Origin of the sequence: Arthrobacter sp. 9MFCol3.1 (genome assembly GCF_000620385.1) — a bacterium.
Classification (GTDB): Bacteria; Actinomycetota; Actinomycetes; order Actinomycetales; family Micrococcaceae; genus Arthrobacter.
In genome coordinates, this window is sequence record NZ_JIBJ01000024.1 from 1 (window position 1) to 42,678 (window position 42,678).

The window sequence follows — 42,678 nt, forward strand, 5'->3', positions numbered from 1 at the left end:
ACGGCGGCCGCCAGCTGGACCGCGCACCGATCCCCTTCCACCTGCTCCCCGAAGTCTCCGCCGCCCTCAAGGCCGACCACAGCGACGCCGCGATCCTCCTGGACACCGGCATCATGAGCGGCGCGGACATCATCGCCGCCCTCGCCCTCGGCGCCGACTTCACCCTGATCGGCCGCGCCTACCTCTACGGGCTCATGGCCGGCGGACGCGCCGGCGTCGACCGCGCCCTCCACATCCTGGAGAAGGACATGGAACGCACCATGGCCCTGCTCGGCGTCAGCCGGATCACGGACCTCACCCCCGAGCACGTAAGGATCCTCCGCCCCTAGCGCACCAAGCGCACTAGGCGCCCGCAAGGTCCGCCTGGTCCGCAGTGCGGCAGAGCTGCCGGCCGCGGCGCATACCCGCGGCGGCATACGCAGCGGCGTGAAAGGTTACTTCTTGCGGCCGAACTTGGGCAGGTTGGCCAGGAGATCCGCGGCCCTGGTGGCCGCCCGGCCCACGGTCCGCCCGATCTGCTGGGGCATCTTGTCCTCCCCTGCCGTTCCCACCGGAATGACGACGGCGGGGCTCAGCGGGCTGCCGGCCGGACGGCCCGCCAGTGCAGCGGCGGGTTGCGCGGCGACCGGTTGCGGGACGGCCGGTTGCGCAACAGCGGCGGCGGCCAGGCCATCCGGGACGGCTGTGGGGCCGGTTTCGGGGTGGAGGGCTGCGGCCGCGTCCGCCGTCACGGCGGGGCCGACGTCGAAGGCCTGCAGCCAGCTGGCAACCCCGGCGAGCGGCTTGGGATTGAGCGTGTAGTACCGCTTCTGGCCCTGGGCGCGCATGCTCACCAGGTCCGCTTCGCGGAGGACTTTAAGATGCTTGGAAATAGTGGGCTGGCTTGCTTCAAGCTCCTGGACCAGTTCCCCCACCGCTTTGTCCCCCTTGCGGAGGGCTGTCAGAATGTCACGCCTGGTTGCCTCAGCAATGACGGCAAATACGTCGTCTGTCACCATGCCCTCCACACTAGCGACATATACGCCAGATGGCATCCACGAATTGGTGCCTTGGTGCCGGGCCTTGGGCCCGGTCGGGATTTAGTCGAACCAGGGGTCCAGCCCGTGCAGCGGAAACACTTCCTTGCGGGTGGCCATGATGGTTCGGTCCACCTCGTCGTTGGGGTCGAAACCCACTTCCCAGGACCGCCACCAGAGGTCCACGTCGTCGCCCATCGTCTCGGGGGGCTCCACGCCGAACTTGGCGCCGTACTTGTCTTTGACGTAGTTGCGCCAGTCCTCCGGAACCGGGGTGCGCAGCGGCACCGGGCGGCCGGCGGCGATGGCTATAAGGTGGCTCCACGCCCGCGGCACCACGCTGACGACGTTGTAGCCGCCGCCTCCGGTCGAAATCCACCGGTTCTCGCAGTAGCGGGCGGCGAGGTGGCCGATCGCTGTGGCGGCCTCGCGCTGGCCGTCCACACTGATGTTCAGGTGGGTCAGCGGGTCGAGCCGGTGCGAGTCGCAGCCGTGCTGGCTGACGATCACTTCCGGTTCGAACGCACCAATGAGCTGGGGCACGACGGCGTGGAAGGCCCTCAGCCACCCGGCGTCAACGGTGCCGGCCGGGAGGGCGACGTTCACGGCGCTGCCCTGTGCGTTCGGTCCGCCGATCTCGTTGGCAAACCCGGTGCCCGGGAAGAGTGTCAGCCCGGATTCGTGCAGCGAAATTGTCAGGACGCGCGGATCGTCCCAGAAGATGCTTTGCGTGCCGTCGCCGTGGTGGGCGTCGATGTCGACGTAGGCCACCCGCCGGACGCCGCCGTCGATCAGCCGCTGGACGGCCAGTGCGGCGTCGTTGTAGATGCAAAAACCGCTCGCGCGGTCCCGGGAGGCGTGGTGCATCCCGCCGCCGAAGTTCACGGCCCGCACCGCGCTTCCGTCCAGGACAGCTGCGGCCGCCAGCAGGGAGCCGCCGGCCAGCCGGGCACTGGCTTCGTGCATGCCGGCAAAGGCGGGGTCATCCTCGGTTCCGAGGCCCCTGGCATGGTCGGGGGTGTCCGGGTTTTCGCTCACGCGCCGCACGGCGGCCACAAACTCCGTGCTGTGGACTGCGCACAGCTCCGCGTCGGTGGCGACGTCGGGAGCCGCTACCGTGACGTGGTCCAGATCCAGCAGTCCAAGGCTTCCGGCCAGCTTCGCTGTGAGCTCCATGCGTTCCGGCGCCATGGGGTGGGAGTGGCCAAAGTTGTAGGCAGTCATGGCTGGGGCCCACACCACCGTCGTTGGCAGCGCGGTCTGAGCGAGTCCGGGCAGGAATGTCATCAATCACAGGCTACCCGAGCGGTCCCCGGCTTCCCGCGCGTGCACGTTGGATCCCCGGCCATTACGCGGTGTTTAGTGGTTTACTACTTGGGGAAGAAGTTTCAACCGAGGAAAAACATGACGCAAAGCCAGTCGAGGTCCACGAGCCCGGCCAACTGGCAGCCAGGCATGCCGGAGCGGGAAGGCCTGTGGATTTTCACACGCCTGCGCGACTTCATTGACGGCATCGCCAACAGCTCGCCTGCCCGCCTGGCTCTCTCGGCGTTCGGCGTCGTGATTCTGGTTTTCACCGCCTTACTCTCGCTGCCCCTGGCTTCCGCGACCGGACAAGTCACACCGCTGCATCAGGCGTTCTTCACCGCGGCGTCCGCTGTCTGCGTCACGGGCCTGACCGTGGTCTCCACGGCTGTGCACTGGTCCTTCTTCGGCCAGCTCGTGATCCTGGTCGGCATTTTCGTGGGCGGCCTGGGTACGTTGACCCTCGCGTCGCTGCTGGCGCTCATGGTCAGCAAGAGACTCGGTGTCCGCGGCAAGCTGATCGCCCAGGAGGCCATGAATGCCGGCCGGCTCGGCGAAGTCGGTACGCTGCTCCGGATCGTGATCGTGACCTCCGTGGTGATCGAGGCCGCCCTGGCGCTGACTCTTATCCCCCGCTTCCTGATCCTCGGGGAGAGCTTCCCGCAGGCCATCTGGCACGGGATCTTCTACGCCATTTCGTCGTTCAACAACGCGGGATTCACGCCGCATTCGGACGGAATCGTGCCGTACGAAACGGATCTCTGGATCCTCGTCCCGCTGATGCTCGGGGTATTCCTGGGCAGCCTGGGCTTCCCGGTGGTCATGGTGCTGCACCAGAACGGGCTGCGGTGGAAGAAGTGGAACCTCCACACCAAGCTGACCATCCAGGTCTCCTTCATTCTCCTGGCCGCCGGCACGGTCCTCTGGGGCTTCCTGGAGTGGGACAACCTGCGCACCATCGGGGACATGGACCTCGGCGACAAGATCACGCATGCGCTGTTTGCCTCAGTCATGTTGCGCTCCGGCGGCTTCAACCTGGTGGACCAGAACCACATGGAGTCCACCACCATGTTGCTCTCCGATGCCCTCATGTTCGCCGGCGGCGGTTCCGCATCCACGGCCGGCGGCATCAAGGTCACCACCATCGCCGTGATGTTCCTGGCGATCGCCGCCGAGGCCCGCGGCGACGCAGACGTGAAAATCTACGGCCGCACCATCCCCGAGGGCACGATGCGCGTGGCCATCTCGGTGATCGTTGCCGGTGCCACCCTTGTCTCGGTCTCGGCCCTCCTGCTCCTGCACATCAGCCATGCCTCCCTGGACCGGGTCCTGTTTGAAACCATCTCCGCCTTCGCCACCGTGGGCCTCAGCACCAACCTCAGTGCAGAGTTGCCGCCGTCGGGGGTTTACGTCCTCGCTTTGCTCATGTTTGCCGGGCGCGTCGGGACGGTCACCCTTGCGGCCGGCCTGGCCCTGCGCCAACGCAGCCAGCTGTACCACTACCCGGAAGAGAGACCGATCATTGGCTAGTTCCTCAGGCGCCGTCAACCGCCCCGCCCACAACGCCCCGGTGCTGGTGATCGGGCTGGGCCGTTTTGGTGCGTCCACCGCAGAGCAGCTGGTCAAGCAGGGCCGGGAGGTCCTTGCCATAGAACGCGACCGCAACCTCGTCCAGAAGTGGGCGAGCGTCCTGACGCATGTGGTGGAAGCCGACGCCACCAACATCGATGCCCTCCGCCAGCTCGGCGCCCAGGAATTCAGTTCCGCCGTCGTGGGCGTCGGCACCTCGATCGAATCCTCGGTGCTGATCACGGTAAACCTCGTGGACCTCGGGATCGAACACCTCTGGGTCAAGGCGATCACGCCCTCGCACGGCAAGATCCTCACCCGGATCGGCGCCAACCACGTCATCTACCCGGAGGCGGACGCCGGCGTCCGTGCCGCGCACCTGGTCTCCGGGCGCATGCTGGACTTCATTGAGTTTGACGACGACTTCGCGATCGTCAAGATGTACCCGCCGCGCGAGACCGTGGGCTTCACCCTCGATGAGTCCAAGGTCCGGTCCAAATACGGCGTCACCATTGTGGGCGTGAAGTCCCCGGGCGAGGACTTCACCTACGCGCGGCCGGAAACCAAGGTTTCCTCGCGGGACATGCTCATTGTTTCGGGGCACGTGGACCTGCTCGAACGGTTCGCTGCCCGCCCCTAGCCCGCAGCCGGAGCCGGCCGCGGGAACTGGAGCCCGCGGCAGCTCCGGAACCTGCAGCAGCCCCCTGGGCCGCCCGGGCCGGCTCAGGCGAGCTGGCGGGTGATTTCGGCTGCGCGCTCGGCCGCCGCGCGGGCGCCGTCGGCGATGATGGCCGGCAGCCCGCGCTCGTCAAACGTCGCGATGGCCCGTTCCGTGGTGCCGTTCGGGCTCGTGACCGCCTTGCGCAGCGCGGCGGGATCCGCGCCGGGCTCGGCCAGCATGAAGCCCGCCCCGGCGACGGTCTCGCGGGCCAGCAACAGGGACAGCTCCGGGTCCAGGCCCAGTTGCGCCCCGGCCTCGGCCATGGCCTCCGCCAGGTAGAAGGCGTAGGCCGGGCCCGATCCGCTGATCGCGGAGAGGGCGTCCACCTGGTCTTCCGGGACCTCCACGACCGTGCCGGCGGCCGCGAGGATGTCCTTGGCGCGCTGGAGCTGCCCGGCGGAGCAGTTGGTCCCGGGCGAGACGGAGACGACGCCGCGGCCCAGCTTCGCCGGCGTGTTCGGCATTGTGCGGATGACGGGCTGGCCGGCCGGCAGCGCCGCCTCGAGCTGTTCCAGGGACACGGCGGCGGCAACGCTGATGACGATCGTGTCCGGAGCCAGGGAGCCGCTGATTTCCCGGGCCAGGTCCGCGATCCCCACGGGTTTGACGCCGAGGATCACGACGCCGGAGCCGGTGGCGGCCTGTTTGTTGTTGTCGGGCTCTTCTTCGCCCGCGATGGCCGTGATCCCGTGGTGGCGCTGGGCCAGCTCGGCCGCGCGCTCGGCCCGACGGACGGTCGCGACGATGTCGCCCGGGTCGACGCCGCCGTCGATCAGCCCGCCCATGATTGCCTCGTTCATTGACCCACAGCCCAGGAATGCGATTCGGTTGCTCATGTCCCCATCATTGCAGTCTGACGTGATTCCCAGCCAGCTCCCACCTTCAGCGCAGTCAGCGCACAACTTTGGAACCTAACGTTGTAACTACCTCATTGAGGGTGCGAGTGATGCAGCAGGCATGCGGATGCCTGCGCGGCACCGGTGGTTGCAGCGGGTTTTCCCATTTTCCCGCAGCGGACCGCCGGTGCCTTTGCCGTTTAAGCCGCGCTTGCCGTTTGGACCCGTGGCGGAGCTGGCCGCAACCCCGGGGGACGCCGTCGGATTGCCAGCAAACGTACAGGGAAATCTCGCTGTGCGCCCAAGATCGGCCGTTACCTTGGAAAGTGCCTCAACAGGTGCGAGTGATGATAGCCGGTTCCCCCCGAGCCGGCGGTGCGCCGGGCGATTCGCAGCAGAGTTCCCCCAAGTCCTGCTCCGGATCGCCCGGCCCTACTCGTTTAACCGGCGTGAACGGGCCCGCACCGGGGCGCGGTCCGGCCCCCGGTTCCTAGCCGTCTCCGTCCCCGCCGAGCGCCGGGCTGCGGAGCTTGCCTTCCAGGAACCGGCGTTCCGCGGCGCTGCCGGCAAGCGCCAGGGCCCGCCTGTAGCCTTCGGCGGCCTCCGGATAGCGGCGCAGGCGCACCAGGAAGTCGGCGCGGACGGCGTGGAAGAGGTAGTAGTTGTCCAGTCCCAGGCCCTCGACCGCCGCCAGCGCGGCAGCGGGCCCGTGCAGTTCTGCCAGGGCCACGGCGCGGTTCAGCGCCACGACAGGCCCCGGCGCGACGGCCAGGAGCTGGTCATACAGCTGCAGAATCTGCGCCCAGTCGGTGTCCCCGGCGGTCGCGGCGTCGCTGTGGACGGCGTTGATCGCCGCCTGCAGCTGATACGGTCCGGGCCGGTTCCGGCGCAGGCACCGGCGCACCAGCTCACGGCCTTCGGCGGCCAGGGCGGAGTCCCAGCGCCCCCGGTCCTGGGCCGCGAGCAGCACCAGTCCCCCGTCTGGTGTGAATCGCGCGGCACGGCGGGACTCGATGAGCAGCATCAGCGCCAGCAGTCCCGCCGCTTCCGGCTCGTCCGGCATCAGAGACGCCAACAGCCTGCCGAGCCGGATGGCTTCCGTGCAGAGCTCCGTGCGTTCCGGGCCGTCGGCGGGGCCTGCGGTGTAGCCCTCGTTGAAGATCAGGTAGACCACCGCCAGCACGGCTTGGAGCCGTTCGGGCAGTTCGGCGCCCTGCGGGACCCGGTACGGGACCTTGGCGTCCCGGATTTTCGCTTTCGCCCGGACCAGCCGCTGTGCCATGGTCGCCTCCGGGACCAGGAAGGCCCTGGCGATTTCCGCCGTCGTCAACCCACCCAGAAGCCGCAGAGTCAGCGCCACCCGGGCGGACCCGGCCAGGGCGGGATGGCAGCACGTGAAAATCAGCCGCAAAGTGTCGTCGTCCACGTCTCCGACCCCTGACTGTTCCGCCAGGAACTGCTCTTCGGCGGCCGGCGCGGGTCCGGTCCCGGACCGCGCCGCCGCGAGCAAAGCCGCCTGCGCGTGTTTGTCCTCGCGTGAGGCTTCCCTCCGCAGCCGGTCGATCGCCCGGTGCCGTGCCGTCGTGATGATCCAGCCGGCCGGGCTGGGCGGGATGCCGGCCGAGGGCCAGTGCTGGACCGCCGCGGCAAAGGCATCCTGGACGGCGTCCTCGGCAATATCGATGTTCCCGAACGTCCGCGTCAGAACGGCTACGGCGCGGCCGTATTCGTGCCGGAAAACCCGCGCAATGTCCGCCTCGGTCGCTGCTTCATTTGCATGACGGTCACCCACAGCGGCACCCCGGCCCGGCCGCTAATGCTGGAACGGGCGGACTTCAACGGGAAGTGTGGTGGCGCCGGCCAGCTTCCGCGCCCAGCCAAGGGCCGCGTCCAGGTCCTCGGCCTCGATCACGGTGAATCCGCCGAGGTGCTCCTTGCCTTCGGTGAACGGCCCGTCGGTCACCAGGATCTCGCCACCGTCCGGCCGCAGGACCGTCGCGGACTCTGCCGGGTGGAGCCCCGCGGCGAACACCCAGGCCCCCGCCGCCTGCATTTCATGGTTCAGGGCCGCCAGGTCACGCATGATGGGTTCGAGGAACTCAGGGTCCGGGGCAGGGCCGTCCGGCTGGTAAATGCTGAGCAGGTACTGCGTCATTTCGGGTGCCTCCTTGTCGGATCAGCCGGCGGTGTGCCGGCCTCTCAGCAATTACACGATCGAGGACGCTCCGGATCGACACACTCTGGACACCGTGGCTCACCGGAGTGGTCTCAGGAAGCCTTTGCCGGCGACTGGAGCCGCGCCGGCGGCTGCTCTGCCACATGCGGTGCGGGCTCGACCGGCCCCTCAAACACCAGCTGGTCCAGGCGGCGGAGGATGAGTCCCTCACGCAGGGCCCACGGGCAGGTCACCATGCTGTCGAATTTGAACATCTCCAGGGCCACCTCCGCGACGAGGGCGCCGGCGAGGACCTGCGGCGCGCGGGCCTCGGAGACCCCGGGCAAATGGAGCCTGTCCTCTATCTCCATGGCTGAGATCCGCTGCGCCCAGAGCCCCAGATCGAGGGCCAGCAGCTCCCTCTTGACGTAGGGCCCGGCGCCGCTGGGAGCCGCCCCGGCAATCCTGGCGAGGGACCGGAATGTTTTGGACGTGCCCGCGACAAGGTTGGGCGGGCCCAGCTTCTCGAATTTGCGCACCGCGGGTTTGAGCGTGGAGCGGATGTAGCGGCGCAGCTCTTTGATGCTCTTGGCCGAGGGCGGGTTCTCGGGCAGCCAGTCGCGCGTCAGCCGGCTGGCGCCGAGCGGAACGGACATCGCCAGCTCGGGCAGCTCGTCCTGTCCGAGGGCCATCTCGAAGGAGCCGCCGCCGATATCCAGGTTCAGGATGGGCCCGGCGCCCCAGCCGTACCAGCGCCGGACGGCGAAGAACGTCATGGATGCCTCTTCGCTGCCCGTGAGCTCCCGGAGGGTGACGGTGGTTTCATGCTTGACGCGGGCCAGGACGTCAGCGCCGTTGGTGGCCTCGCGGATGGCCGAGGTGCAGAACGCGAGCAGGTCGTCGGCTTTGTGCTTGGCCGCGAATTCCCACGCCTCGAGGACAAACTCGACAAGTTCATGCTGCCCCTCGTCGTCGATGTTGCCGTCGTCATCGAGGTACTGCACGAGCGACAGCCGCCGCTTGTGCGAGGCGTAGGGGACCGGACGGGCGCCGGGATGGGCGTCGACCAGCAGGAGATGGACAGTGTTGGACCCGATGTCGAGGACGCCTAGACGCATGCTGCCATTATTCCCCCCACGGACCGGCCGGCCTAGCTGCGACGGCGGTATTCGCGAAGAATACCGCCGTCGCAGCTTGGGCCGATCACGGGCTTAGGCCGGGTCGCTGTCCTGCGCGGGGCGATCAGCGGCGCCGCCGGTGGGCTGGGCCGCGGGCTGGTCGGCAGTGCCGTCAGCGGGCTCGTCCGTTGGCTTGAAGTCGCGGCGGATGTTGGCCACGCCCTCCGGGTCGATTTCAAAGCCGTAGGCGGCTCCGGGGTTGATCACCATGCCAAGTTCCTCGCCGAGGTTGCCGATGATCGCGGCGCCCTGCGTGCCCAGCACGTTCGGGGCGGCGGCGAGATACTGCTCGGTGACGCGGCTCGGATGCGAGAAGACGGCCAGGACGGGCTTGCCGGAGGAGTTGGCGAGGACCAGCGGCTCCACCTGCGAGTCGGGGCCCTCCAGGGCGTCGGAGCTGACCACATAGACCTCGTTGTTGAGGAAGGCCAGGATCACGTCCACCGGGTTGGCGTCCGGCTGCTCCCCCCGGGCGAGCTGCTCCTCGAGTTCGTTCAGCGGCTGGTTGTCCAGGTGTGCGGGCTGTTCAGTCATATTCCTACTCGATCACGTCCACGGCCGGTCCGCAAACGCGAAATCGCCGGAAACCTGCGGTTTCGCCGGTAATTTCCGGCGAATCGGCAGGTTTCCGGCGATTTCGGCGCGCTGGCCTACTTCTTGGCCGGGGCCTTCCGGGCGGGTGCCTTGCGGGCCGTCGTCGTGCGCTTGACCGGGCCCTTGGCCCGCTTTTCGGCGAGGAGTTCGACGGCGCGTTCCCGGGTCAGCTCCTCGATCGAGGTGGTGCGCGGCACCGTGATGTTGGTGATGCCGTCGGTGATGTACGGGCCGAACCGGCCTTCCTTCACCACGATGTTCTTCTCCGAGACCGGGTCCGGCCCGAATTCGGCCAGCGGCGGCACGGCGGCACGGGCGCCGCGCTGCTTGGGCTGCGAGTAGATCTCCAGCGCCGCCTCGAGCGTGATCGTGAAGATCTCCTCTTCGGAGCCGATGGAGCGGGAGTCCGTGCCCTTCTTCAGGTACGGGCCGAACCGGCCGTTCTGCACCGTGATCGGGTTGCCGTCGGCGTCCTGGCCGAGCACGCGGGGCAGGCTCATGAGCTGCAGCGCCTCGTCCAGCGTGATGGTGTCCACGCTCATGGACGCGAACAGGGACCCGGTGCGCGGTTTGGCCTTGACGGGCTTCTTCGGCGGCTTGGGCTTGCCGTTCTTGTAGTACTCAACGGGCTGGTTGGCCAGCTGTTCCTCGGTCATCTCCGGGATGATCTCGGTCACGTAGGCGCCGTAGCGGCCGTTCTTGGCCACGATCGTGTGCCCGGTGTGCGGGTCCGCGCCGAGGACACGCTCCTCCGGGGCAGCGGTCTCCATGAGTTCGATGGCCTTGGCGGCCGTGAGCTCATCCGGGGCCAGGTCCTCCGGGACGTTGGCGCGGGCCGCCTCAACCACTTCGCCGGTCTCGGGATCCACCGTCGCGGTGGAGCTTTCCAGGTACGGGCCGAACTTGCCCACCCGGAGCGTGATCGCGTCCGTGATGGGGATGGAGTTGATCTCGCGGGCATCGATCTCGCCGAGGTTGTTCACGATGCTCAGCAGGCCGGGCTCGGAGTCCTCACCGAAGTAGAAGTGCTTGAGCCACGCCGGTCCGGCCGCCTGGCCGTTGGCGATCTTGTCCAGGTCCGCTTCCATGTCGGCCGTGAACTCGTAGTCCACGTAGTCGTGGAAGTGCTGCTCCAGAAGCCGGATCACGGAGAACGCGATCCAGCTCGGGACCAACGCAGAGCCCTGCTTCCGGACGTAGCCGCGGTCCTGGATCGTGGAGATGGTGGAGGCGTAGGTCGACGGGCGGCCGATGCCCTTCTTTTCCAGCTCCGCGGTCAGTGAGGCTTCGGTGTAGCGCGGCGGCGGCGAGGTCTCGTGGCCGACGGCGACAATGTCGGTGGCCGTGAGCGCGTCGTCCTTGGCCACGTTGGGCAGCCTGCGTGCTTCCTCGGACTCGTCGTCCCCGCGGCTTTCGTCCTTGCCTTCTTCGTAGGCGGCGAGGAAGCCGGGGAAGGTGATGACGGTGCCCGAGGCCGAGAACTCGGCGTCGCGGCGGTCGGCCGGGTCACCCACGGTGACGGCGCCGAGGCGGATCGTGGCGGTGGAGCCCTTGGCGTCAGCCATCTGCGAGGCGACCGTGCGCTTCCAGATGAGCTCGTAGAGGCGGAATTCGTCGCCGGAGAGCTGCTGGGCCACCTGGGCCGGGGTGCGGAAGGAGTCACCGGCGGGACGGATGGCCTCGTGGGCTTCCTGCGCGTTCGCTGCCTTGCCGCTGTAGACCCGCGGCGACTGCGGCACGTACTCGGGGCCGTACAGCTCGGAGGCCTGGCGCCGGGCGGCCGTGACGGCCTCGTTGCTCAGCGCGGACGAGTCCGTACGCATATAGGTGATGTAGCCGTTTTCGTAGAGCCGCTGCGCCACCTGCATCGTGCTCTTCGAGGAGAAGCGCAGCTTGCGGCCGGCCTCCTGCTGCAGCGTGGAGGTGGTGAACGGCGCGGCCGGGCGGCGGGTGTAGGGCTTGGTGTCGACGGAGCGGACGCGGAAGTCGGCGTCCTGCAGCCCCGCCGCGAGCGAGGCGGCGAGTTCCTCGTTGAGGTGCACGGCGTTGCGGGAGGTGAGCTCGCCGTTGTCGTTGAAGTCCCGGCCGCTGGCGACCTTGGCGCCGTCGACGGCGGCGAGTTTGGCTTTGAAGGAGCCGGAACCGGCACCGAACTGGCCGGTGAGGTCCCAGTAGGAGGCGGCCTTGAAGGCCATCCGCTCGCGTTCGCGGTCCACCACCATGCGGGTGACGACGGACTGCACGCGGCCGGCGGAGAGGCCGCGGGCCACCTTGCGCCAGAGCACGGGGGAGATCTCATAGCCGTAGAGTCGGTCCAGGACGCGGCGGGTCTCCTGGGCGTCCACCAGGTCCTGGTCGACATCGCGCAGGTTGTCCATGGCGCGGTGGATGGCTTCCTTGGTGATTTCGCCGAAGGTCATCCGGTAGACCGGAACCTTGGGCTTGAGCACTTCCAGGAGGTGCCACGCGATGGCCTCGCCCTCGCGGTCCCCATCGGTTGCGAGATAGAGAGCGTCGGCGTCTTTGAGCTGGGCTTTGAGCTCGGCGACCTTCTTCTTCTTGTCCGAGGACACCACGTAGTAGGGCTTGAAGTCGTTGTCGATGTCGACGGCGAACTTGCCCAGCGGGGTCTTCTTCAGTTCCGCGGGGAGCTCCGAGGGCTGCGGGAGGTCGCGGATGTGACCGATGGAGGCCTCCACTATGAAGCCTTCGCCGAGGTACTTGGCGATGGTCTTGCTCTTGGCGGGAGACTCCACAATCACGAGTTTCTTGCCGGTTTTGGCCTTGCTTGGCACGGTGCTCCTACAGAAAAAGGTGGCTCGGGCAGATGCGCCCATACCCGCCTAGTTCACCATATTTTGCAGAATCCCGCGCATCCGGCCGGAAATGACGGCCCGGCGGACGCGGCTTCCGGCCGCAAAAAGGCCGGGTCGCGGGCGGCCCCTGGGGGCGCCCCGGATGCAGTCCCGCGCCGCGCCCGCGACCGGTCCAGGCCTTCCCGGCGCCGGCCTCAGCCCTTGCCGGCGGCGGGCTTGCCGGCAGCGGGCTTGCCGGGGGCGGCTTTTGCAGCCGGTCCGCGGTCGTCCGGAATCATCGACCACATCGTGGCCATGCGCTCGGCACCCTCGGGCACGTGGTCCGGATCCTCGAGTTCGTAGTCCCGCAGCAGGTCGAAGATCCGCCGCGTCAGCTCGGCCCGCTGCTCCGGCGTCAGGTACAGCAGGTTGCTGGCCAGTACCACCGAGGACGGGCCGTCGGCGGTGTCGCCGCTCTCGCGCCGGGCGTTGCGGGCCGTGGCGTAGGCACGGACCCGGCGGCGGTAGGCGTCGAGCTCCAGGTCCAGGACGGCGAGTTCGGGACTGGCCACTCCCCCCAGCGAGTGGATGGTGAAATCTGTACCGGCGGCCTGCCAGCGCCGCTCCCGGGCATCCCCTGCGGTGGCCGCGGGAACCACGATGCCCCACTTCTGCAGCGCCCGCAGGTGGTAGCTCATGGCGCTGGGAGTCAGTCCGGTCTGCGCGGCAAGCTCGGTGGCCGTCCGGCTCACCTGGGTGGAATACAGCTCGGAAATGACCTCCAGCCGGGCGGCGTGGGCCAGGGCACGGATCGCCTTCGGGTCAGTGATTTCCACTTGCTTCTCCGGACGGTGCCGGCGCTTGGTAGCCGGCGGAGCCGTTGACTCCGCCGTCGGGGTTTCTGCGTTCACTCCTCCAGTGTATCCAGCCCCGCCAAACTATGAAAGAAATGCTTGACATTTGTTTTGCCGCCGGGCTACGTTCCTGTTTATGAAACAGACACTTCATAAATTGCCGGCCCCCGCAACCGGCGTGCGGCCCCTGTGGCGCAACCGCGACTTCCTGATTGCCGGCACCGCCCGGTTCGTGGCGACGGCGGGGATGGGCGCCGTCGTCGTCAGCGTCATGCTGCATCTGCAGAACGCGGCCGCGGCCGGCGAAACCCCTGTCGCCGGGCCCTGGCTCGTGGCCGCCTACCTTTTGTGTTCAGCGCTGCCGCTGGTCCTGCTGGCCCCGTGGGCCGGCCGGCTCGCCGACACCATGGATTCGCGCACGCTGGCGACGGCGAGTTCCGCGGTCAGTGCCGCCGCCGTCGCCGGCATGGGGCTTGGCATGCAGTATCTGGAGAACTATCTGCCGGTGCTGTTTGCCATGACGTTCCTGCTCGACGCAGCCCAGTCCGTGGCCAGCCCCACCTGGCAGGCCCTGCTGCCACGGATCGTCGGCGAGGACCGCACGCCCCGGGCCATGGGGACCATGCAGGCAACCATCATGATCGCGGGCATGGCCGGCCCCGCCGCGGGCGGCCTGCTCAGCGGCTGGGGCGGGACCGGGCTGGTGTTCGCCGTGGCCAGCGGCTGCTACGTCGCCATGGGGCTCGGCGCGCTGCTGATCCGCACCCGCCGCGGCACCGCGGCCGAACGGGCCGGCCAGGCGAAGCCGGCGCTGCTGGACGGGCTGCGCCTGATCCGCCGGGACAGCCTGGTCTGGGCCCTGGTCCTGGGGGCAATGTTCTTCATCGTCGTCGGCGAAGCCACCAACGTGCTCGAGGTGTTCCTGGCCCGCGACGAACTTGGCGCCACCGAAATCCAGTACGGCCTCCTGTCCGCGGCCTTCGGCCTCGGGATGGCAGCCGGGGCCGCGATGGCCGGCAGGATCAGGACGCCACCGGTCCGGCTGCGCGTGCTGCTGGCCGCCATGACCGCAGCCTCGGCGTGCCTGGTCCTCACCGGGATGGTCCCGAGCGTGGAACTGCTCTTTGCCGCCTACACAGGGACGGGAATGGCCTGCGGTGTCCTCAACGCCTGCTTCGGGGCCATCGCGATCCTGCGGATTCCGGAAAGCGGGCGCGGCCAGGCGATGGCGATTGTGGGCGGGATGACGCGTGCCGTCTCCATTGGTGCGCTGGCCCTGGGCGGCCTCCTGGGCGCCCTGGTGCCGGTGCGCGTCAGCTTCGTGCTCACCGGCGTCGCCGGGGCCCTGGTAGCCCTCGCCCTCACGGCGTACGTCCTGCCGCGGTTCGGCCGGGAGGATTCCGCCTCCGGTACTGGTCCTGCGGCAGCCGGGGCTGCGGCAGAAGCGGCCTTGCCGGCCGCTACCGAACCGCCGTTGGCGGGCGCGGCCGCGGCCGGTTCAGGCAGGCAGCAGGAAGCCGTCGCGGACGAGGTTCCCGACTTCTTCGAGCAGGCCGGCGCGGAACTCCGCGCCGTCGAACCCCTCGTAGCCGCCCAGCAGGGCCTCGAGGGCGCCGATGATCTGCCCGACGGACAGGTCGCCGTCGCACGCTGAGACGAGGCCCGCCAGCTCCGTGCTGAGAAGGTTGGTGCGGCGCAGCCCGGCACCCTGCCGCAGCAGGATGACGCCGGGGTGTTCCGCGCCGGGGCGCTGGTGCCGTTCTTCGGTGACGTCCTCCGCGACCAGCAGGTGGGCGGCGGCCAGATCATGGCCGGCCAGCCAGTCGGCACGCTCGACGGCGGCGCCCAGGTGTGGCCCGACCGGCTGTTCGATCGGGTAGGTGATCTCCTCGAAACGGGACAGCACCCGTCCCGCGCCGTCGGCAGGCCGCCGCAGCCAGATCATGCCGAAGCCGATTCCGGCCACATGGCGCGAGGCGAAGTCGTCCAGGTAGGCCGCGTACGAGTCCTCATAGAGCCGGCGGTCCCGGCCTTCCGAGGCGTCCTGGAGCCAGGTCTCGGCATACTGCTCGGGGCCCACCTGCTCGCGCTGGATGAACCAGACGTCGGCGGCCGGGCCGGCCCAGCTCTGGGGCCGGTCGGCCCAGCCGGCGCCCGCCGTGATCTCCCAGTTGCCCAGAAGCTGCGCCGTTCCGCCCGGGGCAAGGACCGAGGGCAATGCGCGGACCAGCGAGGACACAATCTCGTCCCCCGGCAGGCCGCCGTCGCGGTACGTGAACTGGTCCGTGGCGGTCTCGCCCAGGCTGCGGGGTGTGATGACGAACGGCGGGTTGGACACCACCAGCTCAAACTCCTGACCCGCGACGGGGTCCAGCAGGGACCCGAGCCGCAGGCTGACGCGGGCATCAAGGTCGGCCGGATCCAGGTGCAGTTCGGCGGCGTTGAGCAGCAGGTTGAACCGGGTGAACGCCAGCGCACGTTCGGAGATGTCCGTGGCGGTCACGTGCTCGGCGTGGTGCAGCAGGTGGAAGGTCTGGATGCCGCAGCCGGTGCCGAGATCGAGGGCCGTGGCAACATGGCGGCGGGCGGTGACCTGGACCAGGGTGGTGGACGCCTGCCCAATCCCCAGGACGTGGTCATGCCGGAGAACGCCGGCGCGCTGATGGGCCGCGAGGTCGCTGGCCACCCAGAGGTCCGCTCCGCCCGCACTGGTCCCGTCCTCCCCCACCGCCGGGTCCCAGCCGTAGGGCCTGAGGTCCACCTTCGCCTGGACCAGGTCCCCGCCCGAGGGCTCCACGAGACCAAGTTCCATCAGCCCCCGGGTACGGATGCCGGGGAGGGCGGCGTCGAGCGTCTCCGCGCGCTGCGGTTCGGACAGGAGCCAGAGACGCACGACGCCGGCGAGCGCCGCCGTCGCCGGCTCCCCGAGGGAACGCCCGGTGATGATCAGCGCCGGGATGAGCTGGTCCCGGCCCAGGGCCGAGTGCGCCGCCTCGCCGAGCAGCTCCGCGACCCCGTCCACGGTGTAGCCAACGGCACGCAGGTCAGCGGCCAGGGCCTCGAGGAGGCCGGGGAGGTCGCTGCGCGGAGCGTCCGGAGTATTGCCCGCCGTGAACGGGGTAGCCGGAGCCTGCGTTGAAGGAGACTGCGTGGAACGAGCCTGTGCGGCGGGGCCTTGCGCTGAGGAAGTCACCGGACAAGTTTAGTCCCCGGGCCCGGGCCCCCTTCATCCCGGAGGCCGTGCCCCGGTGCGGGCCCGGGCGATGCAGGTCCGGCTACAGCTCGGTCTCCGCATAGATTTTCAGGGCGTCCCGGACGAAGGCGGCGCCGTCGGCACCTCCATAGTTGGCGGCGAACCTGGGATCGGCCACGTACATCTCGCCGAGCCCCGTCACGTACCCCTTGATGTCGCCACCGGTCGCCGGGCTGCCGCCCGCGGCGGGTGACGCCGGCGTGCCGGGGATTCCCCTGAGCCATTCGACGTGGCGCCGGGCCAGGTTCTGCGCCTGCGCGCTGTCCGCCGGGACTCCCGATGCCGCAGCAGCCGTCCAGTCGGCACCGAGCTGCCGGGACTGTTCTGTCCAGGCAGCCTTCTCCCCGGCCCCCATGCCGCGCCACCAGGCGTCCGACTTCGCATAGGCGTCCTTGCCCCACCGCTGCTCCACCTCTTCCTGGTACCTGGTGTGGTCGAAACCGTCGAACATTTCCTCCGCCATGATCTTTCCTCCCGTTTGCAATGCCTCGATGGTGTGACGGACCGAGGCAATCTGCCGCCCCAGCCTGTCCTGTTCCTGCAGCAGCCACGCCAGGTGCCGGCCCAGTGCCTGCTCCTCGTCCGCCTCGTTGCCGAGCACGTCCGCGATCGCCGGCAGCCCGAGCCCCAAGTCGCGCAGGAGCAGGATCCGCTGCAGACGGACCAGGGACTCCTGGCCGTAGTACCGGTAGCCGTTGTTGCCGGTGCGGCTTGGCCTGAGCAGACCGATGTCGTCGTAATGACGCAGGGTCCGGCCGGTGGTGCCGGCCAACTTCGCGATCTGCTGAACGGACCAGTCCATGCCTCCACCCTTCTGCGCCCTCGAGGCCCGCGTCCCCTGGCCCCCGCTGTTCCCGTGCCGGCCGGCCGCTGCCGGCCGTCGCTTCGACTCTAAACTTTGACGCAGCGTCAAAGTCAAGGGCCCGCGGGGGAAGGGCGCCCGGGACGTCGGCGCGGCCCGCGGGCAGCCCGCGGGACGGTAAGTTTGAGGCATGGTTTTCCCTTCCTCCCACGCCCCGGCCGCCCGCCTGGCCCGGCGGACACTCAGCGGCACGGCCGCCGCCGTCGTCGTACTGGCCGCGGCGGCATGTTCCCCGGCCGTTTCGATTGAAAGCGCCGACGTCCCGGCGTGGAAGGCCACCGCGCTGCCCTCCGCCCCGGGGACAGTGCTGGAGGATGCCGGCAAAATCCTGAACCGGGATCCGATCGTCCGGACCGCGTCCGGCGTGCCCGCCGGCACCTACACCTTGACCATGACCTGCGACGGCGGCGGGAAGGCGTTCTTCGCCGTCAGCCTGGACGGCAGCCAGTTGGCCGAAGCCGGTGCCGCCTGCAACGGCAGCCGCGAAACCGCCCGCATCAAAGTGCCCGCCGCGGGCAAGGTCACGCTCAGCACGTCCAGCGTGGATGCCCCGCTTCTCTACGCCTACCACCTGGCGGCGTCCGAGTAGCCTGCCCCGCAGCCCGGTCCGCGGCGCCCGGCCCGGCGCCCCTGACGGGCCTGTCCGACCCGGACCTTTGGCCTCTGGCGTTTGACCCCGGGCGGCCCTAATCTCAGGGTATGCCAACTGTGCCGGCGAGCAGGGTGCCGCGACGGCGCACCCCGGCGGCCGCCGTGGTGCTTTCAGTTGCGGTATTTCTCGGCACGGTCCTGTCCGGCTGCGCGTATGAATACAGCGCCGACCACTGGGACGATGAATCAACCTCCGCTGCCCCTCCGCCGAGCACTGACGCCGCCCTGCCCCAGGACCCCCATCTCAACGAGCCGGTGACGGGCGAGGAGCTGGACGACTGGGTCGATGCCGTACTGCCCGACGCCGAGGGACAGGTCCTCCAGACGGGTTTCGGGACGCTGGAGGCCGACGAGGAGCGGACAGAGACGACAGCCCGGCTGCCCAAGGGTACGTACGCCCTGACCCTGGCCTGCCGCAGCACCCGCCGCGTGTCCTTTTCCATCGAGAACGGTGAGGACGAACTCGTGGACCTGAGTCTCCGGTGCGGGACGTCCAGGGTGAACGTGGTGCAACTGGCCGCAGATGCGTCGCTCTCGATCAAAGTGGATGCCAACGCACCGGCGAACTTCGCGTACCGGGTGAGCCGTATCTGAGGGTGCCCGGCCGGGCAAAAGTCCGGAGCGTGCCTCAGGCGGCGCAGCCCTCGGGGCACCGCAGGGTGTCAGGGCTCGCGGCGCACCCGGCGCAGTAGAGCGTCAGGGTCCGGCAGGACGGATTCGAGCAGTTTTCGAACTTGCTTGTGGGTGCCGAGCAGCGGACGCATTTGCCGATGGTCTTGGCGTCCCCGCTGAACTCGACGTGCATGCGCTTGTCGAACACATACAGGGAGCCCTCCCACAGGCCCTGGTCCTTGAAGGCCTCGCCGTAGCGGACAATGCCGCCGTCGAGCTGGTAGACCTCCCTGAACCCGCGGTTCACCATGAGGCTCGAGAGCACCTCGCAGCGGATGCCTCCGGTGCAGTAGGTGACAACCGGCTTGTCCTTGAGGGCGTCGTATTTACCGGAGTCGAGTTCCTTGATGAAGTCGTGGGTGGTGGCGACATCGGGCACCACGGCGTCCTTGAACTTGCCGATCTGGGCCTCGAAGCCGTTCCGGCCGTCGAAGAACACGACTTCGTCGCCCTGCTGTTTCTTGGCTTCAATGAGTTCGTGGAGTTCCTCGGGTTTGAGGTGGGTTCCGCCGCCCACCACTCCGCCGGCGTCGACTTTGAGTTCGCCCGGGGCGCCGAAGGATACGATTTCGTCCCGCACCTTCACGCTGAGCCGCGGGAAGTCCGCCGCGCCGCCCTCGGACCACTTCACGTCGATGCCCTGGAAGCCCTTGTACTCCCGCGTGGTCTTGACGTATTGCTTCACGGCGTTCAGTTCTCCGCCGACCGTGGCGTTGATTCCGTCCTTGGAAAGGATGATGCGGCCGGTCAGTCCGAGCTTTTCGCACAGGGCGCGCTGCCAGAGCCGGACGGCGTCCGGGTCAGGCAGGGGGGTGAATCCGTAAAAAAGCACAATCCTGTTCAAAGCCACGCTTTTAAGGGTACTTGCTGGCGCGGACGGCCGGGCGACAATCACAATTGGATAAGCAAGCGGCTTCCCCCAACCCGGCCCCTGTTGCTTGTGGCACGGCTGGAATACGCTCATCACATGAGTCTTGACGCCATGGTGGAAGACACCACTCACCTGCTGGAAATCTGGGTTGCCGGATGGGCCGGTTGCCGCGGATACGAGACGCGCAGGGAGGGACGGTTCCCCGCGGCCTTACGCGCGGACACCACCCACGAATGGGAGTATTTCGCCTACGATCCGTCCGACGCGGAGTTCGAGGCGCTGGCGGCAAAGACGGCCGAAGTGCCGGCCCGGGTCCTCACCATCCTCACCAACGATGCGGCCCGGTACACGTTGCTGGGACAGCGGAACGGCCTCCATGTCACCTCGGCCTCCCAAACCATGATGATCGTGGACATGGAGACCCAGGATGCGGAGGACCCTTGGCTTTCGGACGACGACCTCAAGCTCGAGACCTCCCGGACCGACGGCGTCCACCACGCGGTCGTCACCGCCGGCGAGGACGTCGCCGCGAGCGGACGCGTGTTTGTGGTGGGACACACCGCCATCTTCGACAACATCGTGACGTCGGCGGCCTACCAGCGGCGGGGGCTGGGCAGCTTCATCATGAAGGCCCTGGCCGCCCAGGCGTTCGAACACGACGTCGACTCCGGGCTGCTGCTCGCCTCCCTTGACGGCCAAAAACTCTATTCACACCTCGGCTGGCGCGAGGTGTGCCACGTCCTGATGTTGTCGACATCCGACGAAGGGGCCGACCTGTCCGTGGGGTGAGGCGCCGCCCCGTGGGTTGAGGCGCCGCTCCGTCGGTTGAAGCGCCGCTCCGCCTGCCGTCCGGCGGGCGTGCGCCCGGGGCAACGTGCCTGCCCGGCGGAAGGCCGCCGCGCCTGCCGGGCGATTTGAGGGCGGATGAAAGAATATGTGAGTGAACCCGCATGAGTCCTTGATTCCGTTGCTGGGCCGAGGTCCGGACCCGGAACAGCTGCGTCATGTGCGGACGATCCCCGCCCGCCAGGCCGTTAATGCGCCGTGGCCCGAGTGGTCCCACCCCGATCTCGTGGCAGCCTACGGTTCCCTGGGCATCCACGAGCCCTACCTCCACCAGGTCCGGGCCGCCGAACTGGCCCACGCCGGAGAGAACGTGGTCATCGCCACCGGCACCGCGTCCGGCAAGTCCCTGGCGTATCAGCTGCCGGCCCTGGACGCGATCCACCGTTCCGAGCTCAAGGTCCTGTCCGATCCCGGGAAAATCCACGACGACGGGGCTGTGACCCTCTACCTCTCCCCGACCAAGGCGCTCGCCGCCGACCAACTGGCAGCGATCAGGGCACTGAAGCTCCCCACAGTCCGGGCAGAAACCTACGACGGCGACACCGATCCCGCTTCCCGGCGCTGGATCCGGGACCACGCGAACTTCATCCTGGCCAACCCGGACATGCTGCACTTCGGCATCCTCCCGAACCATGCCTGGTGGGCCAGGTTCTTCCGGCGCCTCCGCTACGTGATCGTGGATGAGGCCCACAGCTACCGCGGCGTCTTCGGCTCCCATGTGGCAAACCTCATGCGCCGGCTGCGTCGGATCTGTGCTTACTACAGCCCGGGCGGCTCGCGTCCCGGACCGGTGTTCATCGCGGCGTCCGCCACGGCCTCTGAACCCGGACAGTCCTTCGGCCGGCTGATCGGCGCATCGGTACGGGCCGTTTCCGAAGACAGTTCCCCCCACGGGTCCACCACGGTGGCGTTTTGGGAGCCGGCACTGACCGAACTCCGGGGCGAAAACGGTGCCAAAGAGCGCCGGACGGCCGTCGCCGAGACCGCCGACCTGCTGGCCAACCTGGTGTCCTCCCGTACTCGGACCATTGCGTTCATCAAGTCCAGGCGCGGGGCAGAGACGATTTCCTCCATCGCCAAACGCCTCCTTGACGAGGTGGACCCCAGCCTGCCGCAGCGCGTGGCCGCCTACCGCTCGGGCTACCTGCCGGAAGAGCGGCGGGCCCTGGAAAAGGCGCTGCGCTCGGGTGAACTGTTGGGCGTCTCGAGCACGTCCGCGCTGGAGCTGGGCATCGACATTTCCGGTCTCGACGCCGTCCTGGTCGCAGGCTGGCCGGGCACCCGCGCGTCGTTGTTCCAGCAGATCGGCCGGGCAGGACGTGCCGGGCAGGACGCGATCGCGGCCTTCGTGGCCAGCGACGACCCGCTGGACACCTACTTGGTGAACCACCCCGAGGCGATTTTCGACGTCTCGGTGGAGGCCACGGTCTTCGACCCCTCCAATCCATATGTGCTGGGCCCGCACCTGTGCGCGGCCGCCGCGGAACTGCCCCTCGGGTTCGCCGAACTGGAGCTCTTCGGGCCCACCGCAGAGAAGCTGCTGGACCGGCTGGTCCTGCAGGGCTACCTGCGCAAACGGCCGGCCGGATGGTTTTGGACCCATCCGCAAAATGCCGCAGCCATGGTGAACCTCCGGGCCGACGGCGGAGGTCCGGTGAGCATCGTGGATGCCGAGACGGGCTCCTTGCTCGGCACCATGGATTCGCCGCAGACCCATTACCAGGCCCACACCGGCGCCATCTATGTCCACCAGGGCGACAGCTACGTGGTGGAAGACCTGAATGAGGACGAGCACTGTGTGGTGGTGCGCCGGGCGAACCCCGACTACTACACCACCGCCCGGGACGTGACCCAGATCGAGGTCCTCGAAACGCAACGCACCACCCAGTGGGGCGATGTGGCTGTGCACTTCGGCGATGTGAAAGTGACAACCCAGGTGGTGTCCTTCCAGCGCAAGGCGTTGATTTCGAATGAGATCCTCGGCGAAGAACCGTTGGAATTGGGCGCCAGGGACCTGTTCACCAAGGCGGTCTGGTTTGTTGTGGACAACCGCTCGCTGACCGGCGCGGGGCTCATCGAGGCACAGTTCCCCGGCGCGCTGCATGCTGCCGAGCACGCGGCCATCGGCCTCCTTCCGCTGGTGGCCTCCAGCGACCGCTGGGACATTGGCGGAGTGTCCACGGCCATCCACGCCGACACTGGAGTGCCCACCATCTTTGTCTACGACGGCCATCCCGGCGGGGCCGGGTTTGCCGAACGCGGCTACGACAAGGCCAGGTTGTGGCTCACCGCCACGCGCGACGCCATCAAGGCCTGCGAATGCGAGTCCGGCTGCCCCTCCTGCGTCCAGTCACCCAAGTGCGGCAACAAGAACAACCCGCTCGACAAGGACGCCGCCGTCACACTGATCGATGTACTGCTCCAGGACGCCGGCGACCTCATGCACGCCGGCAATCCCGGCACAACGGCGGCCGCGGCCGGGACCTCGGACGATAAGCCCGCCCAGCCGCTCCGCGCCTGAACACCTCTCCTGGCAACCCGCCGGAAACGAAGCATCATTCACCGTGTGGACCCGTTCCCGGCCGCGGGGGGCGGTCCCGCCCTGGCCCGTCCCGTGGCCGCCCCGAGGAACGGACCGGCGCCAAACTCGGTGCGGACCTGAACCGTGGCATCCGGTCCTTCAGCACAGGCGGCCAGCGTGGCGTTGTTCTTCAGCGCGACCTCTCGAGCCACAGCGCAGGGCTCGCCGGACGTGATCCCCCGCGCGGCATCCGCGGCAGCCAGCGCCGCCAGATCGGCAGCCGCCGCAGCCCTCGACGCCGCGACGGCCGACTGGGCCAAAAGCAGCAGCAGTGCCAACGCCATGATGACCGCCAGCCCGAGTCCCAGAGCCAGCACGGTCCCCGACCCCCGCTCTGAAGACGCACACCGGTTCCGGGCGCGGGCAGGATCCGGGCTCCGGGGTCGCGGCCGGCGCGCCCGGACACGGACACGGGCACGGACACGGGCAGGCGACATCACGTGCCGCTCCGCCACGGGGACCGGGAGACGCCCTTCAGTCCGGACTCGTCCAGCCCGGGCCGTTGTGCCGCACCAGGGGCCTCAGCACGCGCCCACCCGCTGGCGCTGAGGGCCCAGGGAACCAGGGACCCAACAGCCCCAGGGACGCGGCCGGAAACGGTGACCCTGTGCCAATCGCCGTCGCGCGTCACCTCGGAGTCCGCCGTTTCGCCGGCGAGACGGCGGACAATCTCACCGACTTCGCCGGCCGCGGCTCCCCTCGCCACCGCCCGGGCACCGCCACGGGCCGCCTCCTCGACACGGAGCTGCATCACCCCGGCAGCCGAACCCGCGAGCAGCACGGAGAGCAGGAGGACGACCGAGGGCAACGCGACGGCGAACTCAGCGGTGACGGCCCCGCGGCACTCCGCCGTTGGCGGCGGCTGCCTCCGGCCGCCGCTCCCCCGGGCGCGCCAGAGTCCGTTCATGGCAACGTGAGCGCTGTCCGAATGAGGTTCAGGAGGAATCCGCGGACCTCATCGCTGCGCATGATGAACACGAGGACCCCGGCGAAGCCCACGGCGGCCAGGGTTGCGATGGCATATTCAGCGGTAGCCATGCCCGCCTGCGCGGCCGGCGGCCCTGTGCGTCTCTGCGATTGAATGGGAACAACCGAGCTGGCGCCGGGGTAGATCTCATAGACCTCGGCAACGCCGCCCTCCCCTGCTTCAATGCGACGTGCAGCGGGAGTGTCCTGATTTGTTGACATCTGCTTTCCTTCCACGGGACACCGGCGTGATCGCCGGCTGATTCGACTCTCCCGGCTTGTACCCCGCGTCATAAGCCCCGAGGGCAGCCAAGTGGAAAACCTGCCCGAAAATGCCGTCGTGGCTGCCTGTGGAGGAGAACTGTCTGGTCCCCGCCGGGCGGCCAACAGACGCCGAACGCCAAGCCCGGACCCTGCCCGGACCCAGACAGGGCTGAACCCGAGGGGCTGCGGTCCGTCCTGCGACGACAGCCCCTCGGGTTCAGTTGGTGCGGGTCACCCGCGCGTTCCTAAGGGAGGAAGTATCCCGCGAGGTCGGCGATGAGGTGTGAGGACCCGGAGGAACGGTTGAACAACGTCACCTTTCCGTCTGAACCGACGGGGACCGAGACCAGGTTCGGCACAGTCTGTCGGGCGGAGAAGTTCAGGTTGGACGCGTCCGGACGGGCGGAGCCCGAGGGGTAGGCGGTGACGTAGCCGATGGACTGGGGCGACACGACCGTCAGGTTGAAAACAGCCGCCAGGACACTGGAGGGGATGCCGTTGGCCCCGGCAATCTGGAAGGACACCGCGGAGTCCGGGCGCACAGCCGTTGTGTTTCGGGTGTCGAGGATCCTGGATGGGCCGGTGGCCTTGAACGCTCCGGTGGCCGACGGCGTGCCGCCGAGGTAGTAGCCGGCAACGTCTGCGATCAGGTGTGAACGTCCGAAGGAACGATTGAGCAGTGTGACTTTACCGTCTGGGCCGATGGGGACCGTGACCAGGTTCGGCACTGTCTGTCCGGCGTTGAAGTTGAGGTTGGACGCGTCCGGACGCGCCGAGCCCGACGCATAGGCGGTAATGTATCCGATCCTAGTTGGCTCGGTCACTGTGAGATTGAAGACCACAGCAGCGGCAGATGCCGGGACGCCGTTGGTCCCCGCAACCTGCAGGGACACCGTGGAATCCCCTGCGAGCGCCGTGGTGGACCGGGTGTCCAGCAGCCGCTTTGGCGCCAGGCTTTGGAAGGCGCCCGGCGTCGCTGGGGCCCCCGTGACGTAGTAGCCGGTGACGTCGGCGATGAGGTGGGTTGTGCCGGAGGATCTGTTGAACAGCGCCACTTTTCCGTCCGCACCCACCTTGACCGTTACCAGGTTAGGCACGTTTTGGTTGGCGCGGAAGTTCACATTGGATGCATTCGGCCGGACTGTCCCGGAGGGGTAGGCGGTGATGTAGCCAATGGATTTTCCTTCGGTGACGGTCAGGTTGAAGACGACTGCGGCGACTGTTGCCGGGATCCCGTTGGCCCCCGCAACCTGGAAGGAGACCGACTTGTCGGCACCCACCGGCGACGTTTTCCGGGTGTCGAGGAACCGCTGTGGGGCAATCGGGGTAAACGTCCCGGGAAGCTGGCCGGCCGCCTTTTTGGCTTTGATGACCACGTCGTCAATGAAGCTGTCGCCGGCCTGCCGCCGGTGTTCGGCGCCGAGTTGCATCTTGGTGACCGCGGTAAAGGCCGTGGCGACTTGCTTGCTGGAATACACGAGCTTGCCGTCGAAAATCACCTCGACCGTGGAGGAGGCCCCATTCGCGATGACGTGCGTGACGAGATGGTGCCAGGTGCCGAGCGGAACGTTCACCTTCATCGCGGTGTAGCGGAGGGTTCCGTCGGGCGCCGCGACGCGCAGCCACAGCGGGCCGACGCCGCCGTTGGAACGGTAGACGTCCACGAACCGGGTGTTCCCGTTGAAGAACCGGAAGTACGGGACGTTGTTGCCGGCGACGCCCTCCTTGGTGATGTTGAACCAGCCATCGGCGTAGACCTCATTGTTCCCGGCAGGAACTGGTGCGGAAAAATTCGCCACGGAACCGGCATCCGTGGTGACGTGGACCTTGGCTGAGCAGCGGCCGGAGTGTTGCTGGGCAGAGGAGACGTCGGCGGTGCCGGTTCCGGAAGTGAAAGCGGTGGCGAATCCGGCGGTGGTGAGACTTCCGGACTCGAAGTTCGTGGCAATCACCGTTGTGCCAGGGAATTGGTTGGTCGGTTGGGGTGTTCCCGGCTGACAGGTCGGTACGGCGGCGGACGCCGGACTGGCTCCCACCGCCAAACCGGTCAACACTAGTAGGTTGAGCGCTGCAATCACGCCCGCTTTGTACAGTCGAATCATTGATCTGCCCCCCTGGCGTGGCTCCCAGTTAGTACGAGACCCCAGATGCTCCGGGATTCGAGGCGCCAAGGAAGTGCTGTGAGTAGCCGACGCACGAGACCGCTCATACTCCGACGGTGCCTGCCCCCAAGATATCCCCCAGCAACTTGAATAAACCTTGGATCCGGGTGATCCGCGGGCTGCCGGCATCACGTCGGAAGCAGCCCCAGGAGCACGGGCACGACGCCGAGGCAGACGAACGCCGGCAGGGAGCACAGGCCCAACGGCACGACCAGCTTCACGCCGAGCGCCGCCGCGCGCTGCTCGGCGGTCCTGTTGCGTTCGCGGCGAAGCCGGGCCGCCTGGGCGTAGAGGAGCGCTGAGGAGGGGGCGCCGGTGAGGGCGGCGAAGGAAAGGGCGTCGCGCAGGGCATGAAGTTGGGGCGCCTGGGCACCGGAACTGCGCCATGCCGTGCCCCAGTCCGCACCGATTGCGAGGGCTGAAACAACCGGCCGAAGCTGCCGCCCGAGTTCCGGTGGCATGAGGGCGGCCACGAGTTCGAGGGCCCGGCCAAGTCCGGCTCCCGCATCCAACATGGCGCCGATCAGTTCCAGCATCATGGCGGTGTCCCGCAGACCCTGGAAGCCGTGACGTCCCCGGCCTGCGTCGCGGACCGTCGGGCGTCGCGCGGCCCCGTCAGCCGGTGCCCGAAGCTGGCGCCGGAGCCGCCGGCGGACACGGCCCGGGCGGGCGAGGACCACGGCGGCTGCCCCGGCAAGGCTCGCTGCGATCACGAGGCCGGCAAGTTCGGGCCTCACGGCGGCCGCCGCGTCACGTTGGGGCTTCCGCCGCGGCGCGGACGAGCCTTGCGGACCACAGCCGGCCGACGACGGTGAGCGCCACGCCCGTGGCCAACGCCGCGAGGCCCCAGGGATTTCCCAGCAGTGTCGCGACCGGGTCAACGCCGAGCAGCAGGCCGAGGCCCAGGCCCGACAGCGGCAGCCAGGTCAGTAGGCGGACGGTTGCGCGGGGCCCCGCCAAGGCGGTCTGCCGGGCAGCCTCGGCGTCGTCCTCCGACTCAAGGTGGGCGGCAAAGCGAGCCAGGACATCGGCCAGCGGGCAACCGCTGGCCTCAGCGGTGTCAAAGCATGCGGCGAGCTCGCCCCACACGCGCACGTCGCGGCGGGCCCGGATGCCGACGGCACCCTTGGTGGCCGCGACGACGGTGCCCTCACCGGCAGAAACCGCGGAGACCTCGCTGCGGATGGCCGCGCCCACGGAGGACCCGCGCAGGGCGGCGCCACGCGCGGCTGCAAGGATCCTCCGGGACTCCGGGCCGAGGACCGTTCCGGCGCCGTCCCCTGTCCGGTCGCGGGGACGGTCGCGGGGACGGTCGCGGGGACGGTCGCGGCCGGCGCCGTGAACCGCGACCTGCGCCGCCGGCCAGTCCCCCGCGGCGTCCGTGCCGTACAGGGCCCACAGTTCATCCCACAGTCGGGCGGGGATGCGCCCTCCCCTCAGCAGCGCGGCCAATTGTTGGACCAGGACCGTCATGGGGACGGACCCGGCATCGGCGGATCCCCCACCGCGCCAACGGGCCACGCCCCCGACGGCTCGTCCTTGCCGGGATCCCGGCGGCCCGTGAGCCGCCGGGACTCGCGTGCCCGCGGCCTGCAATGCCCTGCGGGTACGATGGCTGGCCGCGCGCGGGGAGGGAAATGCCAACCACACGGCCAGGACCAAGACGACGATGAGGAAACCGGTCATCGCTGCGCCCATGGCTGTAAGGATTCGTGCCCGGAGCCCGGAGGGCGTCCTGCCGGCGGCGCCGCCGGCAGATCGGAGGGGCCCGCCCCGGCCAACCCGGGATCCATGCCGAGACGGTGCGCCAGCAGCGGCCAGGCCCCGCCGAAGCGGAGCTCGCCCCGTTGGATCTCCAGTGCGGCAGCGACAGCCAGGCCCGAGTCTTGGACCTCCATGATTCCAACGCTGGCGACCTGGCGCCCCGATTCGGTCCGCTCGACGTGCACGACGGCGTCGATCGCGCTGGCGACCTGCAGCCGTACCGCGTCCTGGCCCATGCCGGCGAGCGCGCCAAGGGCCGCCAGCCGGGCCGGCACAGCCGCCGCCTCATTTGCGTGGATGGTCCCGCCGCCTCCGGTGTGTCCGGTGTTCATCGCCGAGAGCAGCTCGCGGACCTCAGCGCCGCGGCATTCGCCCACCACCAGCCGGTCCGGCCGCATCCTGAGGGCCTGGCGGACCAGTTCGCCCAAGTCCACGGCGCCACCACCTTCCAGGTTTCCGTGCCGGGATTCCAGCGAGACGACGTGCGGGTGGACGGGATTTAGTTCTGCGGCGTCCTCGATCAGGACGAGCCGCTCCCCGGGGTGGCACAATCCCAGCAGCGTCGCCAGTAGCGTGGTCTTCCCCGAACCGGTGGCCCCGCTGATGAGGAAGCTCAGCCTGGACGCCACCATGCGTTCGAGCACGGACTGGACCAGGCTCCCGAGCGTCCCGGTCCCGAACATGCCGGCGCGCTGCAGCTCGGGCATGGAGAAAACCGTGGCCCGCCGGATCCGCACGCTCAGGAGTGTCCCGGCCGTGGAAATCGGCGGCAGCACCGCGTGCACCCGGTAGCCGCCGTCGAGCCGGACATCGACGCAGGGCGAACCGTCATCCAGGCGGCGGCCGCCGGCTGCCACCAGCCTCGCGGCGAGGGCCCTGACCTGCGGTTCCCCGGAAAAGACGACCGGCGCCTTCTCAAGACCGTGGCCGCGGTCCAGCCAGACCGAGTCCGGCCCGTTGACGAAGATGTCCGTCACGGCGGGGTCCCGGGTGAGCGGCTGCAGGGGACCCAGTCCGTTCAGTTCCGCGCTGATGCTCTCCACGGCGGCCAGGGCCCCGGCCGTGCCAAGCAGCCGCCCGCTCGCCTGGACCGCCGCCGCGACCCTTGACGCGGTCACCGGGGAGGCATCGGCCATGACGGACTCGCGTACGGACTCCAGCAGCGTCTCGTCGAGAAATCCCTGCGAGCGGCGGCGGCCCGGTGCCCGGCGGGCCGGACGTTCCGGTTCTGCCGGTCCTGCGGCCGCATGGGCACTCATGCCTCATCTCCTCCGTTCAGCTCAAGGACTCCGGCCGCGAACCGGCGGACGGCGCGGTGCCGGCCGGTTTCGAGTAGGCGGCCGAGTTCCGTAGCCCCGGCCAGATCCTTGATGTCCGGCATGATGCCCTGAAGGACAAGCCCCACGGAGCCGGCGATCAGCGGCGCATCCAAGGCGGCGCCGTGACTGGCCCGGATCACGAGCGCGGTGTCCACGGGTGGAAGCTCCTGCAGCAGCCAGGCCGTGGCGACGGCGGCCCGCAGCCGGGCGGGCGCCACGACGATCATCCGGTCGCATTCGCCGGCGAAGGCCCGCAAGGCTTCCCGTTCCCGGCCGATATCCAGCACCACCAATTCGTAGCCGCGGCGGGCGGCGTCGAGAACCGCGGCCACCGTGGTCGCGTCCCCGCCGGCGGCCCGGTCCCGGGTTCCCGGCCACGACAGGAAGGAGAATCCACCGGCGACCGGCAGCGACTCCTCCAGCTGGGCGGGGTCGATACTGCCGCTCACCCCGGCAAGATCCGGCCAGCGCAGCCCGTGGGCGTCCTCGGCGGCCAGCGCCAGTTCCAGGCCCCCGCCCCAGAGGTCGCCGTCGATCAGCAGCACCCGGACCCCGGCCCCGGCGGCGGCCTGCGCGATCCAGATGGCAGCTGTCGTGGCCCCGGCCCCGCCGCAGCCGCCGGTGAGACCCAGCACGAGTCCGCCGGCTTCCGGCGCCCGGGACCGGCTCAGGTATTCCGCCAGCCAGGCCGCCGCGTCCGGCAGCACCGCGACACGTTCGGCCCCGACGGCGGCGGCCAGATGCCACAACCCTTCTCCATCACCTTCGAGGCCGAGCAGCACCGCAGGGGCCCGTCGCCGGGGCGGCAACCCGCGGATGTCGCTGCCCACCAGCACGGCGGCCGCTGCGTCCCAAAACGGCGCGGCCTCGGCAACGTCCTGCACCGTCCGCAGCTGGCCTCCGGCCGCTGCCACGATGCGTTCCACCTCGCTGCGCAGCGCATCGACCCCGGTGACGAGCAGGGTTTCCGCGGAATCCCCGGGGGTCCAGGGCTCATGCGCCGCCGGTGGCGGCGAGCCTGGACCACGGTGCTGGTGCCTGTTCATGCTGCCACTGTGCCCGGGCCGGAAGCGCGGCGGAACCGCCGTCGTGGGCTATGTGGACAAGTCTGGCGGCTTCCCTCTACCCGCCGCCGGGGGAAATGGGCACGGACCATGTACCGGAGCAGGGCAGAATTGACCCTATGTACCTGCTGCTCGCCGCCCACGCCGATGGCGCGGCATTGCAGCAACTCACGACCGATGGCGTGCCCGAACCCTCCAATCCGGAACCCCGGGTTGTCAGGGCCGGCGACCTCGCCGGAGTTGTGCGCGAGCTTGAGGCGCGGCAGCCGCGCTGGATCTGGCACCGTACGCAGGACTGGTATCCCGCGCTGCTGCGCGCCGGGGTGGAGCTCGAGCGCTGCTACGACCTCACCTTGTGCGGTTCAATCCTGGCCCACTCGGAGTTCACCGCCCACACCGGCTACGCCCAGGCGGCGGAGAAGCTGACCCAGGACGACGAGCTACACCAGCCGCCCCGGGGGCTGCAGCCTCCTGCCCCGCCGCCGGAACAGGGGGCCCTGTTCGATGCCCCGGCCCCCGGTCAGCGTCCCGGCCAAACCCTTGAGGCTCTCCGCACCGAGTACGCCGCGCAGCAGGAGGCACTTCGCCAGGCGGGAACGGCGCCCGGCACGGCGCCCGGCACGGACGTCGTTCCTGACGCCGGCCGGCGCCAACGGCTCCAGCTGCTGCTCGCGGCGGAATCCGCCGGGGCCATGATCGCCGCCGAAATGCAGCACACCGGCGTCCCGTGGCGGGAGGAACTCCACGAGCAGATCCTCGCGGAACACCTGGGACCCCGCCCGGTTCCCGGCCAGCGTCCGGCCAAACTCGAATCGCTCACGGCCGAACTGAGGCTGCTGCTGAAGTCGCCGGCGCTGAACCCGGACTCCCCGCAGGAGCTCATGCGCGCCCTGCACCGCAACGGCATCGAAGTGAAAACCACCCGCCAATGGGAGCTGAAAGAATCCAGCCACCCCGCGATCGTGCCGCTGCTGGCCTACAAGAAGCTGGCCCGTCTGCACGCGGCGAACGGCTGGGCATGGCTTGATACCTGGGTGAAGGACGGCAGGTTCCGGCCTGAGTACGTGGTGGGCGGCGTGGTCTCGGGCCGGTGGGCGTCGCGGGGCGGCGGGGCGCTGCAAATCCCGCGCCAGGTCCGCGGGGCGGTCCACGCCGATCCCGGCCACAAACTGATCGTTGCCGACGCCTCGCAGCTCGAACCCCGCGTGCTCGTGGCACTGGCACAGGATTCCAAAATGGCCGAGGCTGCGCGGGACAAGGACCTCTATGCCGGCATTGCCGCCCAAGGCTTCGGCGGCAACCGGGCCAAGGCGAAGGTGGCCCTCCTCGGGGCAATCTACGGGGCGACCACGGGCGAGTCCGGCCGGCTGATGCCCCAGCTGGCCCGCACCTACCCCCGCGCCGTGGGCTTCGTCGAGCAGGCCGCCCGCGACGGCGAAGCCGGCAGGACCGTCACCTCACGCCTGGGCCGGAGCAGCCCGCCGCCGTCGGAGCGCTGGCTGCAGAGCCAGCACTCCACCACCGCGGAAGAACAGCGCCGGGCGGACTCGACCGCCCGCTCGCGGGGCCGCTTCACCCGGAACTTCGTGGTCCAGGGCTCGGCCGCGGACTGGGCGGCGTGCTGGCTCGCGGAGCTGCGACGCCGGCTTCGTGCCGTACGGGCGGAAGGCGCCGCCGCTGGCGAACTTGTGTTCTTCCTCCACGACGAGGTGATGGTGCACTGCCCTGAAAGCGCGGTCGGAGACTGCATCAAGGCGATTGAGGACTCCGCGGCTGCCGCCAAGGAGCTGTTGTTCGGCCGGATTCCGGTCGAATTTCCAGTCAGTGTGGCCGTCGTGGACTCGTACGACAACGCCAAATGAGTGACCCAAGTCACCGCCTGTAACGTACCCGTCGGTAGCGTTGTGTGCGCTCCGTCACCGGGCTACCCTCGGAAAGGCCGGCGAAATTCCCGTACGATCCGCCGGCTATTGCAACGACGCAAGGAAATTGGGGAGGCAGCGGTTTGGCTGGCATTTTTGAGATCGCGCAGGCTGGCGACAAGGCATATTTCTTCAGGCTGACGGCGGCGGATGGCACAGTAGTGGCCGTGTCCCCGCTCTTCAGCTCCATCAAAAGCGCCGCGGCGGGCATCAACGCCGTGCGCGAGAACGCCGCGACCGGCCTGGTTGTGGATCGTTCAGACGCTCACCGGCGGGTCGCCACCAGCAGGTCGGGAGGACGGGCGCTGGCTCCCCGGGCAGGCAGCCCGGTGGCTGCCGGCTAGCAGACCGGCCGGCTAGCAGAACGGCCGGCTGGCAGGCGCCCTGCGGGCTTTACACATCGATCCCGTACAGCCGTGCGCGGTCCCACGGCACGGCCCAGCCCAGCTGTTCAAAGAGTTGGTTCAGGATCATCCCGGTAAACCCCCACACCACGACGCCGTTGACGGTGAAGGCCGGGCTCTGGAAGGTCTGGCCGGCCCGGCTGACCGTGGCCATCACCCGGTTGTCCGGGTCCAGCAGGTCCCGGACCGGGACACGGAACACCTGCGCGGATTCACCGTAGTCCACCACCCGGACCGGCGACTGGGCAGCCCACCAGGCCAGGACCGGGGTCACCAGGAAATTGCCCCGGGGCAGGGCCAGTTCAGGCATCACGCCGAGGACGTCCACGCCCGCAGGGTTCAGGCCAGTCTCCTCCTCCGCCTCACGGAGGGCCGCGTCCACCACGGACTCACCCGGATCGATGCCGCCGCCGGGAAACGCCACCTGCCCGGGATGGTCGTCCAGCGTCTGGGCCCGCTGCAGCAGCAGCACGTCCAAATCGGCCGGAGCGAGCAACTTCTCGGACACCGCGGGGACGTTGTCCAGCGCACCAAAGAGCATCAGCACCGCGGCCCTGCGGACCCGCTCACCGGGTTCGACGGCGAGTTCCCGCCAGCGCGGATCCGGGGCCGGCGCCGTGCCCGCTTCCACCGCGGCGACGAGATCGACGAGGTCCTGGCGCGCGGTCACGGCTGATTCCTCTGCGATTCCATCCGGATTTCCGCGGCGCGGTGCGTCTCGGCCAGCAGCCGGGCCAGCAGTTCCTCCTGCCCCGGGGCGAGTTCGTACTTCAGCAGCTTCCGGGCCTTCTCCGGGTCGGTCTCGCCGGCACCGTAGCTGGGGCACCAGCTAGCCACGGCGCAGGCGCCGCAGGCCGGTTTGCGGGCGTGGCAGACGCGGCGGCCGTGGAAGACGACGCGGTGCGAGAGCATGGTCCAGTCCTTGGGCTCGAACAGCGCGGCGACGTCGGACTCGATCCGGACCGGATCATCGGACTCCGTCCAGCCAAAGCGCCGGGCCAGGCGACCGAAGTGGGTGTCCACCGTGATGCCTGGAATGCCGAAGGCATTGCCCAGCACAACGTTCGCGGTTTTCCGCCCGACGCCGGGCAGCGTCACCAAGTCCGCGAGCCGGCCCGGCACCTCGCCGTCGTACTCGTCCACCAGCCGGTTGCACAGCGCCAGGAGATTTCTGGCCTTGGCGCGAAAGAAGCCGGTGGGTTTGATGATGGCCTCCAGCTCGGCCGGATCCGCCTCCGCCATCCGCCGAGCATCCGGGTAGCGCGCGAACAGCAGGGGCGTGATCTGGTTGACCAGCACGTCTGTGGTCTGTGCGGACAGCACGGTGGCTATCACGAGCTCGAACGGCGTGCGGAAGTCCAGCTCCGCGTGGGCGTAGGGGTACTGTTCCGCGAGTTCCCGGTTGATCCGACGCGCGCGGCGCTTGAGCGCCAGCACCGACTCTCCTGACGCCCGCGGCGCACCCGGCTTGGCGCTCCCCGGGTTCGGGGTCCCGGGGACCGCGCTGCCGGATTCCGTGGCGCCGGATTCCGTTGTCACGGGGTGGGCTAACCGCGTTCGATGTTGCTGAGGTCCCGCAAAACGCCGAGCCGGCCGTCAGTGTGCTGGACCAGGAACTCGTTGCCGCGGTCCTCCAGGGCAAGGACCCAGCCGCCGGGTTCAATGACGAACGCCGGGGCACCGGTGCGCTCGTCGACGGCGGTGCGGGGCTGTGCGACGGCGAACCAGAAGGCCTCGTGCACGGGGTGGACATCGTCCTCCGCGGGCCGGCTGGCGGGATCAACGGTCGCGCCGATGGGCTCCTGCGGCCGGGCTTGTTCCTGCGGCCGGACCTGGGGGTTGACCGTGGTGGGGGCACTGCTGCCGGCAGCTGCCGGAACGGCGGCGGCCTGGGTCTGTTCCGCGGCGGGAGCGGGCTGCGCACCAGCGCCCGCGGCACCGGCAGCGGCGCCCGCGGCAGCCCCGGCGGCAGCGGCACCGGCGGTCCGGGTCTTGTCCGCGGCGGACGGAGCGGGCTCCGCAGTCTGGGCCGGCGTCGACGGCGTCGACGAGGCCGTCGGTGCCGGGGCAGCCGCTGGCACGACGCCCGAGACCTGGGTCTCCGGTGCGCCGGAAGCCGCAGCGCTGGGCGCCGCAGCGGACGCCGCTCCCGCCGCCGCTGCCCCGGCAGCGGGCCCGGCAGGTGCGGTTGCCGCCGGCATGGCCGCCTGGCTGCCGGTGCCCGGACGCTTGGCCCAGCCCGCAGCCGCGCCGGACGCGGCCTCCCCCGACGCAACCGCGCCGGACGCCGCCGCACCGGCTGCGGCCGCCGAAGAGGCGCCCGCCCCGGCTGCGCCTGTACCCGCGGTGTCCTTGGTCAGCTTGGATTGTTTCGGTTGCTTCGGCGCCTTGGGCGCTCGGGGCTTCCGCACCGGGACAGAAGATTCGCGGGCAACCACGTGGGCAGGCGCATCCTCCCGGCCCAGGAAGTCGCCGGCAAAGAACGGAATCCAGCGGGCCAGCACCGTGGCGGCGAAGAGCCCCAAGGCGCCCAGGAGCGCGATCAGCATGCTCGGCACGAACGCCCCGGCGGCCGCGAGGAAAAAGAAGGCCAGCGTGAAGGACGCCACAACGGACGCGAACTGGTCGATCGACAGGGATCCGATCCGGATCTTGGTCGACGGGCTGAGGCGGCGGGCCACGAACAACGCGGTGACAATGAGCGGCAGCACGATGCCCAGGCCCAGGAAGAACAGGCTGCCCAGGTTCCACAGGTTGTAGGCGAAGGCAAACATCGGAATCAGCGAGGCGATGAAGAGAAGGAGCGTCGAGCCGAAAACGGTGAGGTCACGGATGGTGAACGGACCGAGGAGTGCTTCGTTCTTCTTCCCGGTCTTCTTGTCCACCGTGAAGCGTGGCGCATCCCCGAACCCGGCGGGCCCCGGCTGCGCCGTTCCACCTTGGTTCTGGGCGGGCGCCCGGAGTTGCCCGTTGTCTTGCTCGTTCATTCCGTATCTCCTTAGCATGGCGGCGCCCTGGACAGCGCCGTCTAACGGCAGGCAAGGACAGAACCGCCAGCGGTCCTGTCGCCTCCATCGGATGTCACAACTTCATCTCAGCCTAGCCAAGTGACTGGCCGATCACTAGCTGACAAGCCGAGGGCGGACGCAGCAGAATTCCCCGGATTTCCGAATCGCGGACGCTTGCCCCGGCCCGCCGCCCGGCGCCGGCGACAGACCACTCGGCGCTTAACAAACACCGCTCACGGTGCTGTTTGTGACGGGGCGCACGTTTGGTCGGACCCACGTATTAGTGTTGATTCCAGACAGCGCTAGCGGCACTGCCGCGGTCTGCCGCCGCCCGACGTCGCGCATGCGGCACGGCGCGGAGGCACCACGAACGTCCGCGCAGCACGGATCGATGAATGATGAGGTTCACCATGTCCCAGCAGACTCCCGTATCCACCGCAATGCAGGCGCCCCAGGGCGATGCCTTCGAAAACCTGTCCCAGGAGAACCGCCGGTTTGCGCCGTCGGCCGAGTTCGCCGCGAACGCAGTGGCCACCGCCGCCGAGTACGCCGAGGCCGACGCCGACCGTCCCGCGTTCTGGGCGAAGCAGGCCCGCGAGCTGCTCAGCTGGTCCAAGGACTTCAGCCAGGCGCTGGACTGGTCCGACCCGCCGTTCGCGAAGTGGTTCGTCGGCGGCGAGGTCAACGCCGCCTACAACGCCCTGGACCGGCACGTCGAGGCCGGCAACGGGGACCGGGTGGCCATCTACTTCGAAGGCGAGCCCGGCGACACCCGCACGTACACGTACGCGCAGCTGACCGAGGAAGTGAAGAAGGCCGCGAACGCGTTCGAGTCCCTCGGCGTGGCCAAGGGCGACCGCGTGGCCGTGTACCTGCCCATGATTCCCGAGGCCGTCATCACGCTGCTGGCCTGCGCCCGGATCGGCGCGATTCACTCCGTGGTCTTTGGCGGCTTCTCCGCCGAAGCCCTGCGCTCCCGGATCGACGACGCCGAGGCCAAGCTCGTGGTCACGGCCGACGGCACCTTTCGCCGCGGCAAGCCCAGCGCACTGAAGCCGGCTGTCGACGACGCGTTGTCCCATGAGGGAGACGGCAGCGGGCACACCGTGCAGAACGTCGTGGTGGTCAAGCGCAACGGCCAGGACGTGGACTGGCACGAGGGCCGGGACCACTGGTGGGCGGACACCGTGGGGACCGCGTCGGCCGAGCACACCGCCGTCGGGCACGACTCCGAACACCCGCTGTTCATCCTCTACACCTCCGGCACGACGGGCAAGCCCAAGGGCATCCTGCACACCACCGGCGGCTACCTCACGCAGGGCGCCTACACGCACAAGGCGGTCTTCGACCTCCACCCGGAGACCGACGTCTACTGGTGCACCGCCGACGTCGGCTGGATCACCGGGCACTCCTACGTCGCCTACGCCCCGCTCATCAACGGCGCCACCCAGGTCATGTACGAGGGCACCCCGGATTCGCCGCACCAGGGCCGCTGGTGGGAGATCGTGGAGAAGTACAAGGTCTCCATCCTCTACACCGCCCCCACCGCCATCCGCACCTTCATGAAGTGGGGCAACGAGATCCCGGCCAAGTCCGACCTCTCCTCGATCCGGGTCCTCGGTTCCGTCGGCGAACCCATCAACCCCGAAGCCTGGATGTGGTACCGCGAGGTCATCGGCGGCAACGCCGGCAAGAACGGCGAGCGGAAGCAAAACCCCGCGCCGATCGTGGACACGTGGTGGCAGACCGAAACCGGGGCGCAGATGATCGCCCCGCTGCCCGGCGTGACGGCCACCAAGCCCGGCTCGGCCCAGGTCCCGCTGCCGGGCATCGCCGTGGACGTCGTGGACGAGCTCGGCGAATCCGTGCCCAACGGCCACGGCGGCTTCCTGGTGATCCGCGAACCGTGGCCCGCCATGCTGCGCGGGATCTGGGGCGATCCGGAGCGGTTCAAGGAAACGTACTGGTCCCGCTTCGAGACCATGTACTTCGCCGGCGACGGCGCCAAGAAGGACGAGGACGGCGACCTCTGGCTGCTGGGCCGGGTGGATGATGTGATGAACATTTCCGGCCACCGCCTCTCCACCGCGGAAATCGAGTCCGCCCTGGTGTCCCACCCCGCGGTGGCGGAAGCCGCCGTCGTGGGCGCCGCGGACGAGACCACCGGCCAGGCCGTCGTCGCCTTCGTGATCCTGCGCGGCGATGCCGTGGACTCCGGCGACGCGATCGTCCAGGAACTCCGCAACCACGTCGGCAAGGAGATCGGCCCGATCGCCAAACCAAAGACCATCCTCGTGGTGCCGGAACTGCCCAAGACCCGGTCCGGCAAGATCATGCGCCGCCTGCTCAAAGACGTCGCCGAAGGCCGCGAAGTGGGCGACGCGACCACCCTGGCGGACAACACGGTCATGGCCCAGATCGCGCAGTCGCTGAAGAAATAGCCGGCTCGTCCGATATGGGTTCGACGGCGGCGCTGCCCACCCCGGTGGGCGTCGCCGCCGTCGTCGTCAATCCTGTCTGTATACGCGGCCGCGGCGGAAAGTTCCGCAGTAGCGAACCGATTGGCAGTAACGAACAGCGCGTGCCGGCCGCGGCGCGATAGATTTGCAGACATGACTGAAGCCACCTCCGCCAGCGCTGCCGGCCGCGGCACCATCCTGGTTCTCAACGGACCCAATCTGAATCTGCTCGGCACCCGCGAGCCGGAGAAATACGGGACTGCGACGCTGGCCGACGTCGAACAGCTCGCCAAAGACGCCGGCGCCGCGCACGGCCTGGACGTCGAGTGCTTCCAGTCCAACCACGAGGGCGCCCTGGTGGACGCCATCCACGCCGCACGCGGGAAGGCGGTGGGAATCGTGCTCAACGCCGGCGCCTACACGCACACGTCCGTGGCCATCCGGGACGCCATTTCCGCTGTTGCCCTGCCGACGGTCGAGGTGCACATCACCAATGTTCACGCCCGCGAGCCCTTCCGGCACCATTCCTACCTTTCGGACATCAGCAAGGCCGTGATCGCCGGCGCCGGGATCCTGGGCTACCGCTTCGCGGTGGAATACCTCGCCGGGCTGCACGCGGCCGAGGACTGAGCATGTCCCCCGTGGAACCCGCGGCGGCGTCGGAAGCGTCCGGGGATCCCGCCGCAGATCCGTCCGGGAATCCCGGACCGGCCGCGCAGCCGGCCGCGGGCACGGCGCCGGACACTGCTTCGGACACTGCTTCGGACACAGCGCAGTGGTACCGGCACTTCGGCACGACCGACGCGCTTGCTTCCTCCCCTTGCTATGCCGCGTGGGCCGTGGGGATCGCCGGGGACGCCGAGCTGATCCGGCGGATCGATCAGTGGCCGCACAATAAGCGCCAGCCCCTGCTGATCCTCGCAGCGGCCCGCTTCCTGGGCGCGCAGGTCAGCCCCTACCCCGACTTCCGGAAATTCCTGGACAGTCACTGGGCCGCGGTCTCGGAAATCGTACTGTCCCGGTCCACGCAGACGAACGAGGCCGGGCGCTGCGCCACCCTGCTGCCCTCACTCGCGCAGATTTCCGCAACGGAGGGCCGGCCGCTGGCCCTCATCGAGGTGGGCGCCTCGGCCGGGCTGGCCCTGTTTCCTGACCGCTACGGCTACGAGTTTGTCGACGCTGGGGCCGGCGGACCGGATGAGCCGGGTTCGGGCCCGGCGGCGGACGCAAGGACGACGCGGCTGGTTCCGGATGGCGCTCAGCCTGGCACGTTCCCGGTCCTGCGCTGCGTCACCTCGGGCCCGGTGCCGCTGCCGGCGGAAATTCCCCGGGTGGTTTGGCGTGCCGGGATCGACCTCAACCCCCTGGACGTGCGCAACCCGGACGACGTCGCCTGGCTCGAAGCCCTCGTCTGGCCGGAGCAGGAGTTCCGGCTTGAACGGCTGCGCCAGGCGATCGCCATTGCCAGGGAACGGCCGCCGCTGCTGGTGGCCGGCGACCTCAACGAAAAACTTGCGGCCCTCGCCGACCGCGCCCCGGCCGACGCCGTCCTGGTGGTATTCCACAGCGCCGTCATGGCGTACCTGGATGCTGGCGGCCGCGCCCGGTTCCGGCGCACCATGGCGGATCTTGCCGCGGAGCGGGGCTGCCATTGGCTCTCGAACGAAGGCCACATGGTGGTTGCGCAGGCGGACGGGTCCAGCGTGGTCCCGGAAATGGATGACGCCCGGCTCCGCGGCCGGTTCCTGCTGCTGCAGGACGGCCAGCCGGCGGCCATCACGGGCCCGCACGGGCAGAGCCTGGAGTGGCTTTAGCCTGAGTGCGGCTCCAGCCTGAGTGGCGCCAGCCTGACTGTCGGTCCGGCTACTGTGGCGGTCCGGCTACTTCTTGATGCACTGTCCGGACGAGACGGCGCTGCCCAGACCCGGCGCCTGCGCCGCCACGGGGCTCAGGTCATTCATGGTGATCGCAAATCCGAGCGAGGACTCGGTTGTGGCCTTGGCAAAGACCACCCCGGCCACCTGCCCGTCCATGGTCAGGAGCGGGCCCCCGGAGTTGCCCGGCTGCACGTCGCCCGCCAGCCGGTAGACGTCCTCCGGCGACGCATTTTTGCCATAGATGTCCGGGACCAGCACCGTGGCGATGTCCTGGACTGTGGCCGGTTTGGACTGGAAGGGCCCGCCGTGCGGATAGCCGGCGAAGGCCGCGGCGCTGCCGGACGGCAGGTCGGCGGCCAGAGCGAGGGGTTCCGAGCGCAGGCCGTCTACCGCCACGACTGCGAGGTCGTGCTGGGCGTCGAAGTACACAACGCGCCCAGGCAGTGCGCGGCCACCGGGCGTCTCCACCACCGGTTCGTCGACCCCGGCGACCACGTGAGCGTTGGTCACCACCCGCCCGGGGGCGACCACAAAGCCTGTTCCGGTCTGGTTTTGGCCACACTGGTAGGCGGTTCCGGCGATCTTGAGCACTGACGCGGCGGCCTTGTTGAGCGCCGGCGTGTCCGTGCTGGTGTCCGGAACGGCAACGGGCTGGCTCTGGCCAAAGCCGTCCAGCAGGGTGGGGATGCCCTCGCCGATCACGGCGGAGCGCAGCTGGGCCATCGATGCCTTGACCGGCATCGGCGTCACGCCGTCGATGAACCTGATGACTTTGGATTCTGCGAGCTGCTGGGATACGAACGGCACGCCCAGGGCCCCGATGCTGAACGCCAGCATCGACATCACGAGGGCAGACACCACCACGTTCACGCCTCCGCCCACGAGGCGGTCCGCCGCCCGCAGGGGGCTGAAGGGGACCACGCTGCGGATCCGCCGCCCGATCATGGTGCCAAGGCCGTTGCCCACGATCATCAGAAGGACGGCGGTGGCAACGATGGCGGTCAGGCGCCAGCCGCTGTCCTCCACGAGGCCGCTGACGATGGGAACGGAGACGAATGCGGCGACGGCGCCTGCCGCGAATCCCGCGATGCCTCCGAGCGTCACGAGGAAGCCGTTGCGAAGGCCGTGGATCAGGTAGGACAAGAGCGCCACAACCAACACCAGGTCCAAAATGGTCAAGCCAAACACCGGGGCTCCTCACAGACAGTTCAGCGACGATTGTACCGGTGTAAGCTGAACGTTTGCCGACCGGCCGCCAGCCTGCACAGGGATCTGCGCGGACTTCCCCAGCCGTGCGCTTTCGGCCCCTTCGGGCGTTTCCGTGCCAACTACGTCACAGAAGCTCCAAAATTCTGAAAGAATGGCTGAAGCGCCCCAGCCGACACAGCTAGTCAGGAGATTTCATGGATATCGAGGTATTGCGCCGCGCACCCCTTTTCGCCACGCTCGACGACGAGGCGTTCCGTCTGCTGACGGACGAACTTACCGAGGTGGACCTTTCACGCGGTGCCTCGGTATTCCGGGAAGGCGATCAGGGTGACCAGCTTTACTTCATTGTCTCCGGCAAGGTGAAGCTCGGCCGCACGTCGCCAGACGGCCGCGAATCGCTGCTGGCCATCCTCGGCCCGGGCGAACTTTTCGGCGAAATGGCGCTCTTCGATCCCAGCCCGCGCACGGCCACGGCAACTGCCGTTTCCGAGACGCGTCTCGCCGGCCTGAAGAACGAGAGCCTCAATGCGCTGCTGCGCACCCGCCCCGAGGTTTCGGCCCAGCTGCTGCAGGCCTTGGCACGCCGCCTGCGCCGCACGAACGACTCCCTCTCCGACCTCGTCTTCTCCGACGTCCCGGGCCGTGTGGCCAAGGCGCTGCTGGACCTGGCCGACCGCTTCGGCCGCCCGGCGACCGACGGTGTTCTGGTCGCCCACGAACTGACGCAGGAAGAGCTCGCCCAACTGGTCGGCGCCTCCCGTGAGACGGTCAACAAGGCTCTGGCTGAGTTCGTGCAGCGCGGCTGGCTGCGCCTGGAAGCGCGGGCCGTCGTCATCCTTGACATGCAGCGCCTGCGCCAGCGTTCCCGCTAGGGATTCCCAGCAGCAACCACGAAGGCCGGCCCCGGAAACGGGACCGGCCTTCTGCCGTTAAGTGTCGGCGGTCCCGGCTGGTTGTCCGCGGGACATGTCCAGTGCTGAGGAGCAGGGCGGGGCATGTCCGGGGCCGGCGCGCGGCAAGAAGGGACATCTCCAACCCCGGCCGCGAGGACTGGACATAACGCCACTATGTCCACGGGCCAGGGCCAACCGAGGGCATGTCCCAGGCCGGCGCGCGGCAAGAAGGGAAATGTCCAGCGCTAAGGATGAACTGGTCCCCGAAAGTTGGACTGGTTGGTAAGAGCCTAGGCTGCGAGGGCCTGGGTCCGGTATTGCAGCGGGCTCAGGCCCTCGAGCTTTGTTGAGATTCTTTCGGTGTTGTACCAGCGGATGTATTCGTGCAGCGCCTCTGCCAGTGCGTCGGTGCTGATGAACCGGACATGGTGGAAGAGCTCTTCCTTGAGGTGACCGAAGAAGTTCTCGATCACCGCGTTGTCGTAGCAGTTGCCCTTACGGGACATCGATTGAACCGCGCCGGCACCCTCCAGAAGAACGCGCCAGGAGATGTGCCGGTACTGGAAACCCTGATCCGAATGCACCAGCGGTTGCTGTCCGTCCTCGAG

38 protein-coding genes and 1 pseudogene are annotated in these 42,678 nt (G+C 69.0%); 14 read left to right on the forward strand and 25 right to left on the reverse strand.

Features of this window, described 5'->3' with window-relative positions; all coding sequences use genetic code 11:
• The coding region (locus C560_RS22265; RefSeq protein ID WP_026539036.1) for an alpha-hydroxy-acid oxidizing protein at positions 1–329 on the forward strand (329 nt) is incomplete at its 5' end.
• Positions 330–434: 105 nt separating this feature from the next.
• Here C560_RS22265 and C560_RS0117050 read toward each other — a convergent pair.
• A complete protein-coding gene (locus C560_RS0117050) occupies positions 435–998 on the reverse strand; it encodes an ArsR/SmtB family transcription factor (RefSeq protein ID WP_026539109.1) in 564 nt (187 codons plus the stop codon).
• Between the two features lie 81 nt (positions 999–1,079).
• Positions 1,080–2,303: an acetoin utilization protein AcuC gene (locus C560_RS0117055; protein WP_026539110.1), complete on the reverse strand. Its 1,224-nt coding sequence runs from the start codon at positions 2,301–2,303 to the stop codon at positions 1,080–1,082.
• Positions 2,304–2,420: 117 nt separating this feature from the next.
• On the opposite strand from C560_RS0117055, the gene C560_RS0117060 reads away from it, so the two are divergent.
• Positions 2,421–3,851, forward strand: a complete 1,431-nt coding sequence (locus tag C560_RS0117060; RefSeq protein WP_026539111.1) for a TrkH family potassium uptake protein — start codon at positions 2,421–2,423, stop codon at positions 3,849–3,851.
• Between the two features lie 40 nt (positions 3,852–3,891).
• Entirely contained in the window at positions 3,892–4,530 is a 639-nt protein-coding gene (locus C560_RS0117065) for a potassium channel family protein (protein ID WP_026539112.1), read from the forward strand.
• 83 nt (positions 4,531–4,613) lie between these two features.
• Here the strand turns inward: C560_RS0117065 and proC are convergent, their stop codons facing one another.
• The 7 genes from proC to C560_RS0117100 all read right to left on the reverse strand — a co-directional run bounded on the left by proC (position 4,614) and on the right by C560_RS0117100 (position 13,080).
• Positions 4,614–5,447, reverse strand: a complete 834-nt coding sequence (gene proC, locus C560_RS0117070; RefSeq protein WP_026539113.1) for a pyrroline-5-carboxylate reductase — start codon at positions 5,445–5,447, stop codon at positions 4,614–4,616.
• Positions 5,448–5,937: 490 nt separating this feature from the next.
• Positions 5,938–7,239, reverse strand: coding sequence for an RNA polymerase sigma factor (locus tag C560_RS0117075; protein WP_026539114.1), 1,302 nt, complete (start codon positions 7,237–7,239; stop codon positions 5,938–5,940).
• A gap of 21 nt (positions 7,240–7,260) precedes the next feature.
• Complete coding sequence (locus tag C560_RS0117080) at positions 7,261–7,602, reverse strand: YciI family protein (RefSeq protein ID WP_018775037.1); 342 nt, start codon at positions 7,600–7,602, stop codon at positions 7,261–7,263.
• A 113-nt stretch (positions 7,603–7,715) separates the two neighbouring features.
• Positions 7,716–8,720, reverse strand: a complete 1,005-nt coding sequence (locus C560_RS22270) for a Ppx/GppA phosphatase family protein (protein ID WP_043423364.1) — start codon at positions 8,718–8,720, stop codon at positions 7,716–7,718.
• Between the two features lie 93 nt (positions 8,721–8,813).
• Complete coding sequence (locus C560_RS0117090) at positions 8,814–9,314, reverse strand: SseB family protein (RefSeq protein ID WP_026539115.1); 501 nt, start codon at positions 9,312–9,314, stop codon at positions 8,814–8,816.
• A gap of 116 nt (positions 9,315–9,430) precedes the next feature.
• Entirely contained in the window at positions 9,431–12,169 is a 2,739-nt protein-coding gene (gene topA / locus C560_RS0117095) for a type I DNA topoisomerase (RefSeq protein ID WP_018775034.1), read from the reverse strand.
• 215 nt (positions 12,170–12,384) lie between these two features.
• Positions 12,385–13,080 (reverse strand): ArsR/SmtB family transcription factor, encoded by a 696-nt coding sequence (locus C560_RS0117100; RefSeq protein WP_026539116.1) that lies wholly within the window; start codon positions 13,078–13,080, stop codon positions 12,385–12,387.
• A 190-nt stretch (positions 13,081–13,270) separates the two neighbouring features.
• On the opposite strand from C560_RS0117100, the pseudogene C560_RS23105 reads away from it, so the two are divergent.
• Positions 13,271–14,422, forward strand: a pseudogene (locus tag C560_RS23105) (MFS transporter); the annotation flags it as partial.
• Between the two features lie 99 nt (positions 14,423–14,521).
• Here C560_RS23105 and C560_RS23905 read toward each other — a convergent pair.
• On the reverse strand, positions 14,522–16,078 hold the full coding sequence (locus tag C560_RS23905) for a DUF7059 domain-containing protein (protein ID WP_026539118.1): 1,557 nt from the start codon (positions 16,076–16,078) through the stop codon (positions 14,522–14,524).
• 220 nt (positions 16,079–16,298) lie between these two features.
• Entirely contained in the window at positions 16,299–17,078 is a 780-nt protein-coding gene (locus C560_RS0117115; protein WP_026539119.1) for a MerR family transcriptional regulator, read from the reverse strand.
• Positions 17,079–17,268: 190 nt separating this feature from the next.
• Between C560_RS0117115 and C560_RS0117120 the strand changes: the two genes are divergently transcribed.
• Together C560_RS0117120 and C560_RS0117125 are read left to right on the forward strand one after the other, a co-directional pair.
• The gene (locus tag C560_RS0117120) at positions 17,269–17,727 is read left to right on the forward strand and encodes a hypothetical protein (RefSeq protein WP_026539120.1); all 459 of its coding nucleotides are present in this window, start codon (positions 17,269–17,271) and stop codon (positions 17,725–17,727) included.
• A 110-nt stretch (positions 17,728–17,837) separates the two neighbouring features.
• Positions 17,838–18,383 (forward strand): DUF6023 family protein, encoded by a 546-nt coding sequence (locus C560_RS0117125; protein WP_043423366.1) that lies wholly within the window; start codon positions 17,838–17,840, stop codon positions 18,381–18,383.
• A gap of 34 nt (positions 18,384–18,417) precedes the next feature.
• On the opposite strand, the gene trhO is transcribed toward C560_RS0117125, so the two are convergent.
• Positions 18,418–19,311: an oxygen-dependent tRNA uridine(34) hydroxylase TrhO gene (gene trhO / locus C560_RS0117130; RefSeq protein WP_026539122.1), complete on the reverse strand. Its 894-nt coding sequence runs from the start codon at positions 19,309–19,311 to the stop codon at positions 18,418–18,420.
• 117 nt (positions 19,312–19,428) lie between these two features.
• On the opposite strand from trhO, the gene C560_RS0117135 reads away from it, so the two are divergent.
• Both C560_RS0117135 and C560_RS22275 read left to right on the forward strand, forming a co-directional pair.
• Positions 19,429–20,121, forward strand: a complete 693-nt coding sequence (locus C560_RS0117135; protein WP_026539123.1) for a GNAT family N-acetyltransferase — start codon at positions 19,429–19,431, stop codon at positions 20,119–20,121.
• A 151-nt stretch (positions 20,122–20,272) separates the two neighbouring features.
• A complete protein-coding gene (locus C560_RS22275; protein WP_231494385.1) occupies positions 20,273–22,699 on the forward strand; it encodes a DEAD/DEAH box helicase in 2,427 nt (808 codons plus the stop codon).
• A 38-nt stretch (positions 22,700–22,737) separates the two neighbouring features.
• On the opposite strand, the gene C560_RS0117145 is transcribed toward C560_RS22275, so the two are convergent.
• The 8 genes from C560_RS0117145 to ssd all read right to left on the reverse strand — a co-directional run bounded on the left by C560_RS0117145 (position 22,738) and on the right by ssd (position 30,280).
• Positions 22,738–23,196, reverse strand: coding sequence for an Rv3654c family TadE-like protein (locus C560_RS0117145; protein WP_081801751.1), 459 nt, complete (start codon positions 23,194–23,196; stop codon positions 22,738–22,740).
• Positions 23,196–23,666, reverse strand: coding sequence for a TadE family type IV pilus minor pilin (locus C560_RS0117150; RefSeq protein WP_026539125.1), 471 nt, complete (start codon positions 23,664–23,666; stop codon positions 23,196–23,198). The genes C560_RS0117145 and C560_RS0117150 overlap by 1 nt, the downstream gene beginning before the upstream one ends.
• A complete protein-coding gene (locus C560_RS0117155) occupies positions 23,663–23,947 on the reverse strand; it encodes a DUF4244 domain-containing protein (protein ID WP_026539126.1) in 285 nt (94 codons plus the stop codon). Before C560_RS0117155 ends, C560_RS0117150 begins: the two co-directional genes overlap by 4 nt.
• A 287-nt stretch (positions 23,948–24,234) precedes the next feature.
• Complete coding sequence (locus tag C560_RS23650) at positions 24,235–25,941, reverse strand: hypothetical protein (RefSeq protein WP_197026184.1); 1,707 nt, start codon at positions 25,939–25,941, stop codon at positions 24,235–24,237.
• Positions 25,942–26,279: 338 nt separating this feature from the next.
• Positions 26,280–26,888, reverse strand: coding sequence for a type II secretion system F family protein (locus C560_RS0117175; RefSeq protein ID WP_043423367.1), 609 nt, complete (start codon positions 26,886–26,888; stop codon positions 26,280–26,282).
• A gap of 13 nt (positions 26,889–26,901) precedes the next feature.
• Positions 26,902–27,672, reverse strand: a complete 771-nt coding sequence (locus C560_RS0117180) for a hypothetical protein (protein ID WP_026539128.1) — start codon at positions 27,670–27,672, stop codon at positions 26,902–26,904.
• Between the two features lie 161 nt (positions 27,673–27,833).
• Positions 27,834–29,174 (reverse strand): TadA family conjugal transfer-associated ATPase, encoded by a 1,341-nt coding sequence (locus tag C560_RS0117185; protein ID WP_026539129.1) that lies wholly within the window; start codon positions 29,172–29,174, stop codon positions 27,834–27,836.
• Complete coding sequence (gene ssd, locus C560_RS0117190; protein ID WP_026539130.1) at positions 29,171–30,280, reverse strand: septum site-determining protein Ssd; 1,110 nt, start codon at positions 30,278–30,280, stop codon at positions 29,171–29,173. The genes C560_RS0117185 and ssd overlap by 4 nt, the downstream gene beginning before the upstream one ends.
• 137 nt (positions 30,281–30,417) lie before the next feature.
• On the opposite strand from ssd, the gene C560_RS0117195 reads away from it, so the two are divergent.
• Both C560_RS0117195 and C560_RS22285 read left to right on the forward strand, forming a co-directional pair.
• Positions 30,418–32,160, forward strand: a complete 1,743-nt coding sequence (locus C560_RS0117195) for a bifunctional 3'-5' exonuclease/DNA polymerase (RefSeq protein ID WP_026539131.1) — start codon at positions 30,418–30,420, stop codon at positions 32,158–32,160.
• Positions 32,161–32,303: 143 nt separating this feature from the next.
• Positions 32,304–32,564, forward strand: coding sequence for a YegP family protein (locus C560_RS22285; RefSeq protein ID WP_051533260.1), 261 nt, complete (start codon positions 32,304–32,306; stop codon positions 32,562–32,564).
• Between the two features lie 49 nt (positions 32,565–32,613).
• On the opposite strand, the gene C560_RS0117205 is transcribed toward C560_RS22285, so the two are convergent.
• The 3 genes from C560_RS0117205 to C560_RS0117215 form a co-directional block, all read right to left on the reverse strand.
• The gene (locus C560_RS0117205) at positions 32,614–33,294 is read right to left on the reverse strand and encodes an NUDIX hydrolase (RefSeq protein ID WP_018775014.1); all 681 of its coding nucleotides are present in this window, start codon (positions 33,292–33,294) and stop codon (positions 32,614–32,616) included.
• Positions 33,291–34,061: an endonuclease III gene (nth, locus tag C560_RS0117210; RefSeq protein ID WP_026539132.1), complete on the reverse strand. Its 771-nt coding sequence runs from the start codon at positions 34,059–34,061 to the stop codon at positions 33,291–33,293. Before nth ends, C560_RS0117205 begins: the two co-directional genes overlap by 4 nt.
• A gap of 110 nt (positions 34,062–34,171) precedes the next feature.
• On the reverse strand, positions 34,172–35,611 hold the full coding sequence (locus C560_RS0117215) for a hypothetical protein (protein WP_026539133.1): 1,440 nt from the start codon (positions 35,609–35,611) through the stop codon (positions 34,172–34,174).
• Positions 35,612–36,042: 431 nt separating this feature from the next.
• Here C560_RS0117215 and acs point away from each other — a divergent pair, with 431 nt between their 5' ends.
• The 3 genes from acs (at position 36,043) to C560_RS0117230 (ending at position 39,905) form a co-directional block, all read left to right on the forward strand.
• Positions 36,043–38,073: an acetate--CoA ligase gene (gene acs, locus C560_RS0117220; RefSeq protein ID WP_026539134.1), complete on the forward strand. Its 2,031-nt coding sequence runs from the start codon at positions 36,043–36,045 to the stop codon at positions 38,071–38,073.
• Positions 38,074–38,244: 171 nt separating this feature from the next.
• Positions 38,245–38,721 carry a type II 3-dehydroquinate dehydratase gene (gene aroQ / locus C560_RS0117225; RefSeq protein ID WP_026539135.1) on the forward strand — a complete coding sequence of 159 codons (477 nt, stop codon included), beginning with the start codon at positions 38,245–38,247 and terminating at the stop codon, positions 38,719–38,721.
• Between the two features lie 2 nt (positions 38,722–38,723).
• Positions 38,724–39,905: a DUF2332 domain-containing protein gene (locus tag C560_RS0117230; protein ID WP_026539136.1), complete on the forward strand. Its 1,182-nt coding sequence runs from the start codon at positions 38,724–38,726 to the stop codon at positions 39,903–39,905.
• A gap of 66 nt (positions 39,906–39,971) precedes the next feature.
• Here the strand turns inward: C560_RS0117230 and C560_RS0117235 are convergent, their stop codons facing one another.
• Complete coding sequence (locus tag C560_RS0117235; protein ID WP_026539137.1) at positions 39,972–41,156, reverse strand: MarP family serine protease; 1,185 nt, start codon at positions 41,154–41,156, stop codon at positions 39,972–39,974.
• Positions 41,157–41,371: 215 nt separating this feature from the next.
• Here C560_RS0117235 and C560_RS0117240 point away from each other — a divergent pair, with 215 nt between their 5' ends.
• Complete coding sequence (locus C560_RS0117240) at positions 41,372–42,049, forward strand: Crp/Fnr family transcriptional regulator (protein ID WP_011693220.1); 678 nt, start codon at positions 41,372–41,374, stop codon at positions 42,047–42,049.
• A 311-nt stretch (positions 42,050–42,360) separates the two neighbouring features.
• On the opposite strand, the gene C560_RS0117245 is transcribed toward C560_RS0117240, so the two are convergent.
• On the reverse strand, positions 42,361–42,678 hold a 318-nt coding region (locus tag C560_RS0117245; protein WP_026539138.1), incomplete at its 5' end, for an IS3 family transposase.

Excerpts from the sequence above, each read along its gene's own strand:
- aroQ (WP_026539135.1), top strand. The coding sequence starts at position 38,245 with ATGACTGAAGCCACCTCCGCCAGCGCTGCCGGCCGCGGCACCATCCTG.
- C560_RS0117060 (WP_026539111.1), top strand. The coding sequence starts at position 2,421 with ATGACGCAAAGCCAGTCGAGGTCCACGAGCCCGGCCAACTGGCAGCCA.
- C560_RS22270 (WP_043423364.1), bottom strand. The coding sequence starts at position 8,720 with ATGCGTCTAGGCGTCCTCGACATCGGGTCCAACACTGTCCATCTCCTG.
- ssd (WP_026539130.1), bottom strand. The coding sequence starts at position 30,280 with ATGAACAGGCACCAGCACCGTGGTCCAGGCTCGCCGCCACCGGCGGCG.
- C560_RS0117240 (WP_011693220.1), top strand. The coding sequence starts at position 41,372 with ATGGATATCGAGGTATTGCGCCGCGCACCCCTTTTCGCCACGCTCGAC.
- C560_RS0117215 (WP_026539133.1), bottom strand. The coding sequence starts at position 35,611 with ATGAACGAGCAAGACAACGGGCAACTCCGGGCGCCCGCCCAGAACCAA.
- C560_RS0117150 (WP_026539125.1), bottom strand. The coding sequence starts at position 23,666 with ATGAACGGACTCTGGCGCGCCCGGGGGAGCGGCGGCCGGAGGCAGCCG.
- acs (WP_026539134.1), top strand. The coding sequence starts at position 36,043 with ATGTCCCAGCAGACTCCCGTATCCACCGCAATGCAGGCGCCCCAGGGC.
- C560_RS0117145 (WP_081801751.1), bottom strand. The coding sequence starts at position 23,196 with ATGTCGCCTGCCCGTGTCCGTGCCCGTGTCCGTGTCCGGGCGCGCCGG.
- C560_RS0117080 (WP_018775037.1), bottom strand. The coding sequence starts at position 7,602 with ATGACGCAGTACCTGCTCAGCATTTACCAGCCGGACGGCCCTGCCCCG.
- C560_RS0117230 (WP_026539136.1), top strand. The coding sequence starts at position 38,724 with ATGTCCCCCGTGGAACCCGCGGCGGCGTCGGAAGCGTCCGGGGATCCC.
- C560_RS0117055 (WP_026539110.1), bottom strand. The coding sequence starts at position 2,303 with ATGACATTCCTGCCCGGACTCGCTCAGACCGCGCTGCCAACGACGGTG.
- C560_RS0117135 (WP_026539123.1), top strand. The coding sequence starts at position 19,429 with ATGAGTCTTGACGCCATGGTGGAAGACACCACTCACCTGCTGGAAATC.
- proC (WP_026539113.1), bottom strand. The coding sequence starts at position 5,447 with ATGAGCAACCGAATCGCATTCCTGGGCTGTGGGTCAATGAACGAGGCA.
- C560_RS0117050 (WP_026539109.1), bottom strand. The coding sequence starts at position 998 with ATGGTGACAGACGACGTATTTGCCGTCATTGCTGAGGCAACCAGGCGT.
- C560_RS0117120 (WP_026539120.1), top strand. The coding sequence starts at position 17,269 with ATGGTTTTCCCTTCCTCCCACGCCCCGGCCGCCCGCCTGGCCCGGCGG.
- C560_RS0117155 (WP_026539126.1), bottom strand. The coding sequence starts at position 23,947 with ATGTCAACAAATCAGGACACTCCCGCTGCACGTCGCATTGAAGCAGGG.
- C560_RS0117090 (WP_026539115.1), bottom strand. The coding sequence starts at position 9,314 with ATGACTGAACAGCCCGCACACCTGGACAACCAGCCGCTGAACGAACTC.
- C560_RS0117125 (WP_043423366.1), top strand. The coding sequence starts at position 17,838 with ATGCCAACTGTGCCGGCGAGCAGGGTGCCGCGACGGCGCACCCCGGCG.
- C560_RS0117185 (WP_026539129.1), bottom strand. The coding sequence starts at position 29,174 with ATGAGTGCCCATGCGGCCGCAGGACCGGCAGAACCGGAACGTCCGGCC.
- C560_RS0117195 (WP_026539131.1), top strand. The coding sequence starts at position 30,418 with ATGTACCTGCTGCTCGCCGCCCACGCCGATGGCGCGGCATTGCAGCAA.
- C560_RS0117115 (WP_026539119.1), bottom strand. The coding sequence starts at position 17,078 with ATGGACTGGTCCGTTCAGCAGATCGCGAAGTTGGCCGGCACCACCGGC.